This window comes from Jeotgalibacillus campisalis (assembly GCF_000829515.1).
Classification (GTDB): Bacteria; Bacillota; Bacilli; order Bacillales; family Jeotgalibacillaceae; genus Jeotgalibacillus; species Jeotgalibacillus campisalis.
The window spans coordinates 1-57671 of sequence record NZ_JXRR01000016.1; the positions used below are offsets into that span (position 1 = coordinate 1).

General features: G+C 39.9%; 49 protein-coding genes, 15 tRNA genes and 1 rRNA gene (1 of these 65 running past the window's edge). 43 read left to right on the forward strand and 22 right to left on the reverse strand.

All coding sequences use genetic code 11. The annotated features are described in order from the left end of the window. The first annotated feature begins 226 nt into the window (after window positions 1-226). The 16 genes from rrf to KR50_RS12010 all read left to right on the forward strand — a co-directional run bounded on the left by rrf (window position 227) and on the right by KR50_RS12010 (window position 2232). Window positions 227-342: ribosomal RNA gene (rrf, locus tag KR50_RS11935) — 5S ribosomal RNA — on the forward strand. A gap of 6 nt (window positions 343-348) precedes the next feature. Then, window positions 349-423: transfer RNA gene (locus KR50_RS11940), tRNA-Asn, on the forward strand. 3 nt (window positions 424-426) lie between these two features. Then, window positions 427-518 (forward strand) — tRNA-Ser (locus KR50_RS11945). A gap of 22 nt (window positions 519-540) precedes the next feature. Continuing rightward, window positions 541-615, forward strand: a tRNA-Glu gene (locus tag KR50_RS11950). Window positions 616-624: 9 nt separating this feature from the next. Continuing rightward, window positions 625-697 (forward strand) — tRNA-Val (locus KR50_RS11955). 82 nt (window positions 698-779) lie between these two features. Then, window positions 780-853 (forward strand) — tRNA-Met (locus KR50_RS11960). 7 nt (window positions 854-860) lie between these two features. Next, window positions 861-936 (forward strand) — tRNA-Asp (locus KR50_RS11965). A gap of 53 nt (window positions 937-989) precedes the next feature. Continuing rightward, a tRNA-Phe gene (locus tag KR50_RS11970) sits at window positions 990-1065 on the forward strand. A 21-nt stretch (window positions 1066-1086) separates the two neighbouring features. Then, window positions 1087-1170 (forward strand) — tRNA-Tyr (locus KR50_RS11975). A gap of 4 nt (window positions 1171-1174) precedes the next feature. Then, window positions 1175-1248: transfer RNA gene (locus KR50_RS11980), tRNA-Trp, on the forward strand. Window positions 1249-1270: 22 nt separating this feature from the next. Further along, window positions 1271-1346, forward strand: a tRNA-His gene (locus KR50_RS11985). 11 nt (window positions 1347-1357) lie between these two features. After that, window positions 1358-1429: transfer RNA gene (locus KR50_RS11990), tRNA-Gln, on the forward strand. Window positions 1430-1434: 5 nt separating this feature from the next. Further along, window positions 1435-1509: transfer RNA gene (locus KR50_RS11995), tRNA-Gly, on the forward strand. Window positions 1510-1518: 9 nt separating this feature from the next. Beyond that, window positions 1519-1592 (forward strand) — tRNA-Cys (locus tag KR50_RS12000). 7 nt (window positions 1593-1599) lie between these two features. Then, window positions 1600-1680 (forward strand) — tRNA-Leu (locus tag KR50_RS12005). A 478-nt stretch (window positions 1681-2158) separates the two neighbouring features. Next, a tRNA-Gly gene (locus KR50_RS12010) sits at window positions 2159-2232 on the forward strand. 165 nt (window positions 2233-2397) lie between these two features. Here KR50_RS12010 and KR50_RS12015 read toward each other — a convergent pair. Next, entirely contained in the window at window positions 2398-3057 is a 660-nt protein-coding gene (locus KR50_RS12015; protein ID WP_041058839.1) for a B3/B4 domain-containing protein, read from the reverse strand. A 93-nt stretch (window positions 3058-3150) separates the two neighbouring features. On the opposite strand from KR50_RS12015, the gene queG reads away from it, so the two are divergent. The 8 genes from queG (at window position 3151) to yhbH (ending at window position 13763) form a co-directional block, all read left to right on the forward strand. Further along, window positions 3151-4284 (forward strand): tRNA epoxyqueuosine(34) reductase QueG, encoded by a 1134-nt coding sequence (gene queG / locus KR50_RS12020; protein WP_041058840.1) that lies wholly within the window; start codon window positions 3151-3153, stop codon window positions 4282-4284. Window positions 4285-4334: 50 nt separating this feature from the next. Further along, entirely contained in the window at window positions 4335-4802 is a 468-nt protein-coding gene (locus tag KR50_RS12025; protein ID WP_041058841.1) for an amidase domain-containing protein, read from the forward strand. A 52-nt stretch (window positions 4803-4854) separates the two neighbouring features. Continuing rightward, the gene (gene trmL, locus KR50_RS12030; RefSeq protein WP_041058844.1) at window positions 4855-5328 is read left to right on the forward strand and encodes a tRNA (uridine(34)/cytosine(34)/5-carboxymethylaminomethyluridine(34)-2'-O)-methyltransferase TrmL; all 474 of its coding nucleotides are present in this window, start codon (window positions 4855-4857) and stop codon (window positions 5326-5328) included. Between the two features lie 112 nt (window positions 5329-5440). Continuing rightward, entirely contained in the window at window positions 5441-6190 is a 750-nt protein-coding gene (gene nfsA / locus KR50_RS12035; protein WP_041058847.1) for an oxygen-insensitive NADPH nitroreductase, read from the forward strand. 234 nt (window positions 6191-6424) lie between these two features. Then, a complete protein-coding gene (locus KR50_RS12040; protein ID WP_052477073.1) occupies window positions 6425-9016 on the forward strand; it encodes a glycoside hydrolase family 66 protein in 2592 nt (863 codons plus the stop codon). A gap of 587 nt (window positions 9017-9603) precedes the next feature. Further along, entirely contained in the window at window positions 9604-11481 is a 1878-nt protein-coding gene (locus KR50_RS12045) for a PrkA family serine protein kinase (RefSeq protein ID WP_408606155.1), read from the forward strand. A gap of 321 nt (window positions 11482-11802) precedes the next feature. Further along, window positions 11803-12111 (forward strand): hypothetical protein, encoded by a 309-nt coding sequence (locus KR50_RS12050; RefSeq protein ID WP_041058858.1) that lies wholly within the window; start codon window positions 11803-11805, stop codon window positions 12109-12111. Window positions 12112-12614: 503 nt separating this feature from the next. Beyond that, window positions 12615-13763 (forward strand): sporulation protein YhbH, encoded by a 1149-nt coding sequence (yhbH, locus tag KR50_RS12055; protein WP_041058860.1) that lies wholly within the window; start codon window positions 12615-12617, stop codon window positions 13761-13763. A 59-nt stretch (window positions 13764-13822) separates the two neighbouring features. Here the strand turns inward: yhbH and KR50_RS12060 are convergent, their stop codons facing one another. Beyond that, entirely contained in the window at window positions 13823-15127 is a 1305-nt protein-coding gene (locus KR50_RS12060) for an NCS2 family permease (protein WP_041058863.1), read from the reverse strand. Between the two features lie 204 nt (window positions 15128-15331). Between KR50_RS12060 and KR50_RS12065 the strand changes: the two genes are divergently transcribed. Next, window positions 15332-16993 (forward strand): M20/M25/M40 family metallo-hydrolase, encoded by a 1662-nt coding sequence (locus tag KR50_RS12065; protein WP_041058866.1) that lies wholly within the window; start codon window positions 15332-15334, stop codon window positions 16991-16993. A 45-nt stretch (window positions 16994-17038) separates the two neighbouring features. On the opposite strand, the gene KR50_RS12070 is transcribed toward KR50_RS12065, so the two are convergent. Next, window positions 17039-17665, reverse strand: a complete 627-nt coding sequence (locus KR50_RS12070; protein WP_041058869.1) for a nitroreductase family protein — start codon at window positions 17663-17665, stop codon at window positions 17039-17041. 191 nt (window positions 17666-17856) lie between these two features. Then, window positions 17857-18390: a flavodoxin family protein gene (locus KR50_RS12075; protein WP_041058871.1), complete on the reverse strand. Its 534-nt coding sequence runs from the start codon at window positions 18388-18390 to the stop codon at window positions 17857-17859. Between the two features lie 228 nt (window positions 18391-18618). Between KR50_RS12075 and wrbA the strand changes: the two genes are divergently transcribed. Next, a complete protein-coding gene (wrbA, locus tag KR50_RS12080; protein ID WP_041058877.1) occupies window positions 18619-19230 on the forward strand; it encodes an NAD(P)H:quinone oxidoreductase in 612 nt (203 codons plus the stop codon). A gap of 88 nt (window positions 19231-19318) precedes the next feature. Here the strand turns inward: wrbA and KR50_RS12085 are convergent, their stop codons facing one another. The 3 genes from KR50_RS12085 to KR50_RS12095 form a co-directional block, all read right to left on the reverse strand. Next, window positions 19319-20203 carry an RluA family pseudouridine synthase gene (locus KR50_RS12085; RefSeq protein WP_232304280.1) on the reverse strand — a complete coding sequence of 295 codons (885 nt, stop codon included), beginning with the start codon at window positions 20201-20203 and terminating at the stop codon, window positions 19319-19321. Window positions 20204-20419: 216 nt separating this feature from the next. Next, entirely contained in the window at window positions 20420-20893 is a 474-nt protein-coding gene (locus KR50_RS12090; protein ID WP_041058883.1) for a thioredoxin family protein, read from the reverse strand. Next, window positions 20890-21321, reverse strand: coding sequence for a disulfide oxidoreductase (locus tag KR50_RS12095; protein ID WP_041058885.1), 432 nt, complete (start codon window positions 21319-21321; stop codon window positions 20890-20892). The genes KR50_RS12090 and KR50_RS12095 overlap by 4 nt, the downstream gene beginning before the upstream one ends. A 338-nt stretch (window positions 21322-21659) precedes the next feature. Here KR50_RS12095 and KR50_RS12100 point away from each other — a divergent pair, with 338 nt between their 5' ends. Further along, the gene (locus KR50_RS12100) at window positions 21660-23201 is read left to right on the forward strand and encodes a bifunctional GNAT family N-acetyltransferase/carbon-nitrogen hydrolase family protein (RefSeq protein WP_041058889.1); all 1542 of its coding nucleotides are present in this window, start codon (window positions 21660-21662) and stop codon (window positions 23199-23201) included. Between the two features lie 346 nt (window positions 23202-23547). After that, on the forward strand, window positions 23548-25278 hold the full coding sequence (locus KR50_RS12105) for a phospho-sugar mutase (RefSeq protein ID WP_041058892.1): 1731 nt from the start codon (window positions 23548-23550) through the stop codon (window positions 25276-25278). 361 nt (window positions 25279-25639) lie between these two features. Here the strand turns inward: KR50_RS12105 and KR50_RS12110 are convergent, their stop codons facing one another. Further along, window positions 25640-25876 carry a YhdB family protein gene (locus KR50_RS12110; protein WP_041058895.1) on the reverse strand — a complete coding sequence of 79 codons (237 nt, stop codon included), beginning with the start codon at window positions 25874-25876 and terminating at the stop codon, window positions 25640-25642. 340 nt (window positions 25877-26216) lie between these two features. Between KR50_RS12110 and KR50_RS12115 the strand changes: the two genes are divergently transcribed. Next, on the forward strand, window positions 26217-27623 hold the full coding sequence (locus KR50_RS12115) for a SpoVR family protein (RefSeq protein WP_041058899.1): 1407 nt from the start codon (window positions 26217-26219) through the stop codon (window positions 27621-27623). A 222-nt stretch (window positions 27624-27845) separates the two neighbouring features. Further along, the gene (locus KR50_RS12120; protein ID WP_041058902.1) at window positions 27846-28676 is read left to right on the forward strand and encodes an undecaprenyl-diphosphate phosphatase; all 831 of its coding nucleotides are present in this window, start codon (window positions 27846-27848) and stop codon (window positions 28674-28676) included. A gap of 173 nt (window positions 28677-28849) precedes the next feature. On the opposite strand, the gene KR50_RS12125 is transcribed toward KR50_RS12120, so the two are convergent. The 5 genes from KR50_RS12125 to KR50_RS12145 all read right to left on the reverse strand — a co-directional run bounded on the left by KR50_RS12125 (window position 28850) and on the right by KR50_RS12145 (window position 35453). Then, a complete protein-coding gene (locus KR50_RS12125; RefSeq protein WP_041058904.1) occupies window positions 28850-29464 on the reverse strand; it encodes a DedA family protein in 615 nt (204 codons plus the stop codon). Window positions 29465-29688: 224 nt separating this feature from the next. Then, a complete protein-coding gene (locus KR50_RS12130; RefSeq protein WP_041058907.1) occupies window positions 29689-30558 on the reverse strand; it encodes a cation diffusion facilitator family transporter in 870 nt (289 codons plus the stop codon). 363 nt (window positions 30559-30921) lie between these two features. Continuing rightward, window positions 30922-32604 (reverse strand): glycoside hydrolase family 13 protein, encoded by a 1683-nt coding sequence (locus tag KR50_RS12135; protein ID WP_041058910.1) that lies wholly within the window; start codon window positions 32602-32604, stop codon window positions 30922-30924. 207 nt (window positions 32605-32811) lie between these two features. Next, the gene (locus tag KR50_RS12140) at window positions 32812-34176 is read right to left on the reverse strand and encodes a hemolysin family protein (protein WP_041058911.1); all 1365 of its coding nucleotides are present in this window, start codon (window positions 34174-34176) and stop codon (window positions 32812-32814) included. Between the two features lie 374 nt (window positions 34177-34550). Further along, on the reverse strand, window positions 34551-35453 hold the full coding sequence (locus KR50_RS12145; protein WP_041058914.1) for an aldo/keto reductase: 903 nt from the start codon (window positions 35451-35453) through the stop codon (window positions 34551-34553). A 468-nt stretch (window positions 35454-35921) separates the two neighbouring features. Here KR50_RS12145 and kynU point away from each other — a divergent pair, with 468 nt between their 5' ends. Together kynU and kynB are read left to right on the forward strand one after the other, a co-directional pair. Then, window positions 35922-37163 carry a kynureninase gene (gene kynU, locus KR50_RS12150; RefSeq protein ID WP_052477078.1) on the forward strand — a complete coding sequence of 414 codons (1242 nt, stop codon included), beginning with the start codon at window positions 35922-35924 and terminating at the stop codon, window positions 37161-37163. Window positions 37164-37177: 14 nt separating this feature from the next. After that, complete coding sequence (gene kynB / locus KR50_RS12155) at window positions 37178-37804, forward strand: arylformamidase (protein ID WP_041058918.1); 627 nt, start codon at window positions 37178-37180, stop codon at window positions 37802-37804. Window positions 37805-37841: 37 nt separating this feature from the next. On the opposite strand, the gene KR50_RS17990 is transcribed toward kynB, so the two are convergent. Continuing rightward, window positions 37842-38273, reverse strand: a complete 432-nt coding sequence (locus tag KR50_RS17990; protein ID WP_052477075.1) for an arsenate-mycothiol transferase ArsC — start codon at window positions 38271-38273, stop codon at window positions 37842-37844. A gap of 177 nt (window positions 38274-38450) precedes the next feature. Here KR50_RS17990 and KR50_RS12165 point away from each other — a divergent pair, with 177 nt between their 5' ends. The 3 genes from KR50_RS12165 (at window position 38451) to KR50_RS12170 (ending at window position 40849) form a co-directional block, all read left to right on the forward strand. Beyond that, window positions 38451-39701, forward strand: a complete 1251-nt coding sequence (locus tag KR50_RS12165) for a dicarboxylate/amino acid:cation symporter (protein WP_041058921.1) — start codon at window positions 38451-38453, stop codon at window positions 39699-39701. Between the two features lie 93 nt (window positions 39702-39794). Next, window positions 39795-39965, forward strand: a complete 171-nt coding sequence (locus tag KR50_RS18300) for a twin-arginine translocase TatA/TatE family subunit (protein WP_084215582.1) — start codon at window positions 39795-39797, stop codon at window positions 39963-39965. A 401-nt stretch (window positions 39966-40366) separates the two neighbouring features. Beyond that, complete coding sequence (locus tag KR50_RS12170; protein ID WP_332307479.1) at window positions 40367-40849, forward strand: helix-turn-helix transcriptional regulator; 483 nt, start codon at window positions 40367-40369, stop codon at window positions 40847-40849. A 21-nt stretch (window positions 40850-40870) separates the two neighbouring features. Here the strand turns inward: KR50_RS12170 and KR50_RS12175 are convergent, their stop codons facing one another. Together KR50_RS12175 and KR50_RS12180 are read right to left on the reverse strand one after the other, a co-directional pair. Beyond that, the gene (locus KR50_RS12175; RefSeq protein ID WP_041058923.1) at window positions 40871-41443 is read right to left on the reverse strand and encodes a TetR/AcrR family transcriptional regulator; all 573 of its coding nucleotides are present in this window, start codon (window positions 41441-41443) and stop codon (window positions 40871-40873) included. A gap of 275 nt (window positions 41444-41718) precedes the next feature. After that, window positions 41719-42228, reverse strand: a complete 510-nt coding sequence (locus KR50_RS12180) for a universal stress protein (RefSeq protein ID WP_041058925.1) — start codon at window positions 42226-42228, stop codon at window positions 41719-41721. Between the two features lie 925 nt (window positions 42229-43153). On the opposite strand from KR50_RS12180, the gene KR50_RS12185 reads away from it, so the two are divergent. After that, window positions 43154-44911, forward strand: coding sequence for an ABC transporter ATP-binding protein (locus KR50_RS12185; protein ID WP_041058927.1), 1758 nt, complete (start codon window positions 43154-43156; stop codon window positions 44909-44911). Beyond that, window positions 44908-46920, forward strand: a complete 2013-nt coding sequence (locus KR50_RS12190; protein ID WP_041058929.1) for an ABC transporter ATP-binding protein — start codon at window positions 44908-44910, stop codon at window positions 46918-46920. Before KR50_RS12185 ends, KR50_RS12190 begins: the two co-directional genes overlap by 4 nt. A 189-nt stretch (window positions 46921-47109) precedes the next feature. Here the strand turns inward: KR50_RS12190 and KR50_RS12195 are convergent, their stop codons facing one another. Then, window positions 47110-47727 (reverse strand): NAD(P)-dependent oxidoreductase, encoded by a 618-nt coding sequence (locus KR50_RS12195; protein WP_041058931.1) that lies wholly within the window; start codon window positions 47725-47727, stop codon window positions 47110-47112. A 220-nt stretch (window positions 47728-47947) separates the two neighbouring features. On the opposite strand from KR50_RS12195, the gene fumC reads away from it, so the two are divergent. Next, window positions 47948-49339 carry a class II fumarate hydratase gene (fumC, locus tag KR50_RS12200; protein WP_041058933.1) on the forward strand — a complete coding sequence of 464 codons (1392 nt, stop codon included), beginning with the start codon at window positions 47948-47950 and terminating at the stop codon, window positions 49337-49339. 88 nt (window positions 49340-49427) lie between these two features. On the opposite strand, the gene KR50_RS12205 is transcribed toward fumC, so the two are convergent. The 4 genes from KR50_RS12205 to KR50_RS12220 form a co-directional block, all read right to left on the reverse strand. Then, on the reverse strand, window positions 49428-50525 hold the full coding sequence (locus KR50_RS12205; protein WP_041058935.1) for an ABC transporter ATP-binding protein: 1098 nt from the start codon (window positions 50523-50525) through the stop codon (window positions 49428-49430). Between the two features lie 133 nt (window positions 50526-50658). Then, a complete protein-coding gene (locus KR50_RS12210) occupies window positions 50659-51570 on the reverse strand; it encodes a PucR family transcriptional regulator (protein WP_041058938.1) in 912 nt (303 codons plus the stop codon). Window positions 51571-51675: 105 nt separating this feature from the next. Further along, a complete protein-coding gene (locus KR50_RS12215) occupies window positions 51676-51855 on the reverse strand; it encodes a hypothetical protein (protein ID WP_041058941.1) in 180 nt (59 codons plus the stop codon). A 120-nt stretch (window positions 51856-51975) separates the two neighbouring features. Then, window positions 51976-52191 carry a YheE family protein gene (locus KR50_RS12220; protein ID WP_041058944.1) on the reverse strand — a complete coding sequence of 72 codons (216 nt, stop codon included), beginning with the start codon at window positions 52189-52191 and terminating at the stop codon, window positions 51976-51978. 183 nt (window positions 52192-52374) lie between these two features. On the opposite strand from KR50_RS12220, the gene KR50_RS12225 reads away from it, so the two are divergent. From KR50_RS12225 to KR50_RS12240, 4 genes are all read left to right on the forward strand, one after another. Next, on the forward strand, window positions 52375-53511 hold the full coding sequence (locus KR50_RS12225) for a DUF445 domain-containing protein (protein WP_041058999.1): 1137 nt from the start codon (window positions 52375-52377) through the stop codon (window positions 53509-53511). An 81-nt stretch (window positions 53512-53592) separates the two neighbouring features. Continuing rightward, entirely contained in the window at window positions 53593-53961 is a 369-nt protein-coding gene (locus KR50_RS12230; RefSeq protein WP_041058947.1) for a YlbF family regulator, read from the forward strand. A 260-nt stretch (window positions 53962-54221) separates the two neighbouring features. Next, the gene (locus tag KR50_RS12235; protein WP_041058949.1) at window positions 54222-55748 is read left to right on the forward strand and encodes a coproporphyrinogen III oxidase; all 1527 of its coding nucleotides are present in this window, start codon (window positions 54222-54224) and stop codon (window positions 55746-55748) included. A gap of 96 nt (window positions 55749-55844) precedes the next feature. Next, window positions 55845-56639: an enoyl-CoA hydratase gene (locus tag KR50_RS12240; RefSeq protein ID WP_041058952.1), complete on the forward strand. Its 795-nt coding sequence runs from the start codon at window positions 55845-55847 to the stop codon at window positions 56637-56639. A 75-nt stretch (window positions 56640-56714) separates the two neighbouring features. On the opposite strand, the gene KR50_RS12245 is transcribed toward KR50_RS12240, so the two are convergent. Further along, window positions 56715-56900, reverse strand: coding sequence for a YhzD family protein (locus KR50_RS12245; protein WP_041058954.1), 186 nt, complete (start codon window positions 56898-56900; stop codon window positions 56715-56717). A gap of 142 nt (window positions 56901-57042) precedes the next feature. Between KR50_RS12245 and KR50_RS12250 the strand changes: the two genes are divergently transcribed. Beyond that, a protein-coding gene (locus KR50_RS12250; RefSeq protein ID WP_041058957.1) for an ABC transporter ATP-binding protein crosses the window boundary here: on the forward strand, window positions 57043-57671 show its 5' portion. Its footprint extends 271 nt past the window's final position; only the first 629 of its 900 coding nucleotides appear in the window; the start codon lies at window positions 57043-57045; the stop codon falls past the right edge of the window.

Sequence of the window (57671 nt, forward strand, 5' to 3'; positions counted from 1 at the left end):
GATCAGGTAGATAGGTTCGAGGTGGAAGCATAGCGATATGTGCAGCTGACGAATACTAATCGATCGAGGACTTAACCTATAAAAAAGTGTAGCGTTTACTCGTTTGTTCGTTTGTTTTGATGTCTTATCCAGTTTTGAAGGAATGATTAGCAAATTATTTCTTTATTCTATTGAATTTCCTCTTGCGCAATGTTATAATCTAACTTGTCGCAAAGAGAACAAAATGTCTAGTAATGATAGCGAAGAGGTCACACCCGTTCCCATGCCGAACACGGAAGTTAAGCTCTTCAGCGCCGATGGTAGTTGGGGGTCTCCCCCTGTGAGAGTAGGACGTTGCTAGGCTGATTTTCCACAGTAGCTCAGTGGTAGAGCTATCGGCTGTTAACCGATCGGTCGTAGGTTCGAGTCCTACCTGTGGAGCCATATGGAGAGCTGTCCGAGAGGTCGAAGGAGCACGATTGGAAATCGTGTAGGCGGCTACCGCTGTCTCAAGGGTTCGAATCCCTTGCTCTCCGCCATAAATCTTATAACGTATTAAAAGGCCCGTTGGTCAAGCGGTTAAGACACCGCCCTTTCACGGCGGTAACACGGGTTCGAATCCCGTACGGGTCACCAAAGACATTTGGAGAATTAGCTCAGCTGGGAGAGCATCTGCCTTACAAGCAGAGGGTCGGCGGTTCGAGCCCGTCATTCTCCACTCGTTAACATCAGAGAGAGACAGTGTTATAATTGTTTAACTTTTTCTCACCTGTTTCTAAAAACGAGCATATACTTATTAACGCGGGGTGGAGCAGTTCGGTAGCTCGTCGGGCTCATAACCCGAAGGTCGCAGGTTCAAATCCTGCCCCCGCAATTACCAAGGTCCCGTGGTGTAGCGGTTAACATGCCTGCCTGTCACGCAGGAGATCGCCGGTTCGATCCCGGTCGGGACCGCCATTTTCTATAAAAACATTGAAAATTTATAGAATACATAGTTCGATTTGCAGTATGGCTTTGTAGCTCAGTCGGTAGAGCAATGGACTGAAAATCCATGTGTCGGCGGTTCGATTCCGTCCAAAGCCACCATATTTTTATTGTATTGATCGTGGAGGGGTAGCGAAGTGGCTAAACGCGGCGGACTGTAAATCCGCTCCTTCGGGTTCGGCAGTTCGAATCTGCCCCCCTCCACCATTTTAGGGGCATAGTTTAAAGGTAGAACAGAGGTCTCCAAAACCTCCGGTGTGGGTTCGATTCCTACTGCCCCTGCCAATTTTAAAATTTTATAATTATGGCGGTCGTGGCGAAGTGGTTAACGCACCTGATTGTGGTTCAGGCATTCGTGGGTTCGATTCCCATCGGTCGCCCCATTTTTAATTTATGGGCTATAGCCAAGCGGTAAGGCAACGGATTTTGATTCCGTCATGCGTTGGTTCGAATCCAGCTAGCCCAGCTTTAGCGGGAGTAGTTCAGTGGTAGAACACCACCTTGCCAAGGTGGGGGTCGCGAGTTCGAATCTCGTCTTCCGCTCCATTTTTTTTTGGCGGCATAGCCAAGTGGTAAGGCAGAGGTCTGCAAAACCTTTACCACCGGTTCGAGTCCGGTTGCCGCCTCCAATAGTAAGCCTGAGTGGTGGAATGGCAGACACGTCGCACTCAAAATGCGATGCCGCGAGGCGTGCCGGTTCAAGTCCGGCCTCAGGTATCAGTATACTAAAAAGGTTCTCAGCGATTATGTTGAGAACCTTTTTTTATTTTTCTATACGAAATGCTGGGGTTCTCACTCAACACTGCAGAAATGAAAAATGTACGACATCATGCATTCTTTTATACTTGAATTGTCGAGAATCAAGTATTGATTGGAGATGCGTACAGTTGAATTTTATTTTTTAAGTCTTATTAATGCCGGATTTGTTAATTACCTATTTTAATAGTCAGTATTTGTTGGTATGGTTAATGGTAAATGCTTGTCTAGCTATTATTTTTCATTGAATACGATCTTACTGGAATACAGTGCGAGGTAAAAGAATATAGTGAAGAAAAGACTTGAAGATATCTTATATTTACTAATGTGCATTCAACCTGATTTTAAAGAGGAAAAAAATATTAATAAATGTATATAATTTTGTCGAAAGATGTTGACCTCATGTAAATTTAATGTTAAATTTATATATGTTGCTGATGCGGGTGTAGTTTAGTGGTAAAACCTCAGCCTTCCAAGCTGATGTCGTGAGTTCGATTCTCATCACCCGCTCCACAATACATAGCCAACGCAGTGTTTCGTTGTATCAACGAAGCATTGCGTTTTTTCTATTTTAAATAAATAAGCTCAAAATATTATCCCGCTTACATTAGATATAAAATAAAACCGGGTGCAAGCCGCCCGGTTTTGGTCTGTGTTACTATAAATCAATCAGTTAACCTAAATTATATAACTCTTACCTGATCCTCCATGCACTTGAAGAAACATGTCTTTAAGTGATTCCGTTAATTTTAAATGGTCTTCTGGAGACAGGCTGGGTCTAAGATAAATAATCTGAAGCGCTTCGTTTGTACTCTGATTTACAGCTGTTCTTTGTGAATCAACAAAAGGACTTCCGAATGCTCCATTTTCGTCAGCAGATACCAGCAGATTTTTAAGAGAGTTCGAGCGGCCGTTAAGTCCTGTATATTCTTCACCTGGTTCGCCAAGCCGGATTGATACATCACCATTTATCTGTGATGTGTCATAAAGACCAATTGGGGACTGATATTCAAGGGAAAAGAAATTGTTAAGGTCCACAGCAGAATGTACTGGGGTTAAATAATTTTGTTTTTTGATTCTGCGGTAGAGAGATTCTGCACTGGGTCGGTAACGGTTAGGATCTTTGCCCAGCGCTTTAAAGATTCTTCTCCACTCTTTAATGCCTTCGAGGTCCGTTACTTGTGAGTCTTGCAGTTCAAAGAAAATGGATTCCTGAAAAAGCTGCAGCCGGCCTTTAAGCATCTGGGGAGATTCCCCTATTTGAATATCTTTGTATTGAATGATGCCAAAGGAAAGAGGTTCTTTGTGTTGCAGGGTTGGATGAACATATACTTTCATGGTAGCAGCTCCTCGGTTAGTGTTATTACCGTTTATGATAGCAGAAAGCTGAGCATGTTAAAATAAAGATACTCTTTTGAAAGGAGGGACGGGATGAATTATCGATTGTTGAAACAGGAAATAAAAGATCATGCAGATTCGCTTGGAATTGACAAAATCGGTTTTACAACGGCAGATGTTTTTACTGAAATGAAAAACCATCTGATCAGACAAGAGCAGCTGGATTATCAATCTGGTTTTGAAGAAAAAGATATAAATAAACGTGTGGATCCTTCGTTAATTTTTTCGGAGCCCCGTTCCATTATTGCAATTGCACTTGCTTATCCTTCTAAGATGAAAGATTCCCCGAGAAGTGTGAAGGGTGAGAGAAGAGGCATTTTTGCACGAGCGTCCTGGGGAACTGATTATCATGAAGTACTCAGGGATCGTTTAAACAAGCTTGAAGCCTTTATTAAGGAAAGAGTGCCTGAAGCCCGTTTCCGTTCTATGGTGGATACTGGAGAGCTTGTAGACCGTGCTGTAGCCGAGAGAGCCGGGATAGGATGGAGTGCTAAAAACTGTGCAGTGATTACGCCTGAGTTTGGTTCGTACGTTTATTTGGGCGAAATGATTACAAACCTTCCTTTTGAACCTGACGAGCCGATGAATGACCAATGCGGGTCCTGTAATAAATGTGTAGATGTGTGTCCAACAGGCGCGCTGGTTCAAGGTGGACAGCTGGACGCCAAAAAATGTATTGCTTTTCTTACACAAACAAAAGGTTTTTTGCCTGAACAATACCGATCTAAGATTGGCAACAGAATCTATGGATGTGATACATGTCAGACTGTGTGTCCTAAAAACAAGGGGAAGGATTTTCATTTTCACCTTGAAATGGAGCCTGACCCGGAAATTGCAAAGCCTTTATTAGAGCCTCTTCTTACCATTAGTAACCGGGATTTTAAAGAAACGTATGGTCATGTTTCAGGGTCATGGAGAGGAAAAAAGCCAATACAAAGAAATGCCATTATTGCTCTTGCACATTTTAAAGAAGAAAGTGCTCTTCCTTCTTTGATCAGTGTGATGCAGGAGGATGTGAGACCCGTTATCCGGGGGACGGCAGCATGGGCTGTAGGAAAGATCGGCGGCGAGGAAGCACATCAGGCATTACTTGCATTTAAGGATCAAGAAGAAGACGAAGAAGTTCTGATAGAAATCCAAAAAGGACTGTCGTTTCTTAATAATTAATCATGTAATCACCTTATCTGTCGTAGGATGGCAAAAAGGGGTGATTTGAAATGGCGTATAATCGGGGAGATGCAGTCCTGTATGCAGAGAAGTGGTGGAATGGAAGAAATCCCGCTTATCCATCTTTTGAAGTGGACTGCACGAACTTTATCTCGCAATGTCTGCGTGCAGGCGGCTGGTCGATGACAGGATATCCAAACCGCTCAAAGGGCTGGTGGGTACGAACTAATTCATGGAGCTTCAGCTGGTCTGTTGCTCATTCTCTTAAATGGTACCTTGAATCGAGCGGACGGGCTCAGCAGGTGTCAAAGGCCAGTGCCTTGAAACAGGGGGATGTAATCTGCTATGACTTTGAAGGTGACGGCAGAATCAATCATACGACCATTGTCACTGCCATGCGCTCAGGTGTGCCGCTTGTTAATGCTCATACAAGCGACAGTCGAATGAGAAATTGGGAGTATACTGATTCGTCTGCTTATACACCGGAAATTAAATATTACTTTTATGCAATTACGTGATAAAATAGATAAATGATTTACGCTATTGAAAAGATTGTTTGAGGTGAAAAGATTGGGAAATCATATTGTATTGTATCAGCCTGAAATACCTGCTAACACAGGAAATATTGCACGAACATGTGCTGCAACTGACACGGCTCTTCATTTAATCCGTCCGCTTGGTTTTTCAACTGATGATAAAATGCTAAAGCGTGCTGGTCTGGATTACTGGAATCATGTACAGATTCATTACTATGATTCGTTAGATGAGTTTTTTGAAAGCAATGCACAAGGTGAATATTTCTTTTTAACTAAATATGGAGAAAAGCCTCATTCCACTTTTAGCTATGAGGATACTGAAAAAAATTATTATTTTATTTTTGGAAGAGAAACGTCAGGTCTTCCTTCTGAGGTTATTGAGAAAAATAAAGATAAAGCCATCCGTGTGCCAATGAACGATCATGTCAGATCTCTTAATTTATCTAATACTGCAGCGATTTTAGTTTATGAAGCACTGAGACAGCAGGATTTTCCGGGGCTTAAATAATCGCTTGACACGATTCTTTTTTTGAATCGTGTTTTTTATTTGTTAAAACTTTGATTTTGAATAGGGCTTCGGTACAATTAGGAAGAAAGATAGAGGAAAGGAGCGTAAATTTATGAATAAAACAATAGAGTTACTTGAAAATCACCGGTCTGTCCGTAAGTTTAAAGATGTGGCTTTAACGGATAATCAAATTAAAACCATTGTTGAGGCTGCTCAAATGGCGTCAACGTCCAGCTTTATTCAAGCTTATACAATAATTGGCATAACAGATAAGGAAAAGAAAAAAGAATTAGCTGCACTTGCAGGAGGTCAGGAATATGTAGCTGAGAGTGGACATCTATTTTTATTTTGTGCTGATCTTTACCGTCACGCTCAAATCGGAAAAATAAAGGATGCGGACGTACTGCCATCGATTGAGAGCACAGAGAAATTTATGGTAGGAGTTATAGATGCCTCGCTTGCAGCTCAAAACGCCGCTATTGCAGCTGAATCAATGGGGCTTGGCATCTGTTATATAGGAGGTATCAGAAATAATCTGCCGGAAGTCAATAAGCTGATTGATGCACCGGATTATGTTGTTCCTTTGTTTGGATTAACTGTCGGAGTGCCTGATCAGGAAACGGCGACTAAACCAAGAATGCCATTTGAAATGATTTACCATGAAAATAAGTACGAAAAAGACCCTGCGCAGTTAGAAGATAAACTGAATAAATATGATCAGGGAATTTCCGCATATTATCATGAAAGAACCAAGGGTGCGCGAAGTGATCAGTGGTCAGAACAAATGGCCAAAATGCTCGAACGAAAAAGCAGATTGTATATGAAGGATTATATTGAAGAAAAAAAATTAAATCGTCACTAATAGGAATGGTAGTTTTAGCAGCCTGAATAAGTTAAGTAAAGCTACATGTCTGTCACACCAAGGTCTTAGTCGATTGCATTCGACAGGATCTGGGCGGGACAGGCATTTTTTTGGTGTTGTATCTTACTGACATAGTGTTTTATATTACGGACTTCCCCGCTTAACCCCCAAGATCGTATACAATCCTATAAGATAAAATGAAAGCGATTACAAATAGCGAAGGGAGTGTTCAATTTGAAAAAAATTAAGCAAGTAACAGCGATGACGTTAGCAGCAGTATTGATTTTATCCAGCTTTTCATTTTCTCAAAAAAGCTTAGCGGCTGATGAGGAGGGAATTATCCAGTCTGTCACCACTGATAAAGCTATGTATGACCCGAGTGAGAAAGCAGAACTGAGCATTAATCTTACGAACTTAAACGGCGGGGATCTAAAGAAAGGGATTGTTGAGATCAGGGCAAAGCACCTTGAAAAGCAAGTTGGCTCCACTATTAAAAGAAAGTTCACATTAAAAGAAGGCAAATCAAAAACACTTACGATTAATTGGAAGGCACCTGCAGATGATTTTAAAGGCTATCTGATTGAAGTGAATGTAAAAGATGAAGCTGATATCGTTATTGATTCGGATACGGTTGGGGTAGATGTATCTTCAAGCTGGACAAAGTTCCCCCGTTACGGCTATGTCTGGAACTTTACAGAAGATGTGGACGTGGAGAGAAGAATTGAGAAACTAAAGAACTACCATATTAACGCCTTACAATATTATGATTGGAAATACCGTCATCATAAGCCAGTGGCCGATAACCTGGACGTCTGGGATGATTGGTCAGGCAGACCGATTTATGGTGATTCGGTCCGCAGCTATATTGCTGAAGCTCAAAAAGCAAATATGGTTAATATGTCTTATAATATGGCATACGCAGCCGTCTCTGGTTATGAAAACGATGGCGTAAAGCAAGACTGGGCTCTTTATTATTCAGACGACAATCCAAGAGGAGAAGGGCATTTTAACTTCAAAATGTCAGACGAAACACCGACTGGTATTACCCATTTATACTTTTTTGATATGAGCAATAAAGGATGGCAGAATTACATTTTTGCAGAAACGAATAAAGTATTTGATGCATTTGAATTTGATGGCTGGCACTCTGACACGGTTGGAGAATGGGGAGAGATGAAAAATTCTAAGGGTGAAACCTTATTTGTAAAAGACACGTATACAGAGTTCCTTAATGCAGCTAAAACCGCTATTGGAGACAACTATCTGGTTTTTAACCCGGTTGGAGCGCAGGGGATTGAAAAGGTTAATATCAGTGATGTGGATGTTCTATATACCGAGATGTGGCCATGGGATAGAGATATAAATGGAGAGCTCTATGACTCCTATAACTCTTTAAAGACAGAAATTGAAAGATCAAGAGAAGAGAGTGGCGGTAAGTCTTTAGTCATTCCTGCCTACATGAGCTATGACTATGGTGAAAGTAATCCAGGCAGCCCGTTCAACACATCAGCCGTGTTATTAACAGGTGCTTCCGTTTATGCAGCAGGCGGATCTCGTATGGAGTTGGGGGATGACGGGAATATGCTCAGCAATGAATATTTTCCTGCTCAAAATTTGTACATGACTGATAACCTTGAAAAGCGAATAGCCAAACAATACGATTTCATTGTTGCTTATCAAAACCTTCTTAGGGATGGTCAAACAGAAACAGAAAACGCTATTGAAGTAGTCGATTATGAGAATAATGAAAACGGAGATCCTAATACGATCTGGACATATGGGAAAAAAGATGATAACTATGAAATTATCCAGATGATTAATTTATTGGGCGTTAGCCAAAACGACTGGAGAGCCAACTATGGTGAAAAAGAAAAACCTAACAAAATTTGCGATTTTAAAGTTAAATACTATTATTCAGATGAAGTAAATTCTGTATGGCTGGCTTCGCCGGATGAAAAAGACGGGCGTTCCCAGGCACTGTCCTTTACAAAAGGCAGTGATGAGTCAGGGGACTATATTGTGATTGATGTCCCATCCCTGGAATACTGGAACATGATCTACATGAGCGGTGATGAACCGCAAAGCACCGATGATGAACAAGATTCTAGATTAAACGTGACAAAATTGATGAACCATTTTGCAGCAAAAAGAGATTTGCGGAAGCCCTTAGTTAAACAACTTAGCAATACACTTAGACAGGCAGATCATCATTTGAAAAAAGGTTCTGATGATAAAGCGGTAAACTTTTTAGAAAAGGCTTTAGATCAATTAAACCGAAAATCAAATAACAGAGCTGTTACGAATGAAGCAAGGGAGGCTTTAAATAAAGCTATAGATCTTGTCATTTATGACTGGAGTAACACAAATACTTGTGAAGACCCTGATGATCAGGAAGAAATACCTGCTCCGTCCGGAGAGCTTATAAACGGAGGTTTTGAGAAGGGAACACAGGGTTGGACATTTAGTGGCACAGCAGGGCACGGCGTTGACAACTATGATGCTTATGAAGGGTATAAGTACTGGATATGGGGTGCTGAAGAGTACACTGCAACTGTATCTCAAACAGTAAAAGGTCTGGAAAACGGAACTTATACAGTCAGTGCAATGCTCAAACAAAATACAGGTATTCCAATAGAAAGTAAAATGGAAGTATCCGGCTATGGGGGAGATCCTGTTGATAAGGCCATCCCTCACAGCCAGAGCTATGAAAAGATTAGTGTATTAGCAGAAGTAACAAACGGTGAACTCACCATTTCATTTAAACAACAGGGACCTGGAGATACAAATCTGCAAATAGATAATGTTGAAATAGTGAAAGAGCAATGAACCGGTAGTAAATAAGTTAAAGATAAAAATAAGACTGTCGAGAGGTTCTCGACAGTCTTATTTTTATTTACAGCTTGTCTAGCCATTAGTCCTTGTGTGTACCTGGCTTGGAATCATAGCCTGCTGCGAAAATAGCAGCAAGAAACGCCACACAGATACCTAAAATTAGTATAGTATTCATTTGATATGGCCTCCTTTTCAACGGAAAAAATGATCTGCTGTTTAAAATTATACCCTAAAATACAGTATTAGTGAACGTATAGTGAGATTTATTGTGAAGAAACAATGAAATTGTCTTATAAATTCGTTCAGACAAGATAAACATGGGGAAAATCTTTTAACTCTGGGAGAAAAAAAGTTTCTTTGTACAAAGAAATAGTACTATTTAATTCTTTAAATACCTCCTGTATCTGATTGAAATGGGCTGATGTGAAAATCACAAGTCATATTTTCTACTTTTTTTCTTAAAATAGTTAAGAACCATCGCAATGAATTTTGATTTTTCGTTTTCATGCAAGCCGAAGTTTCAGCATACCTTTCTACATAAGGCCAATAAGGAGGCGACGTTGTTGGATATTTTAAGAAGAATGGCTGAATATAGAAGCGAGGAAGAAAATTTAAAATGGGAAGGTACGTTTTCTGAATACGTCGAATTGCTAAAAGAAAGGCCATGGGTGGCTCAATCAGCACATTCACGTGTGTATAACATGATAAAAGATGCCGGTGTGGAAGAGAAAAATGGAAAAAAGCAGTACCTCTTTTTTAAAAATCAACTTTTTGGTTTAGAAGAACCTTTAGAAAAATTAGTAGAGGAGTATTTTCATCCTGCTGCAAGAAGACTAGATGTAAAAAAACGGATTTTGCTGCTCATGGGTCCGGTCAGCGGAGGTAAATCCACGCTTGTTACAATGATGAAAAGAGGGATGGAAGCCTACTCCAGAACAGACAGAGGGGCTGTGTATGCGATAAAAGGCTGTCCGATGCATGAAGATCCGCTTCACCTCATACCACATGCATTGAGAGAAGATTTTCAAAAAGAATATGGTATCCGAATTGAAGGCAATTTGTCGCCTTTAAATCTGATGCGCTTAGAAAAAGAGTTTGATGGACAAATTGAAAATGTACCGGTTGAACGGATCTTTTTCTCAGAAGACAAGCGTGTAGGGATCGGTACGTTCAGTCCTTCTGATCCAAAGTCTCAGGATATTGCCGATCTGACAGGAAGCCTTGATTTTTCTACTATTGCAGAATATGGATCAGAAAGCGACCCTCGAGCTTACCGGTTTGATGGCGAGCTCAATAAAGCGAACCGCGGCATGATGGAGTTTCAAGAAATGTTAAAATGCGATGAGAAATTTTTATGGCACTTGCTCTCGCTTACCCAGGAAGGAAACTTTAAAGCTGGAAGATTTGCGTTGATTTCGGCTGATGAAATGATTGTGGCTCATACAAATGAAACGGAGTACCGGTCATTTATCTCCAACAGAAAAAATGAAGCTCTTCATTCTCGTATCATCGTGATGCCGATCCCGTATAATCTTCAAGTGACACAGGAAGAAAAAATTTATGAAAAACTGATTTCAGAAAGTGATGTCGCAGGTGTACACATTGCTCCTCATACACTTAAAATTGCTGCGATGTTTACCATTCTTACCCGTCTGAAAGAACCGAAACGAAAAGACATTGACTTAATTAAGAAAATGCGTCTTTATGATGGTGAAACGGTTGAAGGATTTAATGGGGCAGATCTGCAGGAATTAAAAACCGAATACGATGACGAGGGCATGAATGGAATTGATCCTCGATATGTGATTAACCGGATTTCTTCCACTATTATTCGGAAAGAGGTTTCTTCTATTAATGCGCTTGATGTTTTACGATCGCTGAAAGAAGGACTTGATCAGCATGCTTCCATTACGAAGGATGTAAAAGAAGCTTACCTGGGTTATATTTCACTGGCACGCCGCGAGTTTGATGATATGGCGAAAAAAGAAGTTCAAAAAGCCTTTGTCTACTCGTATGAGGAGTCAGCAAAAACGCTTATGGATAATTATCTAGATAATGTGGAGGCTTACTGCCACAAATCCAAACTGCGTGATCCGTTGACTGGAGAAGAAATGACACCGGATGAAAAGCTGATGCGTTCCATCGAAGAACAAATAGGCATTTCAGAAAATGCAAAAAAAGCATTCAGAGAAGAAATTTTAATTCGAATTTCCACTTATGCAAGAAAAGGCAAGCGATTTGATTATCAGTCTCATGACCGTTTAAGAGAGGCCATTCAAAAGAAATTATTTGCTGACTTAAAAGATGTGGTTAAAATTACGACCTCATCGAAAACGCCGGATGAGCAGCAGCTTAAGAAAATGAATGAAGTAATTGCACGCCTGATTGATGAGCATGGCTATAATACTTCGAGTGCCAATGAATTATTAAAATATGTTGGCAGTCTTCTTAACAGATAATATCTGCACAAGTCCTTTCCGGAATCATTGGAGAACCAGTATACAGCTGGTTCTTTTTTTATTTGTCAGCCCATGCTCCGTACTTGATACATAATGGAAGCCAATCCATGCACATAAGTCTTCATTTTTAGTAAAAAATAAGAAAAATGATGAAGATTCTTTGCAAAAGGATCTTACTTTCTGATCAATATTGAAACTTTTATCGATTATAATCGTATAAAAGTATAGGAAAGCAATTTAATCTTATTTGGATTAGACGTTTACCTCTAAGTGATTAGTGTAAAAGAAAAAGTAGGAAAATATAGAAGGGACGGATGAAAGATGAAAACATCCACCACTTTAAAATGGGTGACAGGAGGACTCGAAGCGTTTTTTGCTATTCCTTTTATAGGAGGCATCGTAATCGTCTCTCTATCATGGGCACCACTCTGGATCATGCTGGGCCTGCATATTGTAACGCTTATTTTTTCGATACGTGAGCTGGAAGCAAGAACAGGGAGTATAGTTGGAATTGTGGCGAGTGTCATTGGATTTGTGCCATTCGTTGGGTTTATAATGCATATAGCAGCCTCTATTATTTTGCTGATTGATGCAGCTAAAACATCGGCTCGTGAAAAGGAATTGACGTAATCTTTATTAGGCGTCAGAAATATGAACAAGATGATGCTTGTATCTGTTTTGATCATCTTAGAGGCTGGGACAAAAATTTGTCTCAGTCTCTTTTAGTTTACTTCGCTTTTTTAATTCCGACGCTATCCGTCACACTCTTAAAGAATCGACACCTTCTGCTCGGCCTACATCTTTTTTATGATTTAAACAGACTCCGTTTATACAACTATTTATCGTTACTTCCCAGACTGATCATAATTTGACTTGAACGTAATATAATCTTTCTTCCCGAGGAAAGTATTCAATTGACCTGAATTGAACAGGTCACACTTAAAATATAGGCGCATGCGTCCTGTTACTTCCCGTTACAAGTAAAATAATTAGAAAATTCAATTAAATTAATTATCAAACACCGTAATCACATTGGTGCTTAAAATTAGAACAAAATGCTTCTGCTTTAATTAGTAAATATTTTTTCATTGCCGCATACAATGAATTACGAATGGAAGAAGGGAGAGCAGACCATGAAAATGGATGAGCGGTCGTCCACAATCCTATCACAAGAAGATTGGTCCCTTCACCGACAAGGACAGGATGATCAAAAAAGACATCAAGAAAAAGTTAATGAAGCGATTAAAGACCAGCTGCCAGAGCTTATTACTGAAGAAAGCATTGTCATGTCAAATGGAAAACAAGTTGTTAAAATTCCAATCCGTTCATTAGATGAATACAAGATCCGGTACAACTATGATAAGAAAAAACATGTCGGCCAAGGCAATGGAGACAGTCAGGTAGGTGATTTGATTGCCAAAGGCAGTCCTGAACCTGGCCAGGGAGCAGGTCAAGGGGCAGGTGAAGAGGCAGGCGTTGACTATGTTGAAGCAGAGGTATCTTTATTAGAGGTGGAAGAAGCATTATTCAAGGAGCTGTCACTGCCAAAATTAAAGCAAAAAGAAGAATCAGAAGAAATTACAAAAGACATTGAATTTAATGATATTCGGAACAAAGGACTTACAGGAAATATCGATAAAAAGAAAACAATGATGAGTGCATTTAAGAGAAATGCCATGTCAGGATCACCAACTTTTAATCCAATCTTGCCTGAAGATTTGAGGTACAGAACCTGGAATGAATCAGTCGAACGGGAATCAAAAGCGGTTGTACTAGCTTTAATGGATACAAGCGGATCGATGGGGGCATTTGAAAAGTATGTTGCTAGAAGCTTCTTTTTCTGGTTGACTCGATTTTTGCGCCATAAATATGACCATGTTGAGCTCCGGTTCATCGCACACCACACAGAAGCGAAAGAAGTTGAAGAAGAAACCTTCTTCTCCAAAGGAGAGAGTGGAGGAACCATTTGTTCTTCAGCGTATCGCAAAGCACTCGAGTTAATTCAAAACGAATATCCGATTCAGCGTTATAATGTGTATGCTTTTCATTTTTCGGATGGAGATAACTTAACATCAGATAACCAGCGCTGCCTTCCTTTAATAGAGGAGCTGTCGAAAGTATGCAATTTGTTTGGCTATGGCGAAGTAAATCAATATCAGCGTCAATCTTCACTTATGTCGATTTACAAAAAAATTCCCGAAGATGAATTGAGATACTTTATCCTGAGAAGAAAATCGGATGTGTTTTTTGCCTTAAAGCATTTTTTAAAAGAAGAAGTTTAATAACAAAGTCCTGCAAAGAAAGCCGAAGAAGCATTTGTGCTCTTCGGCTTTCTTTGCATTTAATGAGGAAGAAAAACAAGCTGATACGCAAAAAGAACAGCAAACATGTAAACAAGAGGATGAACTTCTTTCCACTTGCCGCGGAAAATCTTAAGAATTGGGTATGAAATAAATCCTAAAGCAATACCGGTAGCGATGCTTGAAGTTAAAGGCATGCTCAATATAATTAAAAATGCAGGAAAAGCCTCGTCTAGCTCATCCCAATTAATTTTGGCTATTGTCCCCATCATTAAGCTTCCGACAATAATTAAAGCTGGCGCCGTAATTGCCGAGACGCCGGATACAGCGCTGACCAGCGGACCGAAAAATGCAGATGCTATAAAAAGCACAGCAACAGTAACTGTTGTTAAGCCTGTGCGTCCGCCTGCTGCGACGCCAGAGGAAGATTCAATATAAGCAGAAGTAGGGCTTGTACCGACCATTGCACCTGCTGTAGCGGCTACTGAGTCAGCCAGAAGCGCCTGTCTTGCTCTTGGCAGCGTTTTGCCCTTCATTAACCCGGCCTGCTGGGCAACCCCGATCATTGTGCCGGTTGTATCAAAAATCGTTACAAGTAAAAAGGAAAAAACGACTGCAAACAATCCATACTGAATCACGTCTCCAAAGGCTGCAATCGGATTAGAGACGATTAATCCTTCAGGAAGACCAGGAAGTGCCACTACGCCATCAAATTTAAGCTGATTCGTAAAATATGCGATTGCACCAGTTATCAGCATACCGATAAATAAAGCCCCATTTACGCGCAGAACCATGAGAATAAGGGTTATAGCAAGTCCGGAAAAAGCTAGAATCACGGGCTTGGAATGAAGGTCCCCAAGAGCGACCAGATTATCAGGATGCGCTACGATTATGCCGGTCAGCCGCATTCCAATAAAAGCGATGAAGAAACCGATGCCCGCTGTAATCCCATGCTTTAAATTATCCGGGATCGCTTCAATCAGTTTTTTACGGAACGAAGTAAGGGATAATAGTGTAAAAATAACGCCTGAAACAAATACAGCAGCAAATGCCACTTCATAGGTAATATTTGTATTGGTCCCGACAACAGAAAAAGCAAAGTAAGCATTTAACCCCATTCCGGGTGCGATGGCAATCGGATAATTTGCAAATAGAGCCATCCATAATGTACCGATTACAGTTGCGATGATCGTGGCAAGAAAGACTTGATCAAACGGAACGCCCGTAGTAGATAAGATAATCGGGTTAACCACGACGATATAAACCATTGTCATAAAGGTAGTAAAACCGGCAAGCACTTCTGTTTTTACCGTAGTTTGGTTTTCTTTTAAATGAAAGCGAAACAATTGATTCAACTCCTAGCTAAAAAATACGAACATTAAAAATCACAAAGACTATAATATTCGTTTGTAGAACAAAATTCAACCCCTGGACCAAAAAAACAGTCGAAACAAAGAAAATGTAAGATGATGACGTTGCAATTTTTAGACGTTTCGATAAGATGGAGAAGAAGCATAAACTAACAATACGCTTCGGAAGCAGGGTGACGTATGTATAATGATTTGAAAAATAGATCGACAGCAGAACGGGCAGAAATGCTCACACGTCGTTTGGTCGGGATTAAAAGCTACACGAGAACTCTAGGAGAAACTGAAAAGGTGAAAGAAATATATTCCATCATTAAGTCTTTTCCATATTTTCAAAAACATCCGGAGGACGTGTGGATTCAATCAATTGCCGGAGATCCTTATAATCGCATAAACGTTTGGGCGAAGCTTAAAGGCAGACAAAAAAAGACTGTTTTGTTCCACAGTCATATAGATACAGTGGAAACAGATGATTTCGGCACGCTTCAATCGCTTGCTCATGATCCGGATGCCTTACAGCAATACTTTTCTACGTATGAAGGGGATGAGCGGGTAAAAGAACAGGCTCTTTCGGGAGACTGGCTGTTTGGGAGAGGATCGCTCGATATGCAGAGCGGCGCGGCCATTCATTTGACAAATTTACTTGAACTGTCTGAACAAAAAGATTCCCTTGACGGGACTATGCTGTTTCTTTTTAACCCTGATGAAGAAAGTGAACATGCAGGCATGCTTGCTGCACTGCAGGAGCTTCAAAGGATGAAGGATGAGGGGCTGAAGTATGTAGCGGCCATAAACAATGATTTTATTGCACCTATGCATGATCAGGATGATACAAAGTATATTTATACGGGTGCTGCCGGAAAAGTATTGCCTTCTTTTTATATATACGGACGTGAAGCGCATGTTGGGGATGTTCTGACTTCAATTGATCCCACACTGGTAGCCTCTGAGATCAACAGGAAGATCAATCAGAACCTGGATCTGGTAGAAGAACTGGAGGGTGAATATGTACTGCCGCCTGCGTGTCTTTATTTTAAAGAAGACAAGCATAGCTATAATGTTCAAACAGCGGTGAGCGCAAGAATGTACTTTAATTATTTTGTTTTTGAACTAACGGCAAAAGACGTTATGGATAAGTTGCTTTCTGTGACAAGAGAAACAGTAGAAGAGCTGAGAATTCAAAGTGAAAGAAGATACGATGAATTTAGAATCCATCATGGGTTTCCTCCAAGTAACTGGAAATGGGAAGTGGCTGTCTGCACGTATGAAGACCTGCAAAATGAACTGAGAAATAAGGGACTGCCGGTCGATAAAGTATTGGACCGTGTGGCAAAGGAATGGAAAGGTAAAGATCGGAGAGAAGCTTCTTTTGCTCTTGTTGAAGCGTTGCAGCAGCTTGATCCGGACAAAAAACCCCGTGTTATTTTATTTTTTGCGCCTCCATTTTTGCCGCATAACTATTTAAATGAGCAGTACGAGTATGGAACCGAAATTCGTGAAAAGCTTGTTAAACGGCTGGAGGTCGTAACAGCTGAAAGCAATGAAACGTTTGCCACTAAAAGGTTTTTTCCGTATTTGGCAGATGGAAGTTATCTTTCTCTTCACGAAACAGAAGAAGAAGTAAACGTTTTAAAGAAAAATATGCCGCGCATGTCAGACATTTATCCTTTGCCAATCGATTTAATAAGAAGTGTTAACATTCCTTCCATTAATATCGGAGTATATGGGAGAGATGGTCATAAATGGACGGAACGGGTATATAAGCCGTATACATTTCATGTATTACCAGGCCTGATCAAAAACTTTGCTCTGGATCTCGTGGCAAAAAAAGAGAGAACGCAATAAATTGCGTTCTCTCTTTTTTAATAGGTCTTGGAAATGAAGTACAGTTTATACGAAAGAAACCAAATCGTTAATATCAAGTCTGCCAGATGGACGTGCTTCTTTCATGCCTTTTCCAACAGTAATCAGCATAACTGGCACATAACGGTCAGAGATTTCAAATTCTTCTATTAGAGAGGAAGCACTAAAGCCGCCGATCGGACATGTATCCCATCCTTTTGCTTTTGCAGCGAGCATAAACTGCATAGCTGCCAGTGACGCGTTTGTAAAAGCAGCGTCCCGGCCAAATTGTTCACTTTCATAAGCTGCTTGAATTTGACCATTCAAAGCCTGTTTGATTTCATCTGATAACATTCCCGCATTTACAGCAGGCTCAAAAACAGGGTCTACGTTCTCATTTGCACGAAGATCTCCCAATACAGCTATGACAGCGGAAGCATCAGCGATTTGCTGTTGATTATACGCGATCGGCAAAAGGCGTTCCTGAGATTCTTTATTGTGAAAAGCAAGAAAGTTCCAATGCTGAAGATTCCAGGCTGACGGCGACTGGCCTGTTACTTCAAGCAATTCCATCAGTTCTTCTCTTGAAATTTCTGCGTTTGTATCGTACTCCTTAGTGGAACGGCGCTCCTGCATCACAGTAAGCACGTTTTGTTCTAGAGTTGAAGTCGTCATATAAATTCCTCCCAATAAATCTTCATCGAGTAAGTTACTTTTAGTTAGTAGTAAATCGTGTATTACTATAGTATAGATAAATTTTAGAGTCAAGAATTTGAATCGAGATAGAAGTTTTCAGACCGAAAAAAGCTGTCCGGAAACTCAGTCCTTTAACTGAGATCGGAACAGCCTCTTATTTATTGTTCAAGTTAGATAAAAAAATGTTTCATTTGTGCTAACTGATTTTGTTCTTTTAGCATATCTCCCGGTTTTTTCGCTTCTCCTATAAAATAGTTTTTAAAATCCATGTTCATAAATTCGCAGATAAGCTGGAATTGGAGGATGAGCGGAATTCCTTTAACGCTTACTCGATCGCCTCCACAAATTAGAACATATACCGGTTTTTTCTGCATCTTTTGTTTAAAATCAAGATCAGGATCTCGTAGTGCCTGTGACCACCGATCTACAAATGTTTTCATATAACCGCTCATTCCATACCAGTAAACAGGTGTAGCAAACAAGATTGTATCGGCCTGGACCATTTTTTTTATTAAACCTGCATGGTCATCCTCTACAGGCGTAAAGCCATTTTCTGTGTGCCGCTGATCGGTAATTTGGTGGATGGTCTGTTTACGAAGATAAATCCAATCCACATCGCCATCAAAATATTTTGCAGCTTCTTTAGCGAGAATTTCTGTATTTCCGTTATCGCGCGAACTTCCACTTATAATCAGTAAACTCATAGGAATCTCCGACCTTTCAAATTGAATTTATGACAAGTAAAGTATAGCTTCTGTCATCCTCAAATTCATTTATTTTATGCTCAGTTTAGAGAAGTATACGTTAAACTGGTTTTCCAAAATAGGCAATTCAAACATATTGAATTGTTTAAATCCTTTTATAGAGGGGATTATAACTAGAACGTTGTTTTTTAATTATGTGTAATTCAATTTGAAGGAGAGATGGTAAACATGTCAAATGTAAAATTGGCTATTATTTATTACAGCTCTACAGGCACGAATTACAAACTGGCAAAATGGGCAGAAGCAGCAGCACAGGAAGCAGGTGCTGAGGTCAAAGTATTAAAAGCAGAAGAAACAGCTCCTCAGCAAGCCATTGCAGCAAATCCGGCATGGAAAGAGCACTATGAAGAAACAAAAGATGTACCAAACGTTACGCTGCATGATCTTGAATGGGCTGACGCTTATATTTTCAGTACCCCTACTCGATATGGCAGTGCACCCGCTCAAATACGGGCGTTTATGGATACGACTGGTGGACTCTGGTTTAATGGCAAGCTGGTTAATAAGGTAGTCAGTGCAATGAGTTCTGCTCAAAACCCTCATGGAGGACAGGAAGCAACGATCTTGTCACTTTATACGTCAATGATGCACTGGGGGGCCATTATTGCGGCTCCGGGCTATTCGGATCCTGTGACGTTCAGTTCAGGTGGCAATCCGTACGGTACGAGTGTAACCGTTGATCAGGACGGGAATATGCTTGAGGATGTTGAGGAAGCTGTAAAACATCAGGCCCGCCGTACAATTGAAATCGCGCAGATGGTAAACAATGGGACAAAATAATTAACATACAAGTGTTTAAATTGAAGTACAGATCCCAACAAAAGCCTGGAGGCATGCCTCCAGGCTTTTGTTGGGATGATCAGTTTGTTCAGAATCGTGGGCGTTTGTTAGGGTCAGGTGCCTCAACGAAAATAGTTTCGGAAGTTAAGGGGTGGACGAAGCTGATTTTCACCGCATGCAGAGCCTGAAATTGATGCAGAGGAGTTTGTTTGCCCCCATAAAGAGTGTCCCCAACAAGTGGATGGCCGATAGAATCAAGATGAACACGAATCTGATGCGTTCTTCCCGTATCTAATTCGAGTTCAAGCCAGGAAGTTTGCAAGTTTGGATTGAATTGAATTTTTCTAAAATGAGTAACGGCTTTTTGGCCGCCGGGGGACACTCTTTTCCTTGAATTATGATGGCGGTCATTTCCAATCGGTTTATTAATCGTACCGCTGGTTTCAGATACGTTCCCGTGGACAAGCGCCCAGTAGACCCGTTTGATCAAACGATCCTCCAATGCCCGATCGAGCAGCGGCTTGATCGCAGCGTGTTTTGCAAAAACAATCGTGCCAGTCGTATCCCGATCAAGGCGATGAATAGGCTGAGCATAGCCATTTTCTCCTTTTTGCTGTAAATAATGTACAACTCCGTTTACCAGCGTGTCCGAAGCATCAGGATGATTAGGATGTGTATCGATATGAGGAGGCTTATTTGCAATTAAAAGATGATCATCCTCGTATAAGACCGAGAAGTTCATTTTTGCCGGCAGGTAGGTGGGCGGCTCCTCTTCAAAGCGGATGGTAACGAGATCTCCTTGTGTTAAAACCGCTTTCCATTCAGTAAGTTGTCCATTTAAGTCAATGGCTTTATTCATACGCCATAAGTGAATTTGCTTTTTACCGAAATTCCATTCGCTGCGCAGTGCTTCTTCAATTGATTTACCCGCTGTTTGAGCAGATACAGTGATCGTAAAAGACGATTGACTCATATTCATTCTCTCCTTTAATAAATTTAGATTATCCTGATCATAAAAAGAGCTTGGGACAAATGTGTCTCAAGCTCCGTCAGGTCCTGCTGGAGCCGCCGCCTTCCGCTCCGATCTCCTCATATTTACGATTTAATGAGCTTCAATTTAAACATCTTTCGTAGTTTTGTCTCAACCTCTTTACAATTGGACTCAGAAAGTCATTAAACAAGTCTTAATTTATTCGTTTCCAACATTGCGTGCAAAGAACTCTTCATACTCACTTTCACTGGCTGCTCCGACAATTCCATCAACTGCCTCGCCGTCTTCGAAATGTATAAGAGTCGGGGTTGACTGGATAGAATATTTGTTCCACTGATCTTTAAATTCAATTAAATTCATCTGAACCATATCCACGTCCATGTCTTCAGCTAGAGGAGCAAGTTTAGGTGTGGTTTCAAGACAATATTGGCATTCCGGACTGAAGAAATAAACAGTCGTTGGTTCACCGCTTGAAATTCTTTCATCCAGTTCGTTTGGCAAAATTTGATTTGCATAATTTGGATCGTCTAGTAAATCAATCGTTGACTGTTCAAGATCTTCTTTTCCGTAAGGGTTATCCTCCGTTTTTGAAGCGTTTTGCATATTGGTAATAATAGCTATGGAAGCAAAAATGACAACAATAATTGCCCCGAAAATAAGTACTTTTTTCATCTGGCTTTTTCTCCTTTCAGCTGCTTTAAAATGAATAAGCTTAAAATAAAAATGATAGCAAAAGCGGTTAATGCAAGAAATGGTATTGTGATAAATCCAAACCAGTTGATATACTCACCCGTACAGGATACCATCCCGCAGGCAGGAGCGCTGTCTGACAGAAAATCAAGCTTTTGAATGCCATAATGATAGATCGAAACAAGTCCGCCGATGCCTGATAAGCACGCAGAATAAACAGCGGCTTTTGCATCTTTTCTGTAAATAGCTGCAGCAAGCAAAATGACAATAGGGTACATGAAAATCCTTTGATACCAGCATAATTCACATGGTTCATATCCTCTTATTTCTGAAAAATACAGAGAGCCCATCGTAGCCAGTAAAGATGCTGCCCAAGCTGCAAAAAGGAAATTTTCTGTTTTCTTTTCCATTTTTATGCCTCTTTTCTACTCAACCTCATACATAGATCGATTCATGAAGATTGTAAAAGGTAATGATGAATATGACAAGCGCATCTTTAATTAATTTCAAAAGTATTACTTAAATTTGTCTATTATTTGGCAGGTAAATAAAGGAATTGAATTTAATAATGCGGTGTTTTCATCATACTTAATGTAAAGCAACGATTCAACTATGTCTTAAGTCTGCAAAAGAATGCAAACAAAACGATTCCAATGTCGAAAAGCACAAGCTATAATATGTAATGGTAATGAAGCGTTTAAGTTCCGTGAAAGAAGGGGATGTAAAACGTTGAGAAGGAGTGGGAATCATGTCTGAAAAATTGGATTTAACACAGTTTGAGAAAAAGATGATCATACGAACAATGATTCATCCGGATATAGAGAAAATTATAGAAATGCAGCGGCTTTGTTTTCCAGGCATGGAGCCATGGAAAATCGAGCAGCTTGAGAGCCATCTAGATACATTTCCTGATGGACAGCTTGTCGCTGAACTTGACGGAGAGATTATCGGCTCCTGCTCAAGTTTAATTATAAATTTTGACGAATACGATGATCGGCACACCTGGGATGATGTCACGGATGAAGGATATATAACGAACCATAATCCTGACGGCTACAACCTTTATGGAATCGAGGTCATGGTTCATCCAGAATACCGGCGCATGAAAGTAGGACACAGACTTTACGAAGCTAGACGTGAACTGGCACGGGAGTACAACTTGAAAAGCATCATTATAGGAGGACGCATTCCTAATTTCCATAAGCATGCAGAAGAAATGTCGCCACGTGAATATGTGGATTCTGTTCAAATGCATAAGGTGTATGATCCTGTCTTATCGTTCCAGCTTTTAAATGGATTTACTTTAATGAGAATCAATCCGAATTACTTGCCGGATGATAAGCAGTCGAATAAATATGCTACATTGATGGAATGGAATAATGTGGATTACCGCCCGAATTCCAAGCGCCACTTTAAAACAAGTCATCCTGTCCGCATTTGTGTCGTTCAATACATGATGCGTCAAATTGACTCATTTACGGACTTTGCAAATCAGGTTGAATATTTTACGGATGTAGCTTCTGATGCTCACTCTGATTTTGTTGTATTTCCGGAAATTTTTACTACGCAGTTAATGTCATTTTTAAACGAGAAATCTCCGAGCATGGCGGTTAGAAAACTGACCGATTATACAGAAGATTATATTGAACTCTTTACCGATCTGGCTGTTCGTTATAATGTGAATATTATTGGCGGCTCTCACTTTGTAAAAGAGGACGACGACGAAATCTACAACATCGCTTATTTATTCCGCAGAGATGGCACGATTGAAAAGCAGTATAAGCTTCACATCACGCCAAACGAACGGAAATGGTGGGGGATCAGCCCTGGAAACGAAGTTCGGGTGTTTGATACAGATTGCGGTAAGATTGCGATCCAGATCTGTTATGACATTGAATTTCCTGAGCTTGCACGCATTGCAACAGACAAGGGAGCAAAGATTATTTTTACTCCGTTTTGTACAGAAGACCGCCAAGGCTATCTTCGTGTGCGTTATTGCTCTCAGGCAAGAGCTGTGGAAAATCAAATCTATACGGTTATCTCAGGTACTGTAGGAAATCTTCCTGAGACAGAGAATATGGATATTCAGTATGCACAATCCGGTATTTTTGCTCCATCAGATTTTGAGTTTTCCCGTGACGGAGTTGTAGGTGAAACGGATCCAAATCTTGAAATGGTCATGATCGGAGATGTCGATCTGGAAATTCTTCGCCGTCAGCGTCAAAGCGGAACCGTACGTCAGTTAAAAGACAGAAGACATGATATATATAATATTGAATATAAAAAATAACTCTTTAATCAAGGTGAGTATTTTTTGACACTCCCTTAAAACAGAAGGCTGCCGCCGCTTCGATCATCAGTAGAAGCAGCGGCAGCTTTTTTGTATCGATGCGAAAGTTTAATGACTTGCCTCTTCACTAAAGTAATTAGTTTGAACAAGTCATGTATACATGATCAAAAAAATGGGTATTGGTTTATACAGTCTGCTGATTACGGATGATTTTTAATTGGAAAGTCTCAGCAGATTATTCTTGGATTTTTTTCTCAAGGCTTCCTTTTCAAAGCCGATTCTTCTTAAGGTTCGTGATACAATAGAAACAAGGCTAGCCCTTAGATAAAACCATAGGAGGTATAGTATGAGCTACCAACAATCGTATGAGAAATGGTTTTCATTTGACCAGCTGGATGAAGAGGTTTTTTCTGAATTACAGCAAATGAAAGACAATGAAAAGGGTAAAGAAGACGCGTTTTATAAAAATCTGGAATTTGGTACAGGCGGAATGCGCGGAGAAATCGGGGCAGGAACAAACCGAATGAATCTTTATACCGTTAGAAAAGCAGCGGAAGGTCTGGCACGATATATTGAAAATAAAGGAGCGGAAGCAGTCAAAAGAGGAGTTGTTTTAGCTTACGACTGCAGAAGAAAATCACCGGAATTTTCACTTGAAATTGCACGTACTCTCGCGTCTCACGGGATTCAAACCTACGTATTTGAGTCGCTGCGGTCGACCCCTGAACTGTCATTTGCTGTACGCTCATTACATACGTATATGGGGGGAATGATTACAGCAAGCCACAACCCCCCTGAATATAACGGCTTTAAAGTGTATGGAGAAGATGGAGCTCAGCTTAATTTAGCAGATGCAGATGCTGTTATTGAAGAGATTAACGCTATTGATAATGAGCTTGATATTCAAGTCAAATCCATTGAAGAACTGAAAGAGTCAGGTCTGATTAAAATGATTTCATCAAGTGTGGATGATTCATATGTGGAACATCTTATTACTGTCTCAGAAAAGCCTCAATTAGCGAAGGAGACGGATATTAAAGTTGTATTTTCTCCTTTGCATGGAGCGTCAAATGAGATGGTTCAGCGCGGACTTAAAGCGCTTGGGTATGAAAATATTCATATCGTTAAAGAACAAGAGCAGCCAGATTCAGAATTTCCAACAGTCGCTTCTCCTAATCCTGAAGAGCCTGGTGCCTTTGAATATGCGATCAGGGATGGAAAAGAAATAGGAGCAGACCTCTTAATCACAGCTGACCCTGATGGTGACCGCTTAGGACTTGCTGTAAAAGGCCCTAATGATGACTATGTCCTGTTAACCGGAAACCAAACAGGTGCGCTGCTGCTTGATTACTTATTGGGGAGAAAAAGTGAAAAAGGAAGCCTCCCTCAAAATGGAAGAGTGTTTAAAACCATCGTAACCTCTGAAATTGGACGGAAGATAGCTGAGCACTATGGTGCGACTACAGAAGATGTGCTGACTGGCTTTAAATTCATCGGTGAAAAAATTAAACAATATGAAGAATCTGGCGAGCATACATTTCTGTTTGGATATGAAGAAAGCTACGGCTATCTCGTAAAAGACTTTGCCCGTGATAAAGATGCCATCCAGGCAGCTCTTTTAGCGGTAGAAGCTGCTGCTTTCCATAAACAGCAGGGCAATACTTTGTATGAGGTTCTTTTATCGCTATTTGAAAAGCACGGGTATTACAAAGAAGGGCTGGAATCGTTAACGCTTAAAGGAAAAGAAGGAGCAGATAAAATCCAGTCAATTCTGACGGGTTTCCGGGAGCACCCAATCAGGGAAGTTGCCGGTCTTGCCGTCCATTCACAGGATGATTACGGAACACAAAAACGTTTAATTACAGCTAAAGGAAAAGAAGAGGACATTTTGCTTCCCGCTTCAAATGTCTTAAAGTACTTTTTAGAAGATGGTTCCTGGGTTTGTATCCGACCGAGCGGCACAGAGCCTAAAGTTAAATTTTATTTTAGTGTAATTGGATCAAGCCTTGAAGACAGCGAAAATAAATTAGCAGAAATTAAAGAAGCATTTATGGATAAAGTGCACTCCATGGTGTAAACGAGTCTCATCAAAAATACGATTCAAGCTGAAGCAGCCTTCTTCCCGGAGGCTGCTTCAAGTCGTTTTGAGTACGTTGGAATGATAATTTCTAAAGCATTTTTACATGATGGAAGCAACTACATACTGAATTTTATGTAGATCATATTTATACTCCACGTATCTTTACTAAATAAAAAAATCTTAATGGCTGCTTGAACCAATAAGATACGCTTATCCACTGATCTGTTAGGGTCAGCCCCACACCGTTCATCGAGGCCATATGATTAGATTAATGATAAGCCCTCCACTCATCTAAAAGAAAGTTTAGCGTGTGATTACACTAAAAAAGACTTTGTTAATGGGTGGCGGCTATTTTACTTTATAAGACGCTGACTGCTGGAGACCTGAGTCTTGAAGCGCAATATTCAGCGTAACGAAAAAGCTCTGTGTAATGATAAGCGGTGGTTTCCTGAGGTTGTGGATAGTGTATGCCTTTTAAAAGAGATTTTATTTTTTTGGATAGCAGATCATCCTTCGTGCGAACCATCAAAATAAGCATGTCATCCCAGGAGTGCCGGTATAAATAAAGCAGAGTGCGGTCATAGTCATTGTTCATGTCTACTGTCCATCCTCCTTTCAGAGAAGTTATCATTAGTATGTGCTGAAAATCATAAATTTGTTCTGAAAATAATGAGTGAAAAAATGGAGCGATTGGACGTTGTTAACTTGTTGCCAGCATGAAGAGGGATAAGAAGGATATCATAATAATTTATAAAATTCAGGTACGCCTAAAATAATCCATAAATGTATTTCACCCTGTTCTGAAGGCTGCCGGTCTTTGCAAGATCTATGTTGTACATTAAAGAAGGTTAAGGAAATTGATCTAAGAAATACTCATCATTCATGAACTTTTACTTCCGACATATATTTTATGGAGGGAAGGGACGTGATGACCGATGAGTGATAAAGAACTGATAAAAGCGATTGATGAAATAACTGAAGTTGCCAAAGGATTTGGGCTTGATTTTTTTCCAATGAGGTATGAAATCTGCCCTGCTTCCATTTTGTACACATTTGGTGCCTACGGAATGCCGATCCGATTTTCTCATTGGAGCTTTGGAAAGCAATATCATAAGATGAAGCTGCAATATGATCTCGGATTGAGCAAAATTTATGAATTGGTTATCAATTCTAATCCATGTTATGCATTTTTATTAGATACGAATTCATTAATTCAAAACAAACTGATCGTTGCTCATGTTTTGGCGCACTGCGACTTTTTTAAGAATAATGTACGGTTCAGTCAGACCAAGCGAGATATGGTAAACAGTATGACTGCTACTGCCGAAAGGATCAGAGCATATGAAATGGAAGTAGGAAAACCAGAGGTGGAAGAATTTCTAGATGCTGTACTTGCAATTGAAGAGCACGTAGATCCTTCATTTTCTAAAGCTTCATTTGACTGGAAAGTGGATGAGTGGGAGATTGAAGAAAAAGACACAAAAATATCTCCCTATGACGATCTGTGGAATATGGAATCGGTGCCTAAATCTTTGAACCGCTCCAGAGTCAAAAGAAAAAGATTTCCGCCTCAACCGGAAAAAGATTTGATGCTGTTTATTCAGCAATACAGCCGGGAGCTTGAAGAGTGGCAGCGGGATATTATGACAATGATACGTGAAGAAATGCTTTATTTCTGGCCTCAGCTTGAAACCAAAATATTGAACGAAGGATGGGCTTCCTACTGGCATCAGAAAATCATGAGAGAGCTTGATTTAACAAGTGGCGAATCCATTGAGTTCGCAAAGCTGAATGCAAATGTCGTACAGCCGTCTAAAACTCAGATTAATCCTTATTATTTAGGCTTAAAATTATTTGAGCATATAGAGGACCGGTGGAATAATCCGGATGAAGAAGCCATTCGTAATGGTGTTAAGCCAAACAGTGGAAGAGAAAAGATTTTCGAAGTGAGAGAAATTGAATCAGATCAATCGTTTATCAGAAATTATTTAACAAAGGAATTTGTTCAGCAAGAAGATATGTTCCTTTTTCAGCGAGCAGGCAGAGATTATAGAATTGTTGATAAAGAATGGGAAGGCGTCAGGGACGAGCTGGTTTCGTCGAGGGTAAATGGCGGGTTTCCATACATTGTTGTAGAAGATGGAGATTATTTGAAAAATGGGGAACTGTATTTAATGCATATGTACGAGGGCACAGAGCTTGATATTGAATATCTTGAAAGAGTGATGCCCCATATTCACCGCCTATGGGGAAAGACTGTACACTTAGAAACGTCGGTAGACGGGAAAAGTATCTGCTTTGTGCATAACGGAAGAACAATGCAGCGCAAACATTTGTCTTAAAGAAAACGCGTTTAAATGCAATAATCGTTGACTGAACCTAATATACCCAGAAGAAAAAGAAGGATTTTTTCTTTTGGGTTCTTCTATTTGATCGTATTACTCAGAAAAAAAGTGACTATTTATACGTTTATCACGTCTCTATACATGCCACAGTGCAGCTTGAAAATGAAAGGAGTACATAGTTAAAGGCTAAGAATAAATTGAATATGGCAGGGTGATCATATGGATTGGTGGGCAATTATCGTTGCAATTATTTTAGGAGTTGTAGAGGGGCTGACAGAATTTGCACCAGTATCTTCTACAGGTCACATGATTATAGTAGATGATCTATGGTTAAAATCAAAAGAATTATTTAATCCTGATGTCGCGAATACATTTAAAATCGTCGTTCAGCTTGGATCCATTTTAGCTGTTGTTGTGGTATTTAAAGAAAGACTGATCAATCTGGTGAAGATCAATAACAAATCAACTACAACTAATGCACCGGTTTTGAGATGGCAGATGGTGGCTGTCGGATTACTCCCTGCAGTCATCTTTGGCTTTTTATTTGAGGATTTTATTGATGAGCACCTATTTTCGATTGAAACTGTGCTGATCGGTTTAATCGGAGGCTCATTTTTAATGATTGCGGCAGATATACTGCATAAAAGAAATAACCATATAACTACAACCGTTGATAAGCTAACCTACAAGCAGGCTCTTTTAATGGGACTGTTTCAATGTATCGCGTTATGGCCCGGATTTTCAAGATCCGGATCCACTATTTCCGGCGGAGTTATTTTGGGTATCAGTCACAGAGCATCGGCAGATTTTACTTTTATAATGGCAGTGCCCATAATGCTTGGTGCAAGCGGATTGTCCTTATTTAAGAACTGGTCTTATATGTCCATTGATGTCCTGCCATTTTTTATTGCAGGCTTTGTAAGCGCATTTCTTTTTGCTCTTTTGTCCATTCGGTTTTTCCTTGCTATGATCAGCCGCATAAAACTGCTTCCATTTGCAGTCTATCGGCTTGTATTAAGCGGTATATTAATTGTGATTGTTTATTTTTAATGACTAGAGATAAAATTTGTTCAGCTTATATATAATCTGCAATTACAGAAGAATGCCCTCATGAAATTCATGAGGGCATTCTTGGTCATTGTATCATTATTGTCTTATAATCCCGTGCAATGTTTTGCGCTTGTAAAAGCGTCATTCTTTATACTAAATAGAAGCATCAGAAATTATTTTGATTGTTTTTTTCTATTTTTGCTGTACCAGAAGATAAAAATAATAACGAAAAGAGCGATGACTGCGTAGGCAATGGTTGAGTAAACGTCCATAAAACCGAGAATTTCTTCCCAAGAGTCACCCAACTGAGCACCGACAACAACTAAAATCGTATTCCAAATGATTGTGCCAAGAGTTGTGAAGATCAAAAATAATACAAAAGGCATATTTGACATCCCGGCTGGAATGGAAATTAAACTCCTGATGAGAGGAATCATCCTGCAGAAAAACACAGTCCATATGCCATAACGGTCAAACCATGCATCAGCCCGGTGAAGATCTTCTTTTTTAACTCTTAGTATGCTCCCGTAGCGTTCGATTATTTTCTCCAGCCGTTCTACATCTACAAGAAGTCCAACTCCATAAAGGATCACTGCTCCAGCGACAGATCCAGCTGTAGAAGCAATGATTACGCCAGTTACGGTCAATTCAGTGGTAGTAGTCATAAAACCGCCAAAAGGCAGGATTACCTCTGAAGGAATTGGAGGAAAAAGATTTTCAAGCGCGATCATTAGAAAAATGCCAAAGTACCCGTATTGCTCCATAAATGACATAACCCATTCCTGCATCAGTTCACTCTCCACATCTCACTATTTAAGCATTGAAATATGTATAACTTTAAATAGTGTATCATTTATATTTTTTCTGTTCACCTTTTATATTTATTAAAAAACAAAATGGATAGAACAATGATGACTTCCTCAAAAAAGGAGGGGTGGGGGGTTGAATTTTTCCTGCGATTAAAATAAAAAAGGAAGAAGAGTAAGTATCTGCTTCTTCCCCTCATCGGGCATTAGACGTCTGGTTCTATATGAACATGAACCCGGGTATGCGGGCGGTTGTTTTGGAGTGTGTGTTCAATTTCATCCGATATATCATGACTTTCGACCACGTTCAAATCCGGATCAACTTTTATCGTCAAGTCAATAAAGGTCACATTTCCGTGTGAGCGCGCTTTAAAATCCTCAATTTTCCTCACACCTGGAATATCTCTGACACTCGATTTAATTTCATTCACTTCCTCTGTATCAAAACCATCCGTGAGTGTATGTATCGCATCTTTAAAAATACCGATTGCCGTCTTCAAGATAATGATCCCAACCAGAAATGCAGCTAACGGGTCAAGCCAGGCCAGTCCTGCAAAGCTTCCAATAATTCCAATGGCTGCCCCGATACTGACAAGTGCATCTGATCGATTATCCTGTGCAGCTGCAAATAGCGAGGAGCTTTTAATGCTTTTGGATAATTTTAGATTGTAGCGGTACACTCCATACATGATAATGGAGCTGCCGATTGCCACCCATGCTGCAAGTAAACTCGGAGGATTAGTTTGACCGCCTTGGAGTAATATAGACCCTGCCTGTGTTAACACCTGAAATGCAACGGCCGTCATAATGAATGCGGCTGCGAATGAAGCAATGGATTCTGCCCGCATATGTCCATAATGGTGGTCTTGATCCGGTGGTTTTCTTGAAACACGAAGACCAATCAAAACGGCAACTGAAGCGATCACATCTGTTGTATTGTTAAGACCGTCTGCTTTTAAGGCTTCCGAGCCTGTTTGTGCACCAATAATTAATTTTATAACGGCAAGAACAATGTAAGCCCCAATGCTGATCATTGCACCCCGTTCCCCACGTTTTAAATTTTCGTATAAATCCATACTTTTGCCTCCACATACTTTCTCACATGCCTTTATTATTTCCCTTACAATAGATTATCAGACCTGACCAATTTGGGTCTAGAGCAACGTTGTAGGAGGCTTCCACGCTTATTGTGAACAGGTAAATAAGTTGCAGGGAGGCAAAGGAAATCTGAATAGTTGGGAAATAAAGATTGCTGGAACTGACAGAGTCTAAAAGGTTTAGAATGATGTAATTATAGAGGGCGGTTAAAAATTGCTGGCTCATGCAGGGCAGTGAGCTGGTTAATTGGTGAAAGAATAAAAAAAGGAGTGTCCACAGAAAATAGTTCATGTGGACATTCCTTTTTTATACGTGCTATTAATCCAGTGTAAAAAGCCGCATTAAGACAATTTGTACACTCTCGCTTCATATGGTTTTAAAACAATCGTCGAAATTTCATGATGTTCTTCAAAGGGCAAATTGCTGAGTATAATGTTTTCGCTCGAAAATTTGATATCCATATGATCTAAAATTGCATCTTTTTTTGAAAGATTCGTTAAAATAACGACCTTTTCTTTATTGAGCATTCTAGTGTAAGCATAGATCTGATGGTGATCAGGCAAGAGCAATTCATACGTTCCATAGGTGAAAATATCATGATTCTTCTTCAACTTAATCATTCGTTTATAAAAAGAGAGAACAGAATTTTCATCTTTCAGTTGATCTTCAACATTAATTTCTTTGTAGTTCGGGTTGATTTTCATCCAGGGAGCAGAAGTTGTAAATCCTGCATTCTCTTCTTGTGACCATTGCATTGGAGTTCGGCTGTTGTCACGGGATGATGCCCAGAGAATTCTCATAATATCTCCGTGAGGAAGTCCTTCTTCAGAGCGAATACGATACAGGTTTTTTGCAGAAACATCATCGTAATCGTCAATCGATTCAAAGTGAACATTGGTCATTCCGATTTCCTGACCCTGATAAATAAACGGAGTGCCCTGCATTAAGAAATACATTGCAGCCATAGATGTTGCACTTTCATACCAAAAATCATGATCATCTCCCCAGGTGGAAACGACTCGCGGTTTATCATGATTTTCGATAAATAAGGCATTCCACCCGTTGTTCTCCAATCCTACCTGCCAGCGTGAAAGAACTTTTTTCAGCTCCACAATATCCAGCTCTAAATTGGTTTCGGCATCCCAAAGACCCAAGTGCTCAAACTGAAAAATCATATCCATTTTTCCATTTTCTTCACCCACCCAAAGGTCGGCCTCATCAATTGAAACACCATTTGCTTCGCCAACGGTCATAACATCTCGGGATCCATAGGTTTCGTTTTTAAATTCTTCAAGAAACGGCTGAATGCCTTCCTGATTCATGTGCATATCAAATGAGGATACATATTGTTTCCTAAGAGGATTCGGCATATCAGGGAACCCCGGACGCTTTTTGATGTGGCTTACTGCATCAATTCTGAAACCGTCAATTCCTTTATCAAGCCACCAGTTTACAGCATCGTAAACAGCATGCCTTGCATCAGGGTTTTCCCAGTTAATATCCGGCTGTTTTGTTGAAAAAACATGAAGATAATATTGATCTGTTTTTTCATCATATTGCCAAGCTGAGCCACCGAATATACTTTCCCAGTTATTCGGTTCTGCTACAGTTTTTCCCTTATTGTTTCGGATGCCGTCACTCCAGATGTACCAGTCCCGCTTTGGATCGTTAACACTTGAGCGTGATTCGATAAACCACTGATGCTCGTCACTCGTGTGATTGGGAACAAAATCAATGATTAATTTCATTTCCCGCTGATGTACTTCTTCCATTAGCTGATCAAAATCAGCCATAGTGCCAAAATCGTCCATAATATCTTTATAATCTGATATATCATATCCATTATCATCATTTGGTGATTTGTACATTGGACAGATCCAGATGACGTCTACACCAAGGTCTTTTACATAATCAAGACGCTGAATAATTCCTTGCAAGTCACCTATGCCGTCTCCGTTAGAATCCTGGAAGCTTCTTGGATAAATTTGATAGCCAACCGCTTCTTTCCACCAGATTTTTTTCATATTCGTGCACCCCCATAGTTATGCAATCGTTTGCACATACTTAAATAAAAAAACGGATCTCATATCCGTCTATTGATCAAATACTATTTTTCACCTGTTTATTTTACCCTTATATGATCGTCAATGCAATGGCTTTTTGCAGAGAAATCAAAAATAGACAAAGAAAAAGCTGAATCGATAAATAGCATCAATTCAGCTCCGATTCTTTCAAGCTTCCCTCGTTTGAACAGAGGATTCCATAACAGCTTTTCTTTCATCTGTGGTTTGTTCTTCTTCAGACATTTTCCATACCTCAATATAAAGGATATGGTACCCGTCTACATCATTTACTTTAAAAACAAATCCCTGTTCGTAAATCTCATCACCAATTTCCACATCAAAATTTCTAGTCATGAAAAATCCGCCAATGGTGTCGACATCTTCTTCTTCGATGCTGATTCCAAGCAGATCATTTACATTCTGCACAAGAACTTTTGAGTCCAAAATATAATGATCTTCATTGATTTTTTGAATATCAGGGATTTCGTCCTCATCAAATTCGTCCTGAATTTCTCCGACAATTTCTTCAATAATATCTTCCATGGTCACGAGTCCGGACGTACCACCGTACTCATCGAGCAGCATTCCCATATGCATGCGCTCTTTCTGAAACTTCAGCAGCAATTCATTAATTGGAATGCTGTCAATAACCTGAATAATGGAATGGGTAAATTCTGAAACAAGTCGATCCCCGTTGTCCTGATTTTCAATAAAAGCTGTCATCAGTTCTTTCATATTGATCATCCCGATCACATTGTCTTTATCTCCATCTTCGACAACAGGGTAACGGGTGTATTGTTCTTCTTTCATGACTTTAAACACTTCACGCAAGGTAAGGCCGCTGTTCACACTAATAATCTCGGTACGGGGTACCATAATTTCTTTTGCAACACGTTCATCAAATTCAAATATCTTGTTCACATAGCTGTATTCTGACTGATTGATCTCACCGCTTTTTAAGCTTTCAGATAACATAATCCTAAGATCCTCTTCTGAATGGGAAAGGTCATGTTCAGAAGCGGGCTTTAAACCCAGCATAGTGGTGAAGATTCTTGCCGAACCATTTAAAAGCCAGATAAAAGGATACATTAAAATATAAAATAAAATAAGCGGTTTTGCAAAAAGCAAAAGCACAGCTTCGGCTTTTTGAACAGCTAAAATCTTTGGCGCCAGTTCCCCGATCACTACATGTAAAAAAGTGATAATGGAAAAGGCGATGATAAATGAAATCAGGTGAGTAATAGAAGTTGAAATGCCCAAGCTGACTAAAACAGGACCAACGAATGTTTCAACTGTAGACTCTCCCAACCATCCTAAGCCTAGTGCTGTTACAGTGATTCCAAGCTGACATGCTGACAAGTATTCATCAAGATTTAATGTTATTTTTTTTGCAGCCAGCGCTTTTGAATTTCCTTCAGCGACAAGCTGATCCAAACGTGAACTTCTGATTTTTACAATGGCGAATTCAGAAGCAACAAAAAATGCTGTTAGTGCAATCAGAACAGCGACCATAAGTAAATTAACTATTTCCAATGATTTGAGACAATCCCATTAAAAATCAGCATGGGCTGATCTTTTGCGTGGGGATGTCTCTCACACCTCCTGTTTTGTTGAAATATACTGCCTAATCATTATGGGCAAGATTCAACCGGGGGCATCTATCAAATCAACCTTAAAAGACGTTTATTGAAGGAAGTTGTAAATGGATATGATGACCCGTTCGCTTGGCTTCTCAAGCCATTTTTGATTACTCCGTGACAAACACAACGATTTTTTTCACCATAAGCGAGCATCATAACCCCATCGAACATTCCTCCAATCAAAATAATAATGCTTATATTTTACCACAAAAGGAAAAACCGTGACTATCATTATTTCCAGCCATAAGGGTTTTTCATTCGTAAAAATCAGGGAACTTCATGTCCAAGAGAAGCCTCATAGATTACGTACCATTGATGTGGTGTAAGTTTTTTAGTCAACGCCTTAATCGCTGCATCAATTCGTTCGATTTTACCTGATCCAACAATTGGCATAATAGAAGCCGGATGAGAAAAAAGCCAGGCATACATAACCTCATCTAATTTCTCTGTGCCGATTTCTTCACCGACCTGCTTCAGGGCAGTTCTGATTCGCTGTGCTTTTTCCTCTTCATTTCCAAAAAGCTGACCTCCTGCAAGAGGGGACCAAGCCATTGGTGGAGCTTGCATTTCGAGAGAAAGATCGAGTGTACCATCTTCAAAGTTTTCTAAGTTATAGGGATTAAGCTCAATCTGATTAGTAACAAGCGGCTGAGCAGTATAAGACTCAAGCATTTTCAATTGACTTCTTTTAAAGTTTGAAACGCCAAAATGAAGAACTTTCCCTTCATTATGAAGCTGATCAAACGCTTCTGCTGTTTCTTCGGGATTCATAAAGGGATCGGGACGGTGAATCAATAGTAAATCAATATAATCGGTATGAAGGTTTTGTAAGGATTGTTCTACTGATTTAATTATATGTTTTTTACTCGTGTCATAATAATGACCTTTGTGCGCTGGGCGGTTGGATGAAGGGAGAACAATTCCGCATTTTGTAATGATCTCCATTTTTTTTCGGATAGATGGATCTAAAGCGAGTGCTTCTCCAAAAAGTTCTTCGCATTGGTAGCTTCCGTAAATATCTGCATGGTCAAACGTAGTGATCTCTTTTTCCATTACTTCTTTAATAAATGAAAGGCGTTCTTCTTTTGATAAGTTCCATTCCGTTAAGCGCATCATTCCGTGAATGATTCTTGATAATTGCAAATCTTCTGCTGCTGTTATTCTTTCCATATCCATTCCTCCTGCTATGTAGTATCGAGTGATAGGAGATAAAGTGAAAAAATCAGTCCTGTAACTAAAAATGACCGAATTAAGCTTTCCTCACACCATATCCCAGTTAAATATATCGAGGTGATCAAGATATAGGCGTTGTATCTTGAATAGTCGGAGCTTCTTTTTATTTCCGATACAAATGCCAACAGAATAAAAAGAGGGAGCAAGAAAAGAATGACTTTCGAGAAAAAAGGCTCAAAGATCAATAACGAAAGAAGAAAAAACCAGAGAGCTCTTCGTAAAAACGTTTTACTAAAGGACTTCATGCTGTCGACACCTCTTTAAAAACTGCATCTCAATCTGTAAACATTTACGATTAGATGATACCATATATAAAACAATAATGAAGAAAAGAACCATCTATTAAAATACAGTATAGGGGATGAAGCAGTGAAGGGTAAGGAACTTTTAGAAAAAGCAATAAAGATGGACCAGCATGATGAGTTAGCCTCTTTCCGTGATGAATTTTACATAAGAGAAAAGCAGATTTATTTAGATGGCAATTCACTCGGACTTCTGTCTAAACGAGCAGAAAAAGAAACAATTAAGGCATTAAATAGCTGGAAGGAATACGGGATTGATGGCTGGACTGAAGGAGACAATCCCTGGTTTACGCTGTCAGAAAGCTTAGGAGAAAAGTCAGCGCCTTTAATAGGAGCCTATAAAGATGAGGTGATTGTCACAGGATCTATTACAACGAACCTTCATCAAATGATCGCAAGTTTTTATCATCCAGACGACAGTAAAAATGAAATTCTGGCTGATGAACTTAATTTTCCTTCTGACCTTTATGCGATCCAAAGCCAGCTGGAACTAAAAGGATATGATCCTCAAGTTTATTTGAAGAAAATACCATCTGAAGATAATCAAACCATTTTACTCGATAGAATTAAATCATCCATCTCAGAAAAAACAGCTTTGATCCTGCTTCCTTCTGTCTTATATCGAAGCGGTCAATTGCTGCCGATTAAGGAAATAGTTGAATATGCTCATCAGTTTTCAGCTGTCGTGGGATTTGATTTAGCACATTCGATCGGTGCTGTACCTCATAATCTCCACAAGTGGAATGTGGATTTTGCTGTATGGTGTAATTATAAATATGTAAACAGCGGGCCGGGTGGAACCGGAGGACTGTTTGTCCACCAACGACATCACGGTAAAATGCCTGGATTGAAGGGATGGTTTGGTTCTGCAAAGGACAAGCAATTTGATATGGAGCATTCTTTTTCCCCTGCTGCTGATGCCGGGGCTTATCAAATCGGCACCCCGCATATTTTATCGAGCGCCCCATTGATCGGAAGTCTGAGTATATTCGAAGAAGCTGGGATCCATCGCCTTCGGAAAAAATCATTACAACAAACGGATTATTTACTACAATTAATCGATACACTGCTTGCCGATCATCACTTTAAAATTGTCACGCCGCTAAAGCACACGGAACGAGGAGGACATATTGCCTTGGAGCATAGTGCTGCAGCAAGTATATGCAAAGCTTTGAAGGATCAAATGATCATTCCTGATTTCAGGTCGCCTAACTTGATCAGGCTCGCACCTGCTCCTTTATACACTACTTTTGAGGAATTATTTTACTCAATGCTGGAACTTGAAAAAATTATGGAAACAAAAGCTTACGAGCAGTATCAAAATTCCCGCAACATTATTGCATAGGAGGCAGAGGTAAAATGAAGAAAATCATCGATATTTCAATGGAATTATCCGAAGCAGCAGCCGTTTGGCCAGGTGATACTTTATTTCAATACGAAGTCTCCTGGGATATTGAAGAGAGCGGTTCTGTTAATGTTGGAAAAATCGAGAGCAGCACCCATATGGGTACGCATATTGATGCTCCGTTTCACTTCGATCAAGCTGGTCAAAAGGTAAATGAACTCTCATTAGATCGCTATATCTCTAAAACGGCAGTAGTGGACTGCAGAGGAAAAGATAAAATTAGTGCAGTTGATATCCTTCCTTTTGTTACAGATCAGGAGATTACTAGTGTGCTAATTAAAACAGATTATTGGGGAGACCGAACAGTTTTTCCAGAGACGATTCCTACAATGACGGAAGATGTGCCAGGCAAGCTTGCTGAAAAGAATATAAATTTAATTGGGGTGGATTTGCCGTCTGTTGATTCTATCGACAGTAAAGAGTTGAAAAATCATCTAGAACTTCATCGACATGATATCTGGATCCTTGAAGGAATTGATCTGAAAGATGTATCAGGGGGAGTATACGAACTGATAGCCTTGCCGCTGAAAATTGTCGGAGCGGATGGAAGCCCCGTCAGAGCTGTGCTGCGCGAAATATAAAAAAAAGCTTAATCGGCAAAAATTCTGCCAGAATAAGCTACACGGTTGAAGAAAGTGTTTTTCCCAGGTCTTTTATTCGAAGGGCGATGTCGTCACAAATTTCCTGAAAGAGAACCCACTTTTCGTTCGGGTCAGCCGAGTGCTTATCAGGGTTCAGTATATTCCAAGTCAAAATTTTCTTAGCAGCCAACGGAGACAATGAAATTTTTTCATCCTTTTCAAAATCTTGTATTAGAACAATTATATCTGCCTGATCAAGCTCCTCTTTTTTTAAATGATACGGTTTGATGGCAGTTAAATCTATGCAGATTTCTTTCATTGCCTCAATTGAAAATGGACTAGTTTTCGCGCTGAACCAGCCTGCGCTTCGATATGTTACATTCTGTGTATTTAATCTGGAAGCCCAGCCCTCAGCGATTAAACTGCGTTCGTGGTTTGACGAAATAAAGAAGATTGTTTGATTTGTCATAATCGCAGTTCCTTTCTCAAGATGTTATAGTACACTATACCCATTTTATACTGGTTTTATGCATGTATAATGATTTTACAGGTTCATACATTGATATTCTTATGTATATCTACTAAATTGCTAGTCGGGGTATTGTAAAAACTAAATGATATTTTTAGTATGATCGGAGGAAAATGAATGAAGAAATTAAATTTAACCGCTAAGATCCTGATAGCACTCGTTCTGGGTATTATTACAGGTTTGGCTTTAAATGCTTTTGCGCCAGATTTGTTCGCAACGTTGGATACATATCTCTTTTCACCACTGGGGCAAATTTTCTTAAGTTTAATTAATATGCTGGTTGTGCCCATCGTATTCTTTTCACTTGTATTAGGAGTTGCTGGTTTAGGAGATACCAAAAAACTTGGCAGAATGGGCTTTAAAACGGTGGTAACTTTTTTAGTTACAACTGCTATAGCGATTACGATCGGATTGAGCCTTGGTGCGATCATTCAGCCGGGAGAAAATTCTCCTTTTACAGCAGAAGAGCGGGACGCAGCTTCATTTGAAGGGGAAGATACACCATCAGTAGGGGAAACTTTGTTGAGTGTTATCCCTGAGAACCCAATCTCTGCTCTTGCAGAAGGCAATATGCTTCAGATTATTGCTTTTTCCATCTTTATTGGCTTTGCTCTAACAGTGTTAAAGGAAAAAACAAAAGGTGTTATGAACTTATTTGAGCAGGGAAATGATATTATGATGTTCCTTGTTGGCATTGTAATGAAATTTGCTCCTTATGGAACATTTGGATTAATTGCTTCAGCACTGGGTGAAGCAGGCTTTGAATCGCTTCAAAGTATCTTAATGTATGTATTTGTCGTTTTGCTGGCATTAGTGATTCATGCCATTGTAACCTATGGCAGCATCATTTTCTTTTTGGCCAAAAAAAGTCCGATCTGGTTTTATAAGAACTTTTTCCCTGCAATGACGGTTGGTTTCAGTACTTCAAGCAGTAATGCAACCTTGCCGATTTCAATGGAAGTAGCACAAAGAGATTTGAAAGTATCTAAAGCTTCCAGCTCATTCGTACAACCGCTCGGAGCGACAATCAACATGGATGGAACAGCAATTATGCAGGGGGTAGCAACAATCTTTATTGCCCAGATCTATGCAGTTGATTTGACTTTTGTTCAGCTCCTGACGGTTGTTATGACGGCTGTTTTAGCGAGTATAGGAACAGCTGGAGTACCAGGTGTCGGTCTGATCTTATTGGCAATGGTGTTAAATTCGGTGAACCTGCCTGTAGCCGGCATCGGTCTGATTCTCGGAATTGACCGGTTACTAGATATGTGCAGAACTGCAATTAATATATCTGGGGATGCTGCTGTGGCACTCTTTGTATCAGAATCTGAGAAAAATAAGAAAATTAAAGAACAAAGAGGCGAATGATTAGTGTTCATCAAATAAACAAGTTTGAGTCGATTGAAACAGGCCTGATGAAGTTATACTGAAGTATATAAAACTTGAAAAGGGGCAACGGGAATGAATCTTGGAATAGGTGAAGTTATCATCATTCTATTTGTTGCACTCATCGTATTCGGCCCATCCAAGCTGCCTGAGCTTGGAAAAGCGGCTGGGGTCACCATGCATGAATTTAAAAAAGCACTGAATTCAGCCGGTCATTCAGACAAACAAAACCCTAAAGATTCTTAGAAAAGGGCCTTTAAATAAGAGGCTGGGACATTACTGAAAGTAGTTCAAAACCTAAGGCAGCATCTATTATTCGCTTGAGGGGAGCGGAAGGTGGAGCCCTGCAGGATATGACGGCAGCTTGAGACCCCGAAAGTCAAAGTCAGAGGAGGGCTCAAGCGCCGTCTCTGCGGAAAGTGTCCGCCTAATAACGAATTGAACCAGGTCATAGAGCTTGAGACAGTCATTTGTCTCAGGCTCTTTAATTTGTGAAGCATTTCTATTAAGGAACCGAGCAGACTTATTTTTAAATTATAAACCGCTTACCACTATCCATTTCACATGAACGGACTGTTTAGATAATAGAATCAAATAGAAGCACTTTATGCAGCGTTATAAAATGGTATATTCGTGGCGGGAGTGAGGTGACAGCTTTGACAAAACAAGAGTTAATCGAAATGATTGCCTCCAGACTGAAGTTGATTCGTATAGAAGCAGACTACACAAAGGATCGAATGGCTCAAGTGATCGGTGTATCCAAAAAAACACTGGTCCAGATAGAAAAGGGGCGTTTGCTGCCTAGTTGGACCACGATTATTGTCATCTGTGCCTTGTTTAGAGAACAGGATAGTTTAATTAATTTAGTTGGAGGAGATGCGCTGGAACTTGCAGAACTGCTGGCAAGAGAAGAGATGGAGACCCGTAAGGAAAAGACTTTAGGAGGTAAAATATGGTGGGATTTAGTGAAAAAAGATGAGAACCTGACCCTTCAAAGAAATATCATCAGCAAGCATTTTAGAATTGTAGACAAGGATCAGTACAGACTATATAGCTCCTTTAATGAAAAAGAGGCTAGAGAACGATTTATAGAGCTTGTTAAACTTAAAAAAAGATCTCACACAGTTTAGGGTTTGTGTAAGATCTCCTTGTTATTTTACTGCAATCCCATTTTCAAGAATACTAAAAATAGCTTCAGACCATTGATCAGCGGGTACTTTTTGGTAATTCGGGATTAAAACGGTGTTAAAAAAAATGCCTGCTACTAAAGAGGATGGCACGTCTTTGCGAATGGAGCCTTCCTCCTTGGCTTTTTCAATATGAACCGTCAGTAATTGAAACAGTTCACGCGAATACCCGTCGAGCTCATCTAAATGGCTAATAACACTAGGAGAAGTACTTTGGTTTAGGGAAGAACGCATTTTTATCATGTCGTATACTTGAGAATACTCCATAAATAGCGTCAACAGTTCTTTCAGCATGTTAAAAGAGGAGTCTTGAGGAGTAATAGCATTAATTTTGTTCATTACCTCCATCATGAGAAGGCGCATATAATCAGTAATCAATTCGTCTTTGTTACTGTAGTATTCATATATTGTACTTCTGGCTACATCTAATTTTTCAGCCAATGCTTTAAAGTGAAATCCTTCATATCCCTTTTCAAGCAGCAGTTCTTCAGTTGCATTTAAAAGGTCGTCAATAACCATCTTTCTTTGTCTAGCCATAATATCCATCATCCTTTATTGAGCCATACTTATGTTTATTATAACGGAAATTGAAGCAAACCGTGTACTTTGAGTCGAATAAATAAACGTTCAAACGGATTCTCTTTTCATCTGCTGCTTTTTTAGAGTGTTGAAGGCAAGTTAAAATACCCGGTTTCTTTACTTCAATAGTAAAGAAACTACGGGCATTTATCTGTATAGATTGGCTTCATAAATTTAGGAGATAGATTAATACAAGAACGGTTTAGCAGCAAAATCATTCACATTTGACCTGCCTACTTAATCACCAGCACACTGCAGGGAGAAGACTGCATTATCTTTTCACTCACACTCCCTAAGAACCATTTTTGAAAGGTGTTTTTTTCTGTTCGTCCCACAATAATCAGATCCACTTCGTTGTTTTCAGCATAGTCAACAATTGCTTCTGCAGGAGAGCCGGATAGTGGGTAAAATTGCGCTTGAATGTCCTTTGCATCAAGGTGATCTTTTGCAGAAAGCAATGCATCATCCAGTTCCTCTGTCAGTTGGTGAACTGATTGCCCATGATCCTGCTGAGGCAGAGGAGGCATATAGGGAGGGTTTTGTTTATCGACTCCCGGTGTCATAATGGGTGCTGCATCTCTGGGCTTATCGTAAACGGTTGTGTCGATCGAATGCTTCTCAGTAGAAACATGTGTAATAGTCAGATCGGCTTTACTATTTAAATGAAGCAGACTTACAGCAGAATCCAGCGCTTTTTGACTGCTGGCTGACTGATCAAACGCTAAAAGAATATGCGTATACATCTCATTTCACTCCTTTTAAGAATCATTACTATGTCTTTACCCTGCTCATTGATGTAATAGTCTGAAAAAAGAAAAGAACATAAAAAAAGCCCTTTTAAAAGGGCTTTTAAAGTAAATGGGGTTTAAATGAACGAGTGAACAAATAAGTAGACCAAATAAGATAAATGTAGTGCATATGTTATAAGTACAATAGTTGCTCTGCTTCAATTAAATCCCCGAAAAATGTGTGTATTGGATGAAATTATCCAATCAGGTTGATCAGGAAAAAGATTACAACGATTGCACCAATAATCATTAAAATAGTTCTTAGCATTTTTTTCACCCCTTTGTCAGGATCCAAAACAGGTCGAAAAAAACCTACCTTTTGGTTAGTTATAACATACCCTCACATTGTTCTTTAAAACGTTTTCGTTAAAAAAAGTTGACAAATGAATCTAAACTCACATCTTTACTTTTCTAAAAAATGAAAAAACAATTGACATCTACTAATTAGTTGGGCTAATCTAAGGGTGTCCTAAATGGGCAAAATTACTTAAGAAGGGAGTTGCGTGTCATGAAAAATCGTATAGTTGCCTCAGATCGTTTTATCAAACTGAATAACGCGCAGCTGCAGCCTCTTTTGTAACAGATGGACTTTAATTGAGAAATCATTTTTCTGTCATGATTGTGGTGAAGTCTGCGTATCGTAGTCTGTGCCTAAAATAATGGAAGCATACCGTGCTTTAATAGGCGGTGTGCTTTTTTAGTTTCCAAAATATGTATTTTGTTGTTAACAGAGTGATCTGTTTTCATATATGTAAGAGTGTATCAACCATTTTAAAAAAGGAGGAACAAAAATGAACAAGGGTACAATAAAGTTTACAAAAACGGTGGAGCTAGAAAGCGGGTAGCCCGATAAAAGGGAAGAAAAAGGAGGCAGGATTGCATGTTTGATATTTTTTTAAAGTTAAGCTGGTTTTTTAAAGAGCATTGGAAGCGCTACACAGTGGCCATTGTCCTGCTTCTGATTGCCAATGTATTTGAAGTGATACCTCCTTTTCTGGTAGGTCTTGCCATAGATGATATCTTCCGAGGAGAACTGACGCAGGGGATGTTAAAACGCTACCTGCTCATTTTGGTCGGGATTGCGCTAATAGCGTATTTATTTAATTACATCTGGCAATATTTATTGTTTGGCGGTGCAAATGAAATTGAAAGAAGGCTCCGTTCTATGTTTATGGGTCATTTATTGAAAATGACACCAACCTTTTATGAACGTAACCGTACCGGAGATCTTATGGCAAGATCAACGAACGATCTGAAAGCAGTATCTGTTACAGCGGGCTTTGGTGTATTAACTCTTATTGATTCTACAGCCTATATGCTGACGATTCTTATAACGATGGGTGTCGTGGTTTCCTGGGAACTTACGATCGCAGCGGTTCTCCCGTTGCCTGTATTGGCCATCGTCATGCAGCTTTTAGGTAAGAGAATTCATGAGCGTTACACAAGTGCACAGGACGCTTTCGGGGATTTGAATGACCGTGTGCTTGAATCGATCGCGGGTGTCAGAGTCATTCGTGCATATGTTCAGGAACGTGCGGATGAAGCTCAATTTCATCAAGAGACAGAAGACGTTTTTAAAAAGAATATGAAAGTAGCTGTTATTGACACTCTTTTTAATCCGTTGACAAAAATCCTGACAGGTATCAGCTATATGATTGGATTAGGATATGGCGGGTTTCTTGTATTCAATCAGTCCATTACATTAGGTGAGTTAGTCGCCTTTAACGTATATCTTGGTATGCTGATCTGGCCAATGTTTGCTATTGGTGAACTGATTAATATCATGCAGCGGGGAAATGCATCAATGGATCGTGTAAATGAAACACTGAATTATTCTGAAGATGTACCGGATTGCAAAACCCCTGTGAATGATGCAGCAGCGAGTTCCATTTCATTTACAAATTCCGGATTTCAATACCCATCTTCATCTGTAAAAAATCTGACGGATTTAAATGTGAAGATCAATCAGGGTCAGACTCTTGGTGTTGTCGGTAAAACGGGCAGCGGCAAAACAACTTTTGTGAAGCAGCTGTTAAAAGAATATCCCATGGGTGACGGTGCAATAAGAATCGGGGAAACAGTCATTGCAGAGCAGACAAAAGATCATGTTAGATCCTGGTTCGGCTATGTTCCTCAAGATCATATTCTTTTTTCCAGAAGCATTCGTGAAAACATTTTATTCGGAGCTGAAGACTCGGATGAAAAAGCCATCTTTCATGCGATAAAAATGGCTCATTTTGAACGTGATTTAGAAATGCTTCCTGATGGACTTGAGACGCTGGTGGGAGAAAAGGGAGTAGCTCTTTCAGGCGGCCAGAAACAGCGGATCTCCATTGCACGTGCGTTGATAAAAAATCCGTCAGTACTAATATTAGATGATTCTTTGTCAGCTGTTGATGCAAAAACTGAATCCAGTATTTTAAACAATATCCGTAACGAAAGGCAAGGCAAAACGACCATTATTACGACTCATCGTTTGTCAGCTGTTGAACATGCAGACTGGATCATTGTCCTAGAAGAGGGGCGAGTGATTGAAGAAGGCAGACATGATGAGCTGCTTTTAGCTAAAGGATGGTATTTGGAACAGTATGAGCGCCAGCAGGTGGAAGAATCACTTCTTGAGGAGGTGCGCTCATGAGTGTAGGAAAAAGGCTTTATAAGTATGCGCTGTTATTTAAAAAAACGATCATCATCGCGCTATTAATGCTGACTGTATCTGTTTCCGCAGAGCTAGTCGGTCCCTTTATTGCAAAGAAAATGATTGATGATCATATTCTAGGAATTGAACAGCCCTGGTATGAATCGGCCGATACAAAAGATGCCGTAGCATACAATAATACATTTTATAAGCGGGGAGATTACTTTACGGACGGGGAAGAAAAGGGCGAGGAAGCGCATATTTTTCAAATCGGCGTCCGGTTTTTCTTTGTAGACGAACCCGTCACAGCAGAAGGCGAGCGTTCTTTTGAAGAAGGAAATTTGATTTTTACAGAGGACGAAAATGAAACGGTTTACGCTGCTGATGAATTGTCTTCTTCTCAGATTTTGGCGTTTTATCAGCCGGAGATTCCTCGTATCATTCAATTAGTTCTGCTGTATTTTGCACTGACAGTGGTAGCGGCATTGTTTCACTTTGGGCAGGACTATCATCTTCAGCGCTCGGCGAACAGAATTATTCAAAAGATGAGGACAGATATCTTTGGGCATATTCAAAAGCTGCCAATTAATTACTTTGACAACTTGCCTGCAGGAAAAGTTGTCGCAAGAATTACCAATGATACAGAAGCAATAAGGGAGCTTTATGTACAGGTGCTTTCTCAGTTTTTCTACAGCGGAATCTATATTACCGGTATTTTTGTAGCGCTGTTTATTCTTGATCCGCAGCTTGCAGCGATTTGTCTGCTCTTGCTTCCAATTTTATGGGTATGGATGACTGTTTATCGTAAATATGCTTCCACTTACAACCATGTTGTACGTTCGAAGGTAAGTGAAATTAATGCTTCAATTAATGAATCGATTCAAGGCATGACGATCATCCAGGCCTTTAGAAGGGAAAAAAGAACAAAAGAAGAATTCGAAGAAATGAATAAAACTCATTTTAATTATCAAAACAAGCTCCTAAGTTTAAATTCTCTAATGTCTTATAATCTGGTTGCAATTCTGCGGAATCTGACGTTTGTCGCCTTCATCTGGTATTTTGGAAGTGGTGCTATTGGCGCTGAGTCCGTTGTATCAGTCGGTGTCCTTTATGCGTTTGTAGATTATATAAACCGTCTATTCCAACCCGTAACAGGAATAGTTAACCAGCTTGCCAATTTAGAAATTGCATTAGTAGCAGGTGAAAGAGTATTTCAATTGCTCGATGAAGAGGGTGAAGAGGTAGAGGACGGCAGAGTAAATCGATATAAAGGTCAAGTATCATTTGAAAATGTTTCGTTTGCCTATAAAGAAGAAGATTACGTCTTGAAAAATCTATCATTTGAAGCAAAGCCGGGAGAAACCATTGGTCTGGTTGGTCATACGGGTTCAGGGAAAAGTTCCATTATGAATTTATTATTCCGTTTTTACGACTGCCAAAAAGGGGAGATTCGTATTGATGGTAAAAACATCAAGGAACTGCCCAGACAGACGATACGCGAGCATATGGGGATCGTACTTCAGGACCCGTATCTCTTTACAGGTACAATTGCCTCAAACGTCTCTCTCAATGATCCCCGGATTTCAAGGGACAAAGTAGAAAAAGCATTGAAAGCAGTAGGGGCCGATCGTGTATTAAAGCATCTTGAAAAAGGGCTGGATGAACCGGTGATCGAAAAAGGGAGCACTTTGTCTTCAGGGCAGCGTCAGCTTATATCTTTTGCCCGGGCACTAGCCTATGATCCGGCTATTTTGATTTTAGACGAAGCTACATCAAGTGTGGATACAGAAACGGAAGCCATTATACAAGATGCGATGGAGACGTTAAAATCCGGGCGTACGACCTTTATCATTGCACATAGATTATCAACCATTAAAAACGCAGATCAAATTCTTGTGCTCGACAAAGGCGAAATTGCTGAAAAGGGCTCTCATGATGAGTTGATGGCTCTCAGAGGAAAATATTATCAAATGTATAAGCTTCAACAGGGAAATAAACAGGCAGGATAGAAAAAACTTACTTGTTGCCGGCACCTTCAGCAAGCAGCAACTTTTAAGTGTAAGATCTAATCGTTCAAACAATAAAAGAAGGGCCGTATGACGTCAATGGGATTTGACTTTATACGGCCCTCTGTTTTTTTGGCAAAGATGAGCCTGGCAGTGTAGGGTGCAGAATTAACTTCTCAATAAGTTAATCGTTCAATACGTCAATCCCACCCGTTTTTTTGAGTAGTCATTTGTCTGAATGAGAGAATAGGCAAAATCACCTGTATCATACATAGAGATGCTTGAAGGATCATCAGGCAGCGTATTAATTTCCGTTCTGAATTTTCCTATTCTCTTCCCATCAGGCAAGTATGTAGGGCAAACAATCGTCCAATTCATTGAAGATTGTTTCAGCATTAAATAAGCGCGGCAATGGTCCTCAGCCGCAGTACTTAAACGGCGGTTTGATTCTTTGGAATGAAAGCGGAACTTGCCAGGTTCTCTTTTTGAATCCAGTATGCCTGCAGTGCCGATTGTGATGATCTTAGAGATTGAGTTCGCACGCATCGCGGGAAGAATATGAATCATTGATTTAGTGAGTGCATCATTTTTATCCGTTCCTAAAGCACTGATAACAACATCGCAGCCGTGAATGACTTCATCAACATCTTTTTTATTTGAAGCATCCCCTTTTATTTTCTTCATTCCCGGATGTGAAGCTATACCTTCAGGATCTCGAACGAGTGCCTGGATGTCATGTCCATCCTGTAAAGCATTTTCCATGATTACCCTGCCTACACGGCCGGATGCACCAAACAGTGCTAATTTCATTCGAATTCCTCCTGTAAAACGTTTTTGATTAATATAAGTGTAGCTGATTTTTAACTGACAGAAAAGAGACATCCTATAATTTCTTTACATGTGTTTGGATGGCCTAAGCCTCACTTACTGTCTGCAAACGCAACGCTTGAAGGGGGAGTTTTCTCGCCATTTACTGTCAAAGTAATGGTACAATAAGAAATGAAAACGTTTGTAAGGAGGAGAAGTAATCATGGATTTTCGTACAGAAAGAGATACTTTAGGAGAAATTCAAGTTCCTGCAAGTAAGTATTGGGGTGCTCAAACGCAGCGAAGCAAGGAGAATTTTCCGATTGGTATTGAACAAATGCCCTTAGAAATTACATATGCATTTGCAGAGCTGAAGAAAGCTGCAGCAATGGCTAATTATGATCTTGGAAAGCTCTCTCTTACTAAAAGAGATGCGATCTGCCGTGCCTGTAATGAAATCATTGATGGAAAACTCGATGAGCATTTTCCGTTAGTTGTTTGGCAGACCGGCAGCGGAACTCAATCAAATATGAATGTAAATGAAGTGGTGGCTTACCGTGCGAATGTTTTTTTACAGGAAGAGTCAACGGACGAAACCGTACATCCCAATGATGATGTAAATATGTCTCAAAGTTCTAATGATACGTTTCCAACAGCGATGCACATCGCTGCGTACAAGGCTTTGTGCAAAAATTTAATGCCGAGTTTAAAGGAATTAACCGAAACATTTCTGGATAAAGAAGAATCATTTAAAGAAATTATTAAAATCGGCCGAACCCATCTGCAAGATGCCACCCCCCTGACTTTGGGACAGGAAATTAGCGGCTGGCGTGCAATGCTTCAAAAAACACGATATATGATACAGGAATCAAGCAAGCATATATTAAGTCTGGCTATAGGCGGCACCGCTGTTGGTACGGGAATTAACGCACATCCCGAATTTGGAGATCGTGTAGCTAAGCAACTCGTCCTTCAGACAGGTTTCCCATTTTATTCATCAGATAATAAATTTCATGCGTTAACCAGTCATGATGATATGGTCCATGTTCACGGTGCATTGAAGGCTTTAGCTGCTGATTTAATGAAGATTGCCAATGATATCAGGTGGCTTGCAAGCGGACCAAGAAGCGGAATTGGAGAAATTACGATTCCTGCCAATGAACCAGGCAGTTCCATTATGCCTGGAAAAGTGAATCCCACTCAAAGCGAGGCTCTAACGATGGTCACAGCGCAGGTAATGGGCAATGACGCTGCGATAGGATTTGCGGCAAGTCAGGGTAACTTTGAATTAAATGTTTACAAGCCTGTTATTATTTATAATTTTCTTCAATCGGTCCGCCTCCTTGGAGATGGAATGAAAACATTTAACGATAAATGCGCGATTGGAATTGAACCGAATTATGATGTAATCGCAGGGCACGTGGATCGCTCCTTAATGCTTGTTACGGCGCTTAATCCACATATTGGCTACGAAAAAGCCGCCAAAATTGCAAAGCTTGCGTTTGAAAAGGAATTAACCTTAAAAGAAGCAGCAATCGAAACGGGCTATCTAACAGAAGAGCAATATGATGAGTGGATTCAGCCAATTGATATGGTGAATCTCGATCGAGTATAATGGTTTATAAACATACCGTTAAATTGAAACAAGACTAACTCATGAGAGTTAGTCTTGTTTTTTATGGTTAAAGGGGGTAACCACCAGATTATCGGATGCGGCTTTCTGATTCCGCATCGAAGAAATGACATTTATTCATATCAAAAGCAAGCTCAATTTTTTGACCGGCTTTGATATCAGTTCTTGCATCCACGCGCGCTACAAAGTCCTGGTCCGCGACTTTAGAATAAAGCATCAGTTCTGCACCAGTCAGCTCAGATACCTCGATGTCAGCCATAAAGGTAGCACCTGAAGCCGTTTCAATAAACACAGGCTCATCGTGAATGTCTTCCGGGCGTACACCTAGAATGATGTCTTTTCCTACATAGTTTTGTGAACGCAGCTTTTTCATTTTTCCTTCAGGAATAGAAAGCGTTTGTCCTTTTACTTCAAATCCTTGATCTGTTAATTTACCACTGAAAAAGTTCATGGCAGGAGAACCGATAAATCCTCCAACAAACACATTCTCCGGATTATCGTAAACTTCCTTAGGTGATCCTACTTGCTGGATGAAGCCATCTTTCATTACAACAATACGCGTGGCCATTGTCATGGCTTCTGTCTGATCATGTGTAACATAAATGGTTGTAGTTTGAAGACGTTGGTGAAGCTTAGCAATTTCTGCACGCATTTGAACTCGGAGTTTTGCATCCAGATTCGACAAAGGCTCATCCATCAGAAATACTTTTGCATCCCGTACAATTGCCCGTCCCAGTGCAACACGCTGACGCTGTCCGCCTGAAAGGGCTTTTGGCTTACGATCTAACAATGCTTCAAGACCAAGAATCTTAGCTGCATTTGTAACGCGTTTTTCGATTTCTGCTTTATCAAATTTACGCAGCTTCAGACCAAACGCCATATTATCATAAACGCTCATATGAGGGTATAATGCGTAGTTTTGGAAAACCATTGCAATGTCGCGGTCTTTAGGTGCTTTATCGTTTACACGTTCTTCACCAATATAGAAATCACCTTTAGAGATCTCTTCAAGTCCGGCGATCATTCTCAGTGTAGTTGACTTACCACAGCCTGATGGTCCGACAAAGACAATAAATTCTTTGTCTTTAATATGAAGATTAAAATCTGATACAGCTGTTACATCTTTATCGTATACTTTATAAATATTATCAAGTTTTAGTTCTGCCATGTGAAATTCCTCCAATATGTAGTGGTTAAATCTAGGTTTATTGTATAGCATAATGTAAGCCTTTCCAATGGTAATAGTGCACAAAAAACCAGCATTTCTTTCGTCATGTTGACGGAAGGCATGCTGGCTTAGTTTACATTGTTTTCATTGATTTCATCGATTCCCATTTAACGGAAGCTAAATAGGCAGTGAAGATGCCATGAAATGATTTTAAATCAAGACCGGTTCCTTCTGAAAACTTGTCGAGCCGGTATTGCAAGCTGTTGCGATGCAAATAAAGCCGCTTAGCAGTACTGCTTACGTTTGACAGATTTTCAGCCAGGGTTCGTATAACAGAGGCTAGCTCTGGGTCTGCATCAAATAGTTTATATATAAGATCAAATTGCGACTGCCATTCAAACTCACTGAAACGATTGAGTACGATCAGCGGTAATATTGATTGCGCTGATGCAACCTTTTGACGTTTAAGGAACTGTTTTGATTGCGTATACCAGTCAATCTCCAACAATAATGCTTCTTTAAGATCTTCCTGAACAAGATGGAACGAACCTGCAAAAAACCGCACCGTTACCCCAAGATCGTTTTCTAAGGCTTGAGCGGCTGATGTCAGTTCCTCGATTGAGAGTGTATTTGCCGTCTGCAGCTCGACTACATAACCGTTCATTTCGTCCCTTTTTACAATTGTTGCTTCATCAGAAAACACAAATTCCAATGGATGTTCTTCAGCATTAAAATCAGGAATGCCATCAAAAGAGAATAGAACGATTCTAAAAATCGAATCTGCGGGAAGGGGGCAGATAGAGAGATTTCCAAACAAATATTGGTTCCACACATGTATATTCTGACTTTCAGGCGGCTCAGCAGGATCAAGCATTATCTGAATCAGTTCATATTCACTTGCGGAAAGTCCATTTTCAGGAAAAGCGATCATTTCATTGGTTGCCCTGTCCTGAAACCACTTAAAATGGCTATAATCTTCCTTCATTACATCACTCATTTGACGAGAGGAAGGAATGGTTTTTAACAGTTTTTGAATAATCGACATAGACATCATCCTTATTGGTAATGCCTATATTGTATAGAAGATTGAAAAGAAATAAAAGGGGAAGAAACAGCAAAGCGACTGCATGAGCAGCCGCTTTGCATCGGGCTATGACCCGTTAGGCGGTGTTTCCTGTTTCAGATCTCGCGCTTCTTCAATGTTAGGAAGATGATGGTATCGGTGAACGGTGCCGCCGCTCATTCCTTCATTAATAAAACGGTCAATATCCATACAGACTTTATCTCTGCCTTCATAAGTTGAGTCCGGCAAGAATGATGAATTTTTCATTAAAGCACCCCCTGAACTTACTATATGTAAGCGCGGGATAAGCTATACTCTGATATCGCAATAGATAAAATTACCACAAATATCCATTCATCCATCATTTTTGGCGAATGAATCCTGCTGTTAATCATACACATGATACAGCATCAGTTCATGCAGCTGTTTTTTTATCTTATTTTCTTCATTATTATTGTGAAAAACACATTGATTGGTCCATTCGATGTCACCCGTTTTATGATATATACCGTTAATCTGCTGACCTTGATATAAAAATGTGAAAGTCCATCCCGGAAGCTGAGTATTTTCAAACATCGGCTTGTAATGAAAGTGCTGGATCATATGTAAAACCTCCATTTAATATGCTTAGGTTAAGTATAGCATGACCAATGAACTGCTGGTAATAGACTCATACCTGACCGACCTTGAAAAAACAGGAATAAGAGAGGTTTTGTGCATGCTTTTTACAGCCTTTCTGCTATACTGAAATTTGAAAAGATGAAGTCAATGAAGGGTGAAGATTTAATGAATACTTTTGTTTTATTAATGATTATGATGGTTGTAGGGGCAGCGATTGGAGGATTTACAAATTCTCTTGCAATCAAAATGCTGTTTAGACCGTATAAGGCCCTGTTTATAGGGAAGTGGCAGATTCCTTTTACACCTGGTCTCATACCTAAAAGAAGAGAAGAACTCGCAAGGCAGCTCGGCCTTATGGTCGTCAATCATCTATTGACTGCCCAAAGCTTAAAGGATCGCTTCTTAAATACAAAGCAGGAAAAAGCTTTAACAGGCTGGCTCCAAAAAGAGAGCGACCGTATTTTTGAATCTGAAGAATCGGTGGAAACCTGGCTGGGCAAGTTTGATATAGAATCACCTGCTCCATATGTAGAGAAATCCATGAATGAGTGGATCGAATCACAATATGAAGAAGTAAAAGAAAGATACAAAACCCAGACACTTCGTGAAACGCTTCCCGAAAGGTGGCTGGTGCGCTTAGATGACAAAGTTGAAACAGTTTCGAATTATATATTAGCTAAAGGTACAGATTATTTTGATTCAGATGAGGGCAAGGAACGGATTAACATCATGATTGAAGATTTCTTCAAAACAAGAGGCACATTAGGCAGCATGATTCAGATGGTCATGGGCAATTCTTCGTTAGCTGATAAAGTACAACCAGAAATCATAAAGTTTTTGAATCATAAAGGAACTCATGCTATACTCGAACAGGTTTTGCGCAAAGAGTGGGAAAGCGTAAAAGATTGGCAGTGGGACCGGGCTTTTTCCATTGTTACCGATCAGGATCTGCTCGTTCGACTCCAAGGGTTAGTGAAGGAAAGAATCAATTTAGCAGAGTGGCTTAAACGTCCGTTAGGGCAGGCTGTCGCACCATTGCAGGAAGGCACAGTAAACCGTCTTATTCCTCGAGGGGTAGAAATAGCCAGAGATCTTCTTTCACAAAAATTAGAGCAGCTGCTGTCAAAAATGAATCTGCAGGAAATTGTGCGAGAGCAGGTGGATTCATTTGAGGTTTCCCGACTCGAAGAATTAGTGCTCGGCATCTCCCGCCGTGAATTTAAAATGATTACGTATTTAGGCGCATTACTAGGGGGAATTATTGGATTGTTCCAGGGGGTATTGGTCCTTTTAATCGGCTGAGCAATTAATACTAAAAATCATGTTTGACCATTCTTCCTGCGGGGAAGAGGGTAAGTGTGATAAAAAAGGAGGATTTTAAAGATGTCAGTTAATCTATACGACCATGCAAATGAACTAGAACGAGCTATTCGTCAAAGCGAAGAATTTACAGAGCTGCAGTCTATGTACGATGCAGTCAATAATGATGAAGAAGCGAGAGGGATCTTTGAAAACTTCAGAGACATTCAATTGGGTCTTCAGCAAAAGCAAATGAGCGGTGAAGAAATTTCTGAAGCAGAAATTGAGCAGGCTCAAAAAACAGCTCAGCTTGTCCAGCAGCATGAAGTAATTTCAAAGCTTATGGAATCAGAACAGCGCATGAGCATGATGATTCAGGAATTGAATAAAGTAATCATGAAGCCACTCGAAGAATTATATGGATCTATGGAAAAAGAAGGACCAACTCAATAATTCTTTTTAAAAGCCCGCCTGATTTTCAGGCGGGCTTTTTTTGATTGTATAGTAAGAGCAGAGGCAGCATCTAACCGGCGGCTCCCGTTTTTACTGGGAGCTCTCGAACCTCATCTGCTTCCAAAATCAAAACAGTATAGTGCTGCTTCTAAAACATCTGCAGCTCTCCTTAATTCGCTTCTTCCTTTCTGACAATGTTGACCTTAAGGTAAAAGGTTTGTACACTTGAGCAAGTGAGTTCCGCCAGAAAGGTGAGGGAAATGAATATTATTGTTAAAGGAATACAAGATAAGCGTTATGAACGCAATTTACAGCTTATAGCAGATTTATTTTTTGAAGATTCAACGCTTGAAATAAGCGCTGAAGAAAGCGCTGATGCATTTGAAATAGTGATTACTGTTGAAATCGACCATGGATTTATTCATGCGAGAGCTGCCACAGTTGATCCGGAATTATCAGCATTCAGAAAAGCTCCTTATGAAGAAAAAAGCACAGAAAAAGAAAGCTTTAAACAAAATAAAAACGTTGTTTCCCACGTTTTCCTGTCCATTCTTCAACAGTACACTGGAATGACTCAAAAATGGGGAGTGCTGACAGGAATCAGACCGACTAAGCTTATGCATAAGCAAAGAATGAATGGATCTCCTGCCCATAAAACGCGTACCTATTTAAAAGAACAATATTTAATTACAGATGAAAAAATTAAGTTAATGGAAGAAATCGTGGATCGTCAGCTTACAATGATTCCTGATCTATATGAAATTCAAGAAGAGGTCAGCATTTACATTGGCATCCCGTTTTGTCCGACCAAATGCGCGTATTGCACATTTCCTGCATTTGCGATTCAAGGAAAACTTGGAAAAGTTTCATCGTTTCTCGCCGGACTGCATTATGAAATACAAGAAACCGGGCGATGGCTGAAAGAACGCGGAATTAAGATTACTACCATTTATTTTGGCGGGGGCACACCAACAGCCATAACAGCTGAGGAAATGGATGCCCTTTACGATGAAATGTACCGGTCATTTCCCAACGTTCAAAATGTGAGGGAAGTGACGGTAGAAGCGGGAAGGCCTGACACCATTTTTCCTGACAAGCTTGAAGTCCTGAAAAAGTGGAATATTGACCGCATATCGATAAATCCTCAGTCGTATACGGATGAAACGTTAAAAGCGATTGGCCGTCATCACACAGTTCAGGAAACGATCGATAAATTTCATCTATCGAGAAAACATGGCATGAACAATATTAATATGGATCTGATAATTGGTCTGCCTAATGAAGGAACAGCAGAACTCCAGCATTCTTTAAATGAGACGGAAAAGCTGATGCCGGAATCCGTCACCGTTCATACTTTATCATTTAAACGAGCATCTCAAATGACATTGAACCGTGAGAAATACAAAGTAGCGGACCGGACAGAAGTAGAAAAAATGATGGATTTAGCTCAAAAATGGAATAAAGATCATGGCTATGTTCCGTATTATCTTTACCGTCAAAAAAATATCCTGGGGAATCTGGAAAATGTCGGTTATGCTAAGCCGGGGGAAGAGAGTTTGTACAATATTCTTATTATGGAAGAAGTTCAAACCATCATTGGCCTTGGGTGCGGAGCGGCAAGCAAGTTTATCGATCCGGAAACGGGAAAGATTACTCATTTTGCAAACCCAAAAGATCCTAAGTCTTACAATGACAGTTTCATCGACTACACCAGAAAAAAAATCGACTATCTTGAGTCAATCTTTCCTAAAAAACCACAGGAAGACAAGAAAGCAAGACAGATTTAATTGTACAGAAAATAATATATTTATTTAAATGCAGGATAATGAGCCGACAACCTCGAAATTATGAATGAATATTCATTTTAAAAAGGGGATGGAAGCATGACTGTAAATACTGATTATCACTCAATTAAGGTTACAATCGAGAATTCGGTTGCCTGGGTTTCACTTAATCGTCCACATAGTCTTAATGCACTTCAAGAAGAAATGATGACTGAACTTCTACTAGCGCTTAAGGAACTTAACCGGGACTCTACCATTCATGTCATCGTGTTAAAAGGGGAAGGCAGAGGGTTTTCTTCAGGCGGTGATATCAAAGCAATGCTCACTATGGATAGTGAAGAGCAGTTTCAAGGCTTCATGGATATGATTTCAGAGCTGGCATTGACTTTGTATTCAATGGACAAAATCACAATCTGTGCGATTCATGGAGCAGCTGCCGGTTTAGGCTTCAGTCTTGCGTTAGCATGCGATTATGTGATTGCAGAAGAGGGAAGTAAAATTGCTATGAATTTTATTGGCATAGGTTTGGTCCCTGACGGCGGAGGGCATTTTTTACTGAAAGAGCGCCTTGGCGCTCAAAAGGCAATGCAGGTAATCTGGAAAGGCGAAGTGATGAATGGGCAGGAGGCTTATTCACTTGGCTTAATTGATAAGATCACAGCAGAAAATAAGGGGCTTGAAGAAGTGGGCAAGCTTGTTGCACAACTAACTGCAAGTCCTTTAAAAGCAATGAAAGAAAGTAAATTTATTTTGCGTTCAACGAAAGTGAAGGAGCTTAAAGCTATTCTGGACCTTGAACGTGAGTCTCAATGGAGAATGCGTCAAACCGAAGATCACAAAGAAGGAATTAAAGCTTTTACAGAAAAAAGAAAACCGCAATTTAAAGGGGAATAAAACAAGCCGGCGAATTTTTTTCGCCGGCTTTTTTGTGCTTTCTGTTTCATGCTGTAAGCCTGTACAGAGTTACAGTTATGTATGGAACAGCAATAACTTTCCTCTAGGCGATACTAAGCGGTGGGTACGCTCTGCTAATCCCTCTTCTTCTAACTTTTGTTTGCCAATCTCTTTTGCTTCTTCATCTTTTTCAGCTTGAAATGAATCTTCAAACAGTAAGTTCCCCTTGTGATCAAATGCTGTCATTTTGTAAACATCCATTTTATCCTCTCCAATCTCCTTGTTCTCATATATTTTTACACAATCACTATATCTTAGTAAAGCTGAAGACAAAAAGAAAATTTAGTGAACCTTTTTTCAATATGAATCGTATAAACTAAAAGAGAGAACAGGAGGCAGTATAATGACCTTACATATTGATCATGTAACGAAAAAATTCGGTACACACACGGCAGTTAATCAATTATCACTCACCATACCAGAACAATCCATGTTCGGTTTTTTGGGAGCGAACGGAGCAGGAAAGACGACGACATTCAGGATGATGCTTGGTCTAATTGATGCTTCAGCAGGAACCATTACCTGGAATGGCAAATCGATTGGATACCATAACAGTTCTCAGGTTGGCTATCTTCCTGAAGAAAGAGGACTTTATCCCAAAATGAAAGTAAAAGAGCAAATCGTGTATCTGGCCAGGCTAAGGGGAATGGACAGAAAAAAAGCAGAAACTGAACTAGTATATTGGCTTAATCGCTTCAACGTTCCTGAATATGAAAATAAGCGAGTAGAAGAACTATCCAAGGGGAATCAGCAAAAAATTCAATTCATTGCAGCTATTCTTCATAAACCTGAGTTAATTATTTTAGATGAGCCCTTCAGCGGACTTGACCCTGTTAATGTGGAGCTGCTGAAAGAGGCTGTGCGGGATATTCAGCGACAGGGTGCGACGATTATCTTTTCAAGTCACCGCATGGAGCATGTAGAGGAATTATGTGAAAGCCTTTGTATTATTCATAAAGGATCCCCTGTTTT

Excerpts from the sequence above, each read along its gene's own strand:
- kynB (WP_041058918.1), top strand. The coding sequence starts at position 37,178 with ATGAAGAAAATCATCGATATTTCAATGGAATTATCCGAAGCAGCAGCC.
- KR50_RS12125 (WP_041058904.1), bottom strand. The coding sequence starts at position 29,464 with ATGCAGGAATGGGTTATGTCATTTATGGAGCAATACGGGTACTTTGGC.
- KR50_RS12195 (WP_041058931.1), bottom strand. The coding sequence starts at position 47,727 with ATGAAATTAGCACTGTTTGGTGCATCCGGCCGTGTAGGCAGGGTAATC.
- KR50_RS18300 (WP_084215582.1), top strand. The coding sequence starts at position 39,795 with ATGAATCTTGGAATAGGTGAAGTTATCATCATTCTATTTGTTGCACTC.
- KR50_RS12135 (WP_041058910.1), bottom strand. The coding sequence starts at position 32,604 with ATGAAAAAAATCTGGTGGAAAGAAGCGGTTGGCTATCAAATTTATCCA.
- KR50_RS12245 (WP_041058954.1), bottom strand. The coding sequence starts at position 56,900 with ATGGATGTTTACAAAATGACAGCATTTGATCACAAGGGGAACTTACTG.
- KR50_RS12180 (WP_041058925.1), bottom strand. The coding sequence starts at position 42,228 with ATGTATACGCATATTCTTTTAGCGTTTGATCAGTCAGCCAGCAGTCAA.
- KR50_RS12220 (WP_041058944.1), bottom strand. The coding sequence starts at position 52,191 with ATGATCCAGCACTTTCATTACAAGCCGATGTTTGAAAATACTCAGCTT.
- KR50_RS12050 (WP_041058858.1), top strand. The coding sequence starts at position 11,803 with ATGAAAACATCCACCACTTTAAAATGGGTGACAGGAGGACTCGAAGCG.
- kynU (WP_052477078.1), top strand. The coding sequence starts at position 35,922 with ATGGACCAGCATGATGAGTTAGCCTCTTTCCGTGATGAATTTTACATA.
- KR50_RS12110 (WP_041058895.1), bottom strand. The coding sequence starts at position 25,876 with ATGAACAATGACTATGACCGCACTCTGCTTTATTTATACCGGCACTCC.
- KR50_RS17990 (WP_052477075.1), bottom strand. The coding sequence starts at position 38,273 with ATGACAAATCAAACAATCTTCTTTATTTCGTCAAACCACGAACGCAGT.
- KR50_RS12015 (WP_041058839.1), bottom strand. The coding sequence starts at position 3,057 with ATGAAAGTATATGTTCATCCAACCCTGCAACACAAAGAACCTCTTTCC.
- KR50_RS12240 (WP_041058952.1), top strand. The coding sequence starts at position 55,845 with ATGACTGTAAATACTGATTATCACTCAATTAAGGTTACAATCGAGAAT.
- KR50_RS12230 (WP_041058947.1), top strand. The coding sequence starts at position 53,593 with ATGTCAGTTAATCTATACGACCATGCAAATGAACTAGAACGAGCTATT.
- wrbA (WP_041058877.1), top strand. The coding sequence starts at position 18,619 with ATGTCAAATGTAAAATTGGCTATTATTTATTACAGCTCTACAGGCACG.
- KR50_RS12215 (WP_041058941.1), bottom strand. The coding sequence starts at position 51,855 with ATGAAAAATTCATCATTCTTGCCGGACTCAACTTATGAAGGCAGAGAT.
- KR50_RS12090 (WP_041058883.1), bottom strand. The coding sequence starts at position 20,893 with ATGAAAAAAGTACTTATTTTCGGGGCAATTATTGTTGTCATTTTTGCT.
- KR50_RS12045 (WP_408606155.1), top strand. The coding sequence starts at position 9,604 with ATGGCTGAATATAGAAGCGAGGAAGAAAATTTAAAATGGGAAGGTACG.
- fumC (WP_041058933.1), top strand. The coding sequence starts at position 47,948 with ATGGATTTTCGTACAGAAAGAGATACTTTAGGAGAAATTCAAGTTCCT.
- queG (WP_041058840.1), top strand. The coding sequence starts at position 3,151 with ATGAATTATCGATTGTTGAAACAGGAAATAAAAGATCATGCAGATTCG.
- KR50_RS12130 (WP_041058907.1), bottom strand. The coding sequence starts at position 30,558 with ATGGATTTATACGAAAATTTAAAACGTGGGGAACGGGGTGCAATGATC.
- KR50_RS12085 (WP_232304280.1), bottom strand. The coding sequence starts at position 20,203 with ATGAGTCAATCGTCTTTTACGATCACTGTATCTGCTCAAACAGCGGGT.
- KR50_RS12065 (WP_041058866.1), top strand. The coding sequence starts at position 15,332 with ATGTATAATGATTTGAAAAATAGATCGACAGCAGAACGGGCAGAAATG.
- KR50_RS12175 (WP_041058923.1), bottom strand. The coding sequence starts at position 41,443 with ATGGCTAGACAAAGAAAGATGGTTATTGACGACCTTTTAAATGCAACT.
- KR50_RS12105 (WP_041058892.1), top strand. The coding sequence starts at position 23,548 with ATGAGCTACCAACAATCGTATGAGAAATGGTTTTCATTTGACCAGCTG.
- nfsA (WP_041058847.1), top strand. The coding sequence starts at position 5,441 with ATGAATAAAACAATAGAGTTACTTGAAAATCACCGGTCTGTCCGTAAG.
- KR50_RS12115 (WP_041058899.1), top strand. The coding sequence starts at position 26,217 with ATGAGTGATAAAGAACTGATAAAAGCGATTGATGAAATAACTGAAGTT.
- KR50_RS12185 (WP_041058927.1), top strand. The coding sequence starts at position 43,154 with ATGTTTGATATTTTTTTAAAGTTAAGCTGGTTTTTTAAAGAGCATTGG.
- KR50_RS12205 (WP_041058935.1), bottom strand. The coding sequence starts at position 50,525 with ATGGCAGAACTAAAACTTGATAATATTTATAAAGTATACGATAAAGAT.
- KR50_RS12075 (WP_041058871.1), bottom strand. The coding sequence starts at position 18,390 with ATGAGTTTACTGATTATAAGTGGAAGTTCGCGCGATAACGGAAATACA.
- KR50_RS12235 (WP_041058949.1), top strand. The coding sequence starts at position 54,222 with ATGAATATTATTGTTAAAGGAATACAAGATAAGCGTTATGAACGCAAT.
- KR50_RS12225 (WP_041058999.1), top strand. The coding sequence starts at position 52,375 with ATGAATACTTTTGTTTTATTAATGATTATGATGGTTGTAGGGGCAGCG.
- KR50_RS12095 (WP_041058885.1), bottom strand. The coding sequence starts at position 21,321 with ATGGAAAAGAAAACAGAAAATTTCCTTTTTGCAGCTTGGGCAGCATCT.
- KR50_RS12165 (WP_041058921.1), top strand. The coding sequence starts at position 38,451 with ATGAAGAAATTAAATTTAACCGCTAAGATCCTGATAGCACTCGTTCTG.
- KR50_RS12210 (WP_041058938.1), bottom strand. The coding sequence starts at position 51,570 with ATGTCGATTATTCAAAAACTGTTAAAAACCATTCCTTCCTCTCGTCAA.
- KR50_RS12100 (WP_041058889.1), top strand. The coding sequence starts at position 21,660 with ATGTCTGAAAAATTGGATTTAACACAGTTTGAGAAAAAGATGATCATA.
- KR50_RS12070 (WP_041058869.1), bottom strand. The coding sequence starts at position 17,665 with ATGACGACTTCAACTCTAGAACAAAACGTGCTTACTGTGATGCAGGAG.
- KR50_RS12190 (WP_041058929.1), top strand. The coding sequence starts at position 44,908 with ATGAGTGTAGGAAAAAGGCTTTATAAGTATGCGCTGTTATTTAAAAAA.
- KR50_RS12120 (WP_041058902.1), top strand. The coding sequence starts at position 27,846 with ATGGATTGGTGGGCAATTATCGTTGCAATTATTTTAGGAGTTGTAGAG.
- KR50_RS12025 (WP_041058841.1), top strand. The coding sequence starts at position 4,335 with ATGGCGTATAATCGGGGAGATGCAGTCCTGTATGCAGAGAAGTGGTGG.
- KR50_RS12145 (WP_041058914.1), bottom strand. The coding sequence starts at position 35,453 with ATGGAAAGAATAACAGCAGCAGAAGATTTGCAATTATCAAGAATCATT.
- yhbH (WP_041058860.1), top strand. The coding sequence starts at position 12,615 with ATGAAAATGGATGAGCGGTCGTCCACAATCCTATCACAAGAAGATTGG.